52 protein-coding genes, 2 pseudogenes and 1 other annotated feature (2 of these 55 cut by a window edge) are annotated in these 57,671 nt (G+C 49.9%); of the genes and pseudogenes, 36 read left to right on the top strand and 18 right to left on the bottom strand.

The features are described 5' to 3' along the window. Positions 1 to 610, bottom strand: partial view of a TerC family protein gene (locus HV041_RS11640; RefSeq protein WP_048212046.1) — the beginning only. The gene continues 974 nt to the left of window position 1, outside the view; the window shows 610 of its 1,584 coding nt (coding positions 1–610); the start codon lies at positions 608 to 610; its stop codon lies off the left edge, out of view. A 657-nt stretch (positions 611 to 1,267) separates the two neighbouring features. Between HV041_RS11640 and HV041_RS11635 the strand changes: the two genes are divergently transcribed. The 24 genes from HV041_RS11635 to ugd all read left to right on the top strand — a co-directional run bounded on the left by HV041_RS11635 (position 1,268) and on the right by ugd (position 30,207). Beyond that, complete coding sequence (locus tag HV041_RS11635) at positions 1,268 to 2,407, top strand: polysaccharide export protein (RefSeq protein ID WP_048212045.1); 1,140 nt, start codon at positions 1,268 to 1,270, stop codon at positions 2,405 to 2,407. A 5-nt stretch (positions 2,408 to 2,412) separates the two neighbouring features. After that, positions 2,413 to 2,862 (top strand): low molecular weight protein-tyrosine-phosphatase Wzb, encoded by a 450-nt coding sequence (gene wzb, locus HV041_RS11630; RefSeq protein WP_101741482.1) that lies wholly within the window; start codon positions 2,413 to 2,415, stop codon positions 2,860 to 2,862. Next, on the top strand, positions 2,859 to 5,021 hold the full coding sequence (wzc, locus tag HV041_RS11625) for a tyrosine-protein kinase Wzc (protein ID WP_101741481.1): 2,163 nt from the start codon (positions 2,859 to 2,861) through the stop codon (positions 5,019 to 5,021). The genes wzb and wzc overlap by 4 nt, the downstream gene beginning before the upstream one ends. A 77-nt stretch (positions 5,022 to 5,098) precedes the next feature. Continuing rightward, complete coding sequence (gene wcaA, locus HV041_RS11620) at positions 5,099 to 5,941, top strand: colanic acid biosynthesis glycosyltransferase WcaA (protein ID WP_005128312.1); 843 nt, start codon at positions 5,099 to 5,101, stop codon at positions 5,939 to 5,941. A gap of 37 nt (positions 5,942 to 5,978) precedes the next feature. Beyond that, the gene (gene wcaC, locus HV041_RS11615) at positions 5,979 to 7,196 is read left to right on the top strand and encodes a colanic acid biosynthesis glycosyltransferase WcaC (protein WP_048212042.1); all 1,218 of its coding nucleotides are present in this window, start codon (positions 5,979 to 5,981) and stop codon (positions 7,194 to 7,196) included. Beyond that, positions 7,171 to 8,388, top strand: a complete 1,218-nt coding sequence (wcaD, locus tag HV041_RS11610) for a colanic acid polymerase WcaD (protein ID WP_115602250.1) — start codon at positions 7,171 to 7,173, stop codon at positions 8,386 to 8,388. The genes wcaC and wcaD overlap by 26 nt, the downstream gene beginning before the upstream one ends. Before the next feature lie 5 nt (positions 8,389 to 8,393). Further along, positions 8,394 to 9,140 carry a colanic acid biosynthesis glycosyltransferase WcaE gene (wcaE, locus tag HV041_RS11605; RefSeq protein ID WP_121585476.1) on the top strand — a complete coding sequence of 249 codons (747 nt, stop codon included), beginning with the start codon at positions 8,394 to 8,396 and terminating at the stop codon, positions 9,138 to 9,140. A gap of 9 nt (positions 9,141 to 9,149) precedes the next feature. Next, positions 9,150 to 9,704, top strand: a complete 555-nt coding sequence (gene wcaF, locus HV041_RS11600; protein ID WP_121584474.1) for a colanic acid biosynthesis acetyltransferase WcaF — start codon at positions 9,150 to 9,152, stop codon at positions 9,702 to 9,704. 24 nt (positions 9,705 to 9,728) lie between these two features. Further along, on the top strand, positions 9,729 to 10,850 hold the full coding sequence (gene gmd / locus HV041_RS11595) for a GDP-mannose 4,6-dehydratase (protein ID WP_121584475.1): 1,122 nt from the start codon (positions 9,729 to 9,731) through the stop codon (positions 10,848 to 10,850). 2 nt (positions 10,851 to 10,852) lie between these two features. Next, positions 10,853 to 11,818 carry a GDP-L-fucose synthase gene (locus HV041_RS11590; RefSeq protein ID WP_048212037.1) on the top strand — a complete coding sequence of 322 codons (966 nt, stop codon included), beginning with the start codon at positions 10,853 to 10,855 and terminating at the stop codon, positions 11,816 to 11,818. Between the two features lie 2 nt (positions 11,819 to 11,820). After that, a complete protein-coding gene (locus tag HV041_RS11585; RefSeq protein WP_048212036.1) occupies positions 11,821 to 12,300 on the top strand; it encodes a GDP-mannose mannosyl hydrolase in 480 nt (159 codons plus the stop codon). Then, positions 12,297 to 13,520: a colanic acid biosynthesis fucosyltransferase WcaI gene (wcaI, locus tag HV041_RS11580; RefSeq protein ID WP_048212035.1), complete on the top strand. Its 1,224-nt coding sequence runs from the start codon at positions 12,297 to 12,299 to the stop codon at positions 13,518 to 13,520. The genes HV041_RS11585 and wcaI overlap by 4 nt, the downstream gene beginning before the upstream one ends. Before the next feature lie 3 nt (positions 13,521 to 13,523). Continuing rightward, entirely contained in the window at positions 13,524 to 14,960 is a 1,437-nt protein-coding gene (gene cpsB, locus HV041_RS11575; protein WP_048212034.1) for a mannose-1-phosphate guanyltransferase, read from the top strand. 110 nt (positions 14,961 to 15,070) lie between these two features. Beyond that, the gene (gene cpsG, locus HV041_RS11570; RefSeq protein ID WP_048212033.1) at positions 15,071 to 16,441 is read left to right on the top strand and encodes a colanic acid biosynthesis phosphomannomutase CpsG; all 1,371 of its coding nucleotides are present in this window, start codon (positions 15,071 to 15,073) and stop codon (positions 16,439 to 16,441) included. A gap of 53 nt (positions 16,442 to 16,494) precedes the next feature. Further along, complete coding sequence (gene wcaJ, locus HV041_RS11565; protein ID WP_121584476.1) at positions 16,495 to 17,889, top strand: undecaprenyl-phosphate glucose phosphotransferase; 1,395 nt, start codon at positions 16,495 to 16,497, stop codon at positions 17,887 to 17,889. Position 17,890: 1 nt separating this feature from the next. Then, complete coding sequence (locus HV041_RS11560; protein ID WP_101741474.1) at positions 17,891 to 19,369, top strand: MOP flippase family protein; 1,479 nt, start codon at positions 17,891 to 17,893, stop codon at positions 19,367 to 19,369. A 63-nt stretch (positions 19,370 to 19,432) separates the two neighbouring features. Next, on the top strand, positions 19,433 to 20,713 hold the full coding sequence (gene wcaK, locus HV041_RS11555) for a colanic acid biosynthesis pyruvyl transferase WcaK (protein WP_121584477.1): 1,281 nt from the start codon (positions 19,433 to 19,435) through the stop codon (positions 20,711 to 20,713). Further along, positions 20,710 to 21,930 carry a colanic acid biosynthesis glycosyltransferase WcaL gene (gene wcaL, locus HV041_RS11550; RefSeq protein WP_121584478.1) on the top strand — a complete coding sequence of 407 codons (1,221 nt, stop codon included), beginning with the start codon at positions 20,710 to 20,712 and terminating at the stop codon, positions 21,928 to 21,930. The genes wcaK and wcaL overlap by 4 nt, the downstream gene beginning before the upstream one ends. Before the next feature lie 11 nt (positions 21,931 to 21,941). After that, positions 21,942 to 23,330, top strand: a complete 1,389-nt coding sequence (gene wcaM / locus HV041_RS11545; protein WP_048212028.1) for a colanic acid biosynthesis protein WcaM — start codon at positions 21,942 to 21,944, stop codon at positions 23,328 to 23,330. A 165-nt stretch (positions 23,331 to 23,495) separates the two neighbouring features. Further along, complete coding sequence (galF, locus tag HV041_RS11540; RefSeq protein WP_121584479.1) at positions 23,496 to 24,389, top strand: UTP--glucose-1-phosphate uridylyltransferase GalF; 894 nt, start codon at positions 23,496 to 23,498, stop codon at positions 24,387 to 24,389. A 385-nt stretch (positions 24,390 to 24,774) separates the two neighbouring features. After that, positions 24,775 to 25,794 carry a UDP-glucose 4-epimerase GalE gene (gene galE / locus HV041_RS11535; RefSeq protein ID WP_086523641.1) on the top strand — a complete coding sequence of 340 codons (1,020 nt, stop codon included), beginning with the start codon at positions 24,775 to 24,777 and terminating at the stop codon, positions 25,792 to 25,794. Positions 25,795 to 26,031: 237 nt separating this feature from the next. Next, positions 26,032 to 27,165 (top strand): glycosyltransferase family 4 protein, encoded by a 1,134-nt coding sequence (locus HV041_RS11530; RefSeq protein WP_121584480.1) that lies wholly within the window; start codon positions 26,032 to 26,034, stop codon positions 27,163 to 27,165. Between the two features lie 233 nt (positions 27,166 to 27,398). Next, positions 27,399 to 28,805, top strand: a complete 1,407-nt coding sequence (gene gndA, locus HV041_RS11525; RefSeq protein ID WP_121584481.1) for an NADP-dependent phosphogluconate dehydrogenase — start codon at positions 27,399 to 27,401, stop codon at positions 28,803 to 28,805. Between the two features lie 235 nt (positions 28,806 to 29,040). After that, positions 29,041 to 30,207, top strand: coding sequence for a UDP-glucose 6-dehydrogenase (gene ugd, locus HV041_RS11520; protein ID WP_116360228.1), 1,167 nt, complete (start codon positions 29,041 to 29,043; stop codon positions 30,205 to 30,207). A 47-nt stretch (positions 30,208 to 30,254) separates the two neighbouring features. On the opposite strand, the gene hisIE is transcribed toward ugd, so the two are convergent. The 9 genes from hisIE to hisL all read right to left on the bottom strand — a co-directional run bounded on the left by hisIE (position 30,255) and on the right by hisL (position 37,578). Beyond that, positions 30,255 to 30,866: a bifunctional phosphoribosyl-AMP cyclohydrolase/phosphoribosyl-ATP diphosphatase HisIE gene (gene hisIE, locus HV041_RS11515; protein WP_048212023.1), complete on the bottom strand. Its 612-nt coding sequence runs from the start codon at positions 30,864 to 30,866 to the stop codon at positions 30,255 to 30,257. After that, positions 30,860 to 31,636: an imidazole glycerol phosphate synthase subunit HisF gene (hisF, locus tag HV041_RS11510; protein ID WP_048212022.1), complete on the bottom strand. Its 777-nt coding sequence runs from the start codon at positions 31,634 to 31,636 to the stop codon at positions 30,860 to 30,862. Before hisF ends, hisIE begins: the two co-directional genes overlap by 7 nt. After that, on the bottom strand, positions 31,618 to 32,355 hold the full coding sequence (gene hisA, locus HV041_RS11505) for a 1-(5-phosphoribosyl)-5-[(5-phosphoribosylamino)methylideneamino]imidazole-4-carboxamide isomerase (RefSeq protein WP_061067698.1): 738 nt from the start codon (positions 32,353 to 32,355) through the stop codon (positions 31,618 to 31,620). Before hisA ends, hisF begins: the two co-directional genes overlap by 19 nt. Beyond that, positions 32,355 to 32,945: an imidazole glycerol phosphate synthase subunit HisH gene (hisH, locus tag HV041_RS11500; RefSeq protein WP_048212020.1), complete on the bottom strand. Its 591-nt coding sequence runs from the start codon at positions 32,943 to 32,945 to the stop codon at positions 32,355 to 32,357. The genes hisA and hisH overlap by 1 nt, the downstream gene beginning before the upstream one ends. Beyond that, on the bottom strand, positions 32,945 to 34,012 hold the full coding sequence (gene hisB / locus HV041_RS11495) for a bifunctional histidinol-phosphatase/imidazoleglycerol-phosphate dehydratase HisB (RefSeq protein ID WP_048212019.1): 1,068 nt from the start codon (positions 34,010 to 34,012) through the stop codon (positions 32,945 to 32,947). Before hisB ends, hisH begins: the two co-directional genes overlap by 1 nt. Further along, positions 34,009 to 35,088 (bottom strand): histidinol-phosphate transaminase, encoded by a 1,080-nt coding sequence (hisC, locus tag HV041_RS11490; RefSeq protein ID WP_061067700.1) that lies wholly within the window; start codon positions 35,086 to 35,088, stop codon positions 34,009 to 34,011. The genes hisB and hisC overlap by 4 nt, the downstream gene beginning before the upstream one ends. After that, on the bottom strand, positions 35,085 to 36,389 hold the full coding sequence (hisD, locus tag HV041_RS11485) for a histidinol dehydrogenase (protein ID WP_121584483.1): 1,305 nt from the start codon (positions 36,387 to 36,389) through the stop codon (positions 35,085 to 35,087). The genes hisC and hisD overlap by 4 nt, the downstream gene beginning before the upstream one ends. Before the next feature lie 98 nt (positions 36,390 to 36,487). Next, on the bottom strand, positions 36,488 to 37,387 hold the full coding sequence (gene hisG / locus HV041_RS11480) for an ATP phosphoribosyltransferase (protein WP_005128078.1): 900 nt from the start codon (positions 37,385 to 37,387) through the stop codon (positions 36,488 to 36,490). Positions 37,388 to 37,432: 45 nt separating this feature from the next. Further along, positions 37,433 to 37,555, bottom strand: a sequence feature (His leader region). After that, positions 37,531 to 37,578: a his operon leader peptide gene (gene hisL, locus HV041_RS11475; RefSeq protein WP_101741515.1), complete on the bottom strand. Its 48-nt coding sequence runs from the start codon at positions 37,576 to 37,578 to the stop codon at positions 37,531 to 37,533. Its footprint overlaps the feature before it by 25 nt. A gap of 174 nt (positions 37,579 to 37,752) precedes the next feature. Here hisL and HV041_RS11470 point away from each other — a divergent pair, with 174 nt between their 5' ends. The 5 genes and pseudogenes from HV041_RS11470 to tsuB all read left to right on the top strand — a co-directional run bounded on the left by HV041_RS11470 (position 37,753) and on the right by tsuB (position 42,658). After that, on the top strand, positions 37,753 to 38,577 hold the full coding sequence (locus HV041_RS11470; RefSeq protein WP_048212016.1) for an SDR family oxidoreductase: 825 nt from the start codon (positions 37,753 to 37,755) through the stop codon (positions 38,575 to 38,577). A gap of 41 nt (positions 38,578 to 38,618) precedes the next feature. After that, positions 38,619 to 39,603 (top strand): annotated as a pseudogene (locus HV041_RS11465) (LysR substrate-binding domain-containing protein). 214 nt (positions 39,604 to 39,817) lie between these two features. Next, entirely contained in the window at positions 39,818 to 41,179 is a 1,362-nt protein-coding gene (gene plaP, locus HV041_RS11455; protein ID WP_040231916.1) for a putrescine/proton symporter PlaP, read from the top strand. Positions 41,180 to 41,355: 176 nt separating this feature from the next. Continuing rightward, a complete protein-coding gene (gene tsuA / locus HV041_RS11450) occupies positions 41,356 to 42,414 on the top strand; it encodes a thiosulfate utilization transporter TsuA/YeeE (RefSeq protein ID WP_121584485.1) in 1,059 nt (352 codons plus the stop codon). Positions 42,415 to 42,430: 16 nt separating this feature from the next. Next, positions 42,431 to 42,658, top strand: coding sequence for a thiosulfate utilization sulfurtransferase TsuB/YeeD (gene tsuB, locus HV041_RS11445; protein WP_048212013.1), 228 nt, complete (start codon positions 42,431 to 42,433; stop codon positions 42,656 to 42,658). 39 nt (positions 42,659 to 42,697) lie between these two features. Here the strand turns inward: tsuB and sbcB are convergent, their stop codons facing one another. Continuing rightward, complete coding sequence (sbcB, locus tag HV041_RS11440; protein WP_048212012.1) at positions 42,698 to 44,122, bottom strand: exodeoxyribonuclease I; 1,425 nt, start codon at positions 44,120 to 44,122, stop codon at positions 42,698 to 42,700. A gap of 397 nt (positions 44,123 to 44,519) precedes the next feature. On the opposite strand from sbcB, the pseudogene phsA reads away from it, so the two are divergent. The 7 genes and pseudogenes from phsA (at position 44,520) to HV041_RS11405 (ending at position 51,805) form a co-directional block, all read left to right on the top strand. Beyond that, positions 44,520 to 46,793, top strand: a pseudogene (gene phsA / locus HV041_RS11435) (thiosulfate reductase PhsA). A 14-nt stretch (positions 46,794 to 46,807) separates the two neighbouring features. After that, entirely contained in the window at positions 46,808 to 47,386 is a 579-nt protein-coding gene (gene phsB / locus HV041_RS11430; RefSeq protein ID WP_005128061.1) for a thiosulfate reductase electron transport protein PhsB, read from the top strand. Beyond that, the gene (gene phsC, locus HV041_RS11425) at positions 47,383 to 48,150 is read left to right on the top strand and encodes a thiosulfate reductase cytochrome B subunit (protein ID WP_005128058.1); all 768 of its coding nucleotides are present in this window, start codon (positions 47,383 to 47,385) and stop codon (positions 48,148 to 48,150) included. Before phsB ends, phsC begins: the two co-directional genes overlap by 4 nt. 150 nt (positions 48,151 to 48,300) lie before the next feature. After that, entirely contained in the window at positions 48,301 to 49,473 is a 1,173-nt protein-coding gene (gene dacD / locus HV041_RS11420) for a serine-type D-Ala-D-Ala carboxypeptidase DacD (RefSeq protein WP_075551386.1), read from the top strand. A gap of 124 nt (positions 49,474 to 49,597) precedes the next feature. Beyond that, entirely contained in the window at positions 49,598 to 50,065 is a 468-nt protein-coding gene (sbmC, locus tag HV041_RS11415; RefSeq protein ID WP_005128054.1) for a DNA gyrase inhibitor SbmC, read from the top strand. 107 nt (positions 50,066 to 50,172) lie between these two features. Then, positions 50,173 to 51,231, top strand: a complete 1,059-nt coding sequence (locus tag HV041_RS11410; RefSeq protein WP_048212010.1) for an FUSC family protein — start codon at positions 50,173 to 50,175, stop codon at positions 51,229 to 51,231. A gap of 238 nt (positions 51,232 to 51,469) precedes the next feature. Beyond that, positions 51,470 to 51,805: a DUF496 family protein gene (locus HV041_RS11405; RefSeq protein WP_005128046.1), complete on the top strand. Its 336-nt coding sequence runs from the start codon at positions 51,470 to 51,472 to the stop codon at positions 51,803 to 51,805. Positions 51,806 to 51,844: 39 nt separating this feature from the next. On the opposite strand, the gene HV041_RS11400 is transcribed toward HV041_RS11405, so the two are convergent. The 7 genes from HV041_RS11400 to HV041_RS11370 form a co-directional block, all read right to left on the bottom strand. Further along, positions 51,845 to 52,711 carry an L-threonine kinase gene (locus HV041_RS11400; RefSeq protein WP_101741447.1) on the bottom strand — a complete coding sequence of 289 codons (867 nt, stop codon included), beginning with the start codon at positions 52,709 to 52,711 and terminating at the stop codon, positions 51,845 to 51,847. Between the two features lie 92 nt (positions 52,712 to 52,803). After that, entirely contained in the window at positions 52,804 to 54,018 is a 1,215-nt protein-coding gene (locus tag HV041_RS11395) for an acetate/propionate family kinase (RefSeq protein WP_061067704.1), read from the bottom strand. Further along, entirely contained in the window at positions 54,003 to 54,455 is a 453-nt protein-coding gene (gene pduV, locus HV041_RS11390) for a propanediol utilization protein PduV (protein WP_061067705.1), read from the bottom strand. Before pduV ends, HV041_RS11395 begins: the two co-directional genes overlap by 16 nt. A gap of 4 nt (positions 54,456 to 54,459) precedes the next feature. Next, positions 54,460 to 54,810, bottom strand: coding sequence for a propanediol utilization microcompartment protein PduU (gene pduU, locus HV041_RS11385; protein WP_048212006.1), 351 nt, complete (start codon positions 54,808 to 54,810; stop codon positions 54,460 to 54,462). Beyond that, a complete protein-coding gene (pduT, locus tag HV041_RS11380) occupies positions 54,810 to 55,364 on the bottom strand; it encodes a propanediol utilization microcompartment protein PduT (protein WP_121584487.1) in 555 nt (184 codons plus the stop codon). The genes pduU and pduT overlap by 1 nt, the downstream gene beginning before the upstream one ends. A gap of 2 nt (positions 55,365 to 55,366) precedes the next feature. After that, the gene (gene pduS, locus HV041_RS11375) at positions 55,367 to 56,722 is read right to left on the bottom strand and encodes a cobalamin reductase PduS (protein ID WP_121584488.1); all 1,356 of its coding nucleotides are present in this window, start codon (positions 56,720 to 56,722) and stop codon (positions 55,367 to 55,369) included. Next, positions 56,719 to 57,671, bottom strand: the 3' portion of a protein-coding gene (locus HV041_RS11370) for a 1-propanol dehydrogenase PduQ (RefSeq protein WP_048212003.1). 160 nt of this gene lie beyond the right edge of the window; the window shows 953 of its 1,113 coding nt (coding positions 161–1,113); the start codon falls outside the window, past its right edge; its stop codon occupies positions 56,719 to 56,721. The genes pduS and HV041_RS11370 overlap by 4 nt, the downstream gene beginning before the upstream one ends.

Below are 57,671 nucleotides of genomic sequence, written 5' to 3'. Positions count from 1 at the left end.
CTTCCGCGACCAGGCTGAAACCAATCATCAACAGGAAGCTCAGGCACAGAATAACAATAGTTGGGTGGCTGTTAACAAAGCGGGTCAACGATTTACTGGCCAGCATCATCAGGCTGATGGCAATGATCACCGCCGCCATCATGACCGCCAGATGATCAACCATACCAACAGCGGTGATCACCGAGTCCAGTGAGAAAATGGCATCAAGTACCACAATTTGCGCGACCACGCCCCAAAATTTCGCACCCCGACGTTGGGTGGGATTGTCGCTGTCTTTCCCTTCCAGCCGTTCGTTGAGCTCCATCGTCGCTTTAAACAGCAGGAAGAAACCGCCGAACAGCATGATCAGGTCGCGGGCGCTGAAGCTGAAGTCCCGAATGCTGAACAGAGGTGTGGTCAGCGTCACCAGCCATGATATTGATGCCAGCAGCAGCAGGCGCATAACCATCGCCAGCAGTAGCCCGGTAATACGCGCCTTATCCCGCTGGGATGGCGGGAGTTTCTCCGCGAGGATGGCAATAAAAACAAGATTATCAATGCCAAGAACGAGTTCTATCACGATTAGCGTGACGAGTCCGGCCCAGATTGACGGATCGGCAATCCATTCCATAGTAAATGCTATACCCATAGTTATATGACAATTGTCACAATTCGATCATGGGTAAAACCGACGAAAAATGCAATGGCGAGAAGGGATTTCTCTGCCCTTTATATCAGGACAGAGGCGAGAGAATAGTCGGAAGGTAACTGCAAGAAATGGCTTTATTTATGCAGTTATATTTAGGAAATATCGCAGGCTGGATATTTATATATTAACATTGTCAACATCAATAAAATCCTAAAAATATACATACCTTATGCTTAATATTAATCTTAAAAGGCTACGTTTCAGGGCTTGTTATCTTGCCTGCTATTCGGTTAGCTGCAACAATTCTTCCCGTAATAATCAAAAGAGAAATATGTTGCCAGTATCGCACCATGCTATTACTTGATGGGCAGGCGCTATGAATATGATGACGACAGCGAGGATGGTAAAAATATAAATTAATCAGTGCATTGGTAGCCAATAAAGCCAGGGGCGGTAGCGTGCCTGGTCGCCTGATGATAAACCTAAATTATTCTGTCAAGAGACTGCAGATGGATTCATTTTTTTTAGGACTGATGCCAGTTAAATTTCTATTCAATTAACGGCAAGGTGAATGCAAACAGGCGTAATCGCTATTTAAAACGCACGTGATAATGACTCTGCCAAAGTGATAAATAATCAATGATGAAATCCAAACTTAAATTGATGCCAGTATTGGTGTCGGTAATATTGATCAACGGTTGTACCGTGTTTCCGGGCAGCAATATGTCTACCATGGGCAAAGATGTGATTAAGCAGCAGGATGCCGATTTTGATATCAACCGGATGGTGAATGTTTATCCGCTTACCCCTCGACTGGTTGAACAATTGCGTCCGCGACCGAATGTTGCTCAACCTAATATGTCGCTGGATCAGGAGATCTCCGGGTATCAGTACCGGGTCGGACCCGGCGATGTCCTGAATGTCACCGTCTGGGATCATCCCGAACTCACCACGCCTGCGGGACAGTATCGTAGCTCAAGCGATACAGGAAACTGGGTGCAACCTGATGGCACCATGTTTTATCCCTACATTGGCAAAGTTAGCGTGGTGGGAAAAACGTTGGCAGAAATTCGTAGTGATATTACCGGGCGCTTAGCGAAGTACATCGCAGACCCGCAGGTGGACGTTAATATCGCCGCATTCCGCTCGCAAAAGGCATATGTCTCCGGGCAGGTGAATAAATCCGGTCAGCAGGCCATCACCAACGTACCTCTTACTATCCTTGATGCTATTAATGCCGCAGGCGGCCTCACAGAAGCGGCCGACTGGCGCAACGTTGTGCTGACTCACAAAGGGCAGGAGCAACGCATTTCACTGCAAGCGCTAATGCAAAATGGCGATCTGAGCCAGAACCGTCTGCTCTATCCTGGCGATATTCTGTTTGTCCCACGAAATGACGACCTGAAAGTGTTCGTGATGGGTGAGGTGAAAAAACAGAGCACCCTCAAGATGGACTTCAGCGGTATGACACTCACCGAAGCGCTGGGTAATGCGGAGGGCATCGACCTGACCACCTCCAATGCCAGTGGCATCTTTGTTATTCGTCCATTAAAAGGCGAGGGTGGACATAACGGCAAGATAGCCAATATCTACCAGCTTGATATGTCTGACGCGACATCGTTGGTGATGGCGACCTCTTTCCGACTCCAGCCTTACGATGTGGTGTATGTCACGACCGCGCCGGTTGCTCGCTGGAACCGTTTGATCAATCAGTTGCTGCCGACCATTAGCGGTGTTCGTTATATGACGGATACGGCCAGCGACCTTCACAACTGGTAATCGCCATGTTTAACAAAATCTTAGTTGTCTGTGTGGGGAACATTTGCCGTTCTCCGACGGCAGAGCGCTTGTTAAGGCAATTTCATCCGGCGTTGACGGTGTCTTCCGCTGGTCTCGGCGCGCTGGTAGGCAAGGGCGCCGATCCGTGCGCTATCAGTGTGGCGCAGGCACATAACTTGTCGCTGGAAAATCATTGTGCACGGCAAATCTCGGGACGGATGTGTCGGGAGTATGACCTGATCCTGACCATGGAAAAACGCCATATTACGGCGTTGTGTGAAATGGTGCCGGAGATGCGCGGCAAAGTAATGCTGTTTGGCCATTGGGACAGCGAACGCGAAATACCTGACCCGTATCGTAAAAGCCGTGATGCGTTTGATGCGGTGTATGCACTACTTGAGCGGTCTGCCCAGCAATGGGCCCAGGCACTGAATGCGGAGCAGGGAAAACAATGACAGAAAAAGAAAAACAGTCTGCCACGTCGGCAACAGGCAACGATGAAATCGATATCGGACGTCTGGTGGGGACCGTAGTCGAAGCACGCTGGTGGGTACTGGGCATAACCGCCGCATTTGCGCTATGTGCGGCGCTCTACACCCTGTTTGCCACGCCGATCTACAGTGCCGATGCGCTGGTACAAATAGAGCAAAACACCGGCAGCTCGTTAGTTCAGGATATTGGCTCGGCGTTATCCAACAAGCCACCTGCTTCTGAAGCAGAAATTCAGCTTATTCAGTCACGGCGGGTATTGGGCAAAACGGTAGACGATCTTAATCTGGATATTTCCGTCACTAAAGATTCATTTCCTCTTTTTGGTGCCGGCTGGGACCGTCTGATGGGCCGCCAGAATGAAACGGTCAATGTAACGACTTTCGCCTTGCCAACGTCAATGAATGAACAGACCTTCACGTTGAACGTACTGAACGACAAAAGTTATCAACTGGTGAGTGACGGCGGCTTTAGCGCTCGTGGCCAGGTTGGGCAGTTACTGAACCATGACGGTGTAACGATGCTGGTTGAGGCGATTCATGCCAGTCCGGGTAGCGAATTTACCGTCAGTAAGTTCTCCACGCTTGGCACGATCAACAATCTGCAAAATAACCTGATGGTGACGGAAACAGGTAAAGATACCGGGGTGTTGAGTCTGACCTTCACGGGGGAAGATCGTGAACAAATCCGCCAGATCCTTGACAGTATTACCCGCAACTATCTGCAACAAAACGTGGAGCGTAAATCTGAAGAGGCCGCTAAAAGCCTGGCGTTTCTGGCAAAACAATTACCGGAGGTGCGCAACCGTCTGGATGTTGCTGAAAACAAACTGAATGCATTTCGTCAGGATAAAGACTCCGTCGATTTACCGCTGGAGGCCAAAGCGGTGCTGGACTCGATGGTAAATATTGATGCTCAGTTAAATGAACTGACCTTTAAAGAAGCTGAAATCTCCAAACTGTTCACCAAAGCGCACCCGGCGTATCGCACGTTGCTGGAAAAACGCCAGGCGCTGGAAGATGAAAAAAACAAGCTTAACGGGCGCGTGACGGCGATGCCGAAAACGCAGCAGGAAATTGTCCGCCTGACGCGTGACGTGGAGTCCGGCCAGCAGGTCTATATGCAACTGCTGAATAAACAGCAGGAGCTGAAGATCACGGAAGCCAGTACGGTTGGCGATGTGCGCATTGTCGATCCTGCCATTGCCCAGCCTGGTGTCCTGAAACCGAAAACGGCGCTGATTATTCTCGGCAGTATCCTACTTGGTTTGATGCTTTCAGTGGTTGGCGTGCTGCTACGGTCGCTGTTCAATCGCGGTATTGAAAGCCCGCAGGCGCTTGAAGAGCAGGGCATCAGCGTGTATGCCAGCATTCCCCTGTCAGAATGGCAAAAAGCGCGTGATAACGTTCAGACCATCAAAGGTGTGAAACGCTACAAGCAAAGTCAGTTACTGGCTGTGGGGAATCCGACCGATCTCGCGATAGAAGCGGTGCGCAGCCTGCGTACCAGCCTGCACTTCGCCATGATGCAATCACGTAATAATGTGCTGATGCTTACCGGGGTCAGCCCGTCGATCGGCAAAACATTTGTCTGTGCCAACCTGGCTGCGGTTATCAGTCAGACCGACAAGCGCGTACTGCTGATCGACTGTGATATGCGTAAAGGCTATACCCATGAGCTGCTCGGGACCAATAACGTCAACGGTCTGTCTGAGATCCTTAGCGGCAAGGGTGACATTCCCTCCTGCGCAAAACCAACTTCAATTGCACATTTTGACCTGGTCCCTCGCGGGCAGGTTCCCCCTAATCCTTCAGAACTGCTGATGAGCGAGCGCTTTGGCGAGTTGATGACCTGGGCCAGTGCGAACTATGACCTGGTGCTGATCGATACGCCGCCAATACTGGCCGTGACCGATGCGGCTATCGTTGGTCGCCACGTCGGAACCACGCTGATGGTGGCGCGTTACGCGGTCAATACGCTGAAAGAGGTGGAAACCAGTCTGAGTCGTTTCGGGCAAAACGGAATTCAGGTGAAAGGGGTGATCCTCAACTCCATTTTCCGGCGCGCCAGCGGGTATCAGGATTACGGTTACTACGAATACGAATACACGTCGGATTCGAAATAGATAACTAACAGCAACGCATATCGAATGTAGGCCTGATAAGCGTAGCGCCATCTGGCAACTTTATCTGGGACAAAAAAATGACGACAGACAACCCGCTAATTTCTATTTATATGCCCACCTGGAACCGCCAGCAGTTGGCTATCCGGGCGATTAAATCGGTGCTGCGCCAGGACTATAGTCACTGGGAAATGATCATTGTCGATGATTGCTCTGCCGAGTATGAGCAGCTGCAACAGTTTGTTGAGGCGTTAAACGATCCACGCGTGAGCTATACGCATAACGAGATGAACTCTGGCGCGTGCGCAGTACGCAATCAGGCCATCATGCAGGCCAGTGGGCAGTACATTACGGGGATTGATGATGACGATGAGTGGACGCCGAATCGCCTGAGCTCATTCCTTCAGTCTCGTCATCAACTGGTAACGCATGCTTTTCTCTACGCTGATGATTATGTCTGTGAAGGTGAGGTTTATTCACAGCCAGCCAGTCTGCCGCTGTATCCAAAATCGATGTACTCACGTCGCCGATTTTATAAACGCAATATCATTGGTAATCAGGTCTTTAGCTGGGCCTGGCGTTTCAAAGCATGCCTGTTTGATACGACGTTAAAAGCCGCGCAGGATTACGACATTTTTCTGCGCATGGTCGTGGCCTACGGTAAACCCTGGAAGGTAAAAGAGGCGACGCAGATCCTGCATGTGAATCACGGCGAGATGCGTATTACCTCATCCCCACATAAGTTCTCCGGTTACTTCCAGTTCTATCGCAAACACAAAGGTAAATTTGACCGGGCGAGTAAAAAATATCAGCTGTTTACCCTTTATCAGATCCGTAACAAGCGGATGAACTGGCGCACATTGCTGACGTTGCTTTCCATCCGTAACGGCAAACGCCTGGCTGACGGTCTTCGAGGACGTTAAGTATGCTGAGTCAACATGTGAGAGCAAAGGTAATGCAATGAATATTCTGCAATTTAATGTTCGGCTTGCCGAAGGCGGGGCGGCCGGGGTCGCGCTGGATTTACACCTGCGCGCGCTGGAAAAAGGGTGGGTGTCGCGGTTTGTATACGGTTATGGCAAAGGAGGCAAGAGAAGCGCCAGTCACGGAAATTATCCGCACGTGATTAAACATGCGCCGCGTTTGACGTCGGCGGCGAATATTGCCCTGTTTCGCCTCGCAAACCGCGATCTGTTTGGTAACCTCGACAGTATGTATCGCACAATCATCCGCACCGCGGGCCCGCTGGTTCTGCATTTCCATGTGCTGCACAGTTACTGGCTGAACCTCGAAGAGGTAGTGGCGTTTTGCCAAAAGGTGAAGGCACATAAGCCCGATATCACCTTTGTGTGGACGCTGCACGATCACTGGAGTGTTACCGGACGCTGCGCCTTTACCGATGGCTGCGAAGGCTGGAAAACGGGCTGCCAGAAATGTCCAACGTTAAGCAACTATCCCCCGGTTAACGTTGATAAAGCGCATCAGCAACTGCCCGGGAAACGTCAAATGTTTCGTACGATGCTGGCGCTTGGCTGCCAGTTTATCTCGCCCAGTCAACATGTGGCGGAAGCATTTAACAGCCTGTACGGTGCCGGGTGTTGTCACATCATCAATAACGGTATCGATGTGGCGACGGAAGCGATTCTTGCTGACTTGCCGGTTCAGCATGAGCCGCTGGGCAGACCGAAAATTGCCGTGGTGGCCCATGATTTGCGCTATGACGGCAAAACCAGCCAGCAACTGGTCCAGGCGCTTATCGCGCTCGGTGACAAAATAGAGCTGCATACCTTCGGTAAGTTTTCCCCGTTTGCCGGAGCAAACGTCATCAACCATGGGTTTGAAAGTGACAAACGAACCTTGATGGGGGCGCTAAATCAGATGGATGGGCTGGTGTTCAGTTCGCGGGTTGATAACTATCCGCTAATCTTGTGCGAAGCGCTTTCTATCGGTGTACCGGTTATCGCCACGCACAGTGAGGCGGCACAGGAAGTGCTGGCAAAATCAGGCGGCAAAACATTCAGTGAAGCGGATGTTTTGCATCTGGTACAACTGAAAAAATCAGAAATTGCACAGGCGGTATTTGACACCTCGCTGGCTACCTTTAGCCAGCAGAGCCGGACAGCATACAGCGGACAACAGATGCTGGAGGAATATGTCTCGTACTATCAGGGTCTGTAGCTATCTGGTGTTGCCGCTGCTTTATCTGCTGGTTAACGTCAAGCTTGCGCAACTGGGTGAAAGTTTCCCTGTCACCGTTGTCACTTTTTTACCACTGTTGCTACTGCTGTTTGTTGACCGTATCAATATTAAAAAGCTGTTGATTGCGTTGGGAGTGGGTGGGGGGCTGGCGGTGTTTAACTACCTGTTTGGCCAATCGCTGGATGCCAGCAAGTATGTAACATCTGCCATGTTGTTTATCTATACCGTGATCATTATTGGCATGGTGTGGAGTATTCGCTTTAAAACCATTTCGCCACATAACTATCCTAAAATTTTGCGTTTATTCTGGCTGGTGGTGGGGTTAGTGGTCGGTCTGGCTGCCATTGAAATGGCACAGATCATTCTCAGCGGTGGCAGCAGTATAATGGAAGCTATTTCGAAATATCTTATTTACAGCAATAGCTATGTGCTGAACTTTATTAAATTTGGTGGGAAGCGTACCACCGCACTCTATTTTGAGCCTGCATTTTTCGCTCTGGCGTTAATCTCAATTTGGCTCAGCATCAAACAGTTTGGTATCAAAACGCCCAAGACCGATGCTATGATTCTGGCAGGGGTGATATTGTCAGGATCGTTTTCAGGGGTGATGACATTTATTTTGTTTTACCTGCTGGAGTGGGCGTTTCAGTATCTGAATAAGGATGCGATAAAAAAGAAGTTACCCTTGGCAATTATCTCGCTGAGTGTGTTTATGGTGGGCGTGATATTTGCCTTCCCCTACATCACGACGCGTCTTGGTGATTTAGGTACTGAAGGCTCTTCATCTTATTATCGCATAGTAGGACCGTTGGTCATGGTTGGCTATTCATTACTGAATGTCGATGGTGTAGTGAGATTTGGCTCACTTTATGAATATGTTGCATCATTCGGAATCTTTAACGGTGCAGATGTAGGTAAAACAATAGACAATGGTTTGTATTTGTTAATTATCTATTTTTCGTGGTTCGCCGTAATATTATCCCTGTGGTACATGGGAAAAGTAACGAAAATGATGATGAATGCGTTTGGTGATAATCAGAATTATCGGGTGCAGCTTTATCTTTTTACACCGTTGTCGCTGTTTTTCACCGGTTCAGTATTTAGTCCGGAATATGCATTTTTAATTGTATGTCCGTTTATTTTGCGCAAGGCGCTGAATATCGCGAGGTAATTTACATGCTGCTGAGTATTATCACCGTCGCTTTTCGCAATCTGGACGGGATCGTCAAAACCCATGCGTCACTGGCGCATCTTGCGCAGGCGAGCGATATCCGCTTTGAGTGGATTGTTATCGATGGGGGGTCTACAGACGGTACTCCGGCGTTCCTGGAAAATCTCAATGGAGAGCACCAGTTACGTTTTGTCAGCGAGGCTGATAACGGTCTCTACGATGCAATGAACAAAGGTATCGCTATGGCGCGCGGGCGCTTTGCACTCTTTCTCAACTCTGGAGATATTCTGCATGCCGATTCTGCACATTTTATCCGCCAGTTAAAAACGCAGAGTGATAAAGCGATGGTGATTGGCGATGCTTTGCTGGATTTTGGTAATGGTAAAAAAATGACGCGCCGGGCTAAACCGGGTTGGTATATCTACCACAGTTTGCCAGCCAGTCATCAGGCAATATTTTTTCCGCTGACGGGGCTGCAAACCTGGCATTATGATTTGCAATATAAAATATCATCGGATTATGCGCTGGCAGCAAAATTATACAAGTCCGGGTTCGCGTTTAAAAAACTGACTGGTTTAGTGTCGGAGTTTTCCATGGGCGGCGTATCGACTACGAATAATCTGGAATTGTGTCGGGATGCCAAAAGAGTCCAACGCCAAATATTGCGTATGCCCGGTTTTTGGGCTGAATTTTCTGAATACATACGTCTGCGTACAACCGGTAAGACAAAATACTTATATGGTAAAACGTAAGGTCACACTATGCAGGATTTAAACGGCTTCGCGGTGCCGAAAGGTTTTCGCGGCGGTGGTGCAATTAAAGTGCAATTATGGTGGGCGGTACAAGCAACATTATTTCACTGGTCACCACAGGTGATGTACCGCTGGCGTGTTTTTTTATTAAAGATATTTGGCGCAAAAATAGGAAAAAACGTAGTTATTCGGCCTTCAGTAAAAATTACTTATCCGTGGAAATTAACACTGGGTGATTACGCCTGGGTAGGGGATGACGCGGTTTTATATACGCTGGGTAATATTACGATTGGGGCTCATACGGTTATTTCGCAGAAAAGCTATTTATGCACCGGAAGTCATGATTATGCCAGCCAACACTTTGATATTAGCGCCGCGCCAATTGTGATTGGCGAGAAATGCTGGCTGGCGACAGATGTTTTTGTCGCGCCTGGCGTGACGATTGGTGACGGCACCGTCGTGGGTGCACGCAGCAGCGTTTTTAAATCGTTGCCGGCCAATGCCATATGTCGGGGTAACCCCGCAGTAGTTACGCGTAAACGCGTCGAGAACGTTACTCCCTGAAGGGGAATTTTAAGAGGTAATAACATGTCAAAAGTCGCTCTCATTACTGGCGTAACCGGGCAGGATGGTTCTTACCTGGCAGAGTTTCTGCTGGAAAAAGGTTATGAAGTTCATGGTATTAAGCGCCGGGCCTCGTCATTTAATACCGAACGGGTAGACCATATTTACCAGGACCCGCATGCGGGTAATCCCAAATTCCATCTGCATTATGGCGATTTGACGGACTCCTCTAATCTGACCCGCATTTTGCAAGAGGTTCAGCCGGATGAAGTCTATAACCTGGGCGCAATGAGCCACGTGGCGGTGTCGTTTGATTCGCCAGAATATACTGCTGATGTTGATGGGATCGGCACGCTGCGTTTGCTGGAAGCGATTCGCTTCCTGGGTCTGGAAAAGAAAACCCGTTTCTATCAGGCCTCCACCTCTGAACTGTACGGTCTGGTTCAGGAGATCCCACAGAAAGAAACGACGCCATTCTATCCGCGATCGCCCTATGCCGTCGCCAAACTGTATGCCTACTGGATCACCGTCAATTACCGTGAATCTTATGGCATCTATGCCTGTAACGGCATTCTGTTTAACCATGAATCTCCGCGTCGTGGCGAAACCTTCGTCACACGCAAAATTACCCGTGCAATTGCCAACATCGCCCAGGGGCTGGAGTCCTGCCTGTACCTCGGCAATATGGATTCGCTGCGTGACTGGGGACATGCCAAAGACTACGTCAGGATGCAGTGGATGATGCTGCAGCAGGAGCAGCCGGAAGATTTCGTGATCGCCACTGGCGTGCAGTATTCCGTCCGTCAGTTTGTGGAAATGGCCGCAGCCCAACTCGGTATTAAGTTGCGCTTTGAAGGTGAGGGCGTGAATGAAAAAGGCATTGTGGTTTCGGTGACTGGGCATGATGCGCCAGGGGTGAAACCGGGGGATGTGATGATCGCCGTCGACCCGCGCTATTTCCGTCCTGCAGAGGTGGAAACGCTGTTGGGCGATCCGACAAAGGCACACGAAATACTGGGCTGGAAACCGGAGATTACACTGCGCCAGATGGTTTCTGAAATGGTTGCTCACGATCTGGATACCGCGAAGAAACATTCACTGCTGAAATCTCATGGTTACGATGTCGCCATTGCGCTGGAGCATTGAGGATGATGAAACAACGAATTTTTGTGGCGGGCCATTCTGGGATGGTGGGGGCCGCCATCGTAAGGCAACTCGCACAGCGAGAAAACGTGGAACTGGTGCTGCGTACTCGCAATCAACTTAACCTGCTGGACGCCAGTGCTGTGCAGGCGTTTTTTGCCACTGAACGTATTGACCAGGTTTATATGGCGGCAGCCAAAGTGGGCGGGATTGTGGCTAATAATACTTATCCTGCTGATTTTATTTACGAAAATATGGTTATTGAGAGCAACGTAATTCATGCGGCTCATTTGCATAGCGTGAATAAACTGCTGTTTCTCGGTTCATCCTGCATTTATCCGCAGTTGGCCAGGCAGCCAATAGCTGAAAGTGAACTGCTGCAGGGGTTGCTGGAACCCACTAACGAACCGTATGCGATAGCCAAAATTGCCGGAATTAAGCTTTGTGAGTCATATAACCGTCAGTATGACCGTGATTACCGTTCAGTGATGCCGACAAATTTGTACGGACCTCACGACAATTTTCATCCCAGCAATTCGCATGTTATCCCGGCGTTACTGCGTCGCTTTCATGAAGCCTGTGAGCAGAATGCGCCGGATGTGGTGGTGTGGGGCAGTGGCACGCCGATGCGTGAGTTTCTGCATGTGGACGATATGGCGGCAGCCAGTATCCACGTGATGGAGTTAGATCGAGAAGTTTGGCAGGAGTATACCCAGCCGATGCTATCACATATCAATGTGGGCACTGGCGTGGATTGCACTATCCGTGAGCTGGCACAAACGATCGCGCAGGTTGTTGGTTATAAAGGACGTGTAGTGTTTGACGCCAGCAAACCGGACGGAACACCACGCAAACTACTGGATGTGACACGGTTACACCAGCTTGGTTGGTATCACGAGATACCCCTGGAAGCGGGGCTTGCCAGTACGTATCAGTGGTTCCTTGTGAATCAGCAACGGTACCGGGGGTAGCGATGTTTTTACGTCATGAGGAGTTTGCCGGCGTTGTACGTTCTACTCCGCTGATTTCTATCGATTTGATTGTGGAGAATGCTCAGGGGGAGTTTTTGCTCGGTAAACGCCTTAACCGACCGGCACAGGGCTACTGGTTTGTACCTGGCGGTAGGGTGCGAAAAGATGAGTCGCTACATACGGCCTTTGAGCGGTTAACTACAGCCGAGTTGGGGGTGCGTTTACCGCTGTCCTCCGCTGAGTTTTATGGTGTCTGGCAGCACTTCTATGACGATAACTTTTCTGGTCAGGATTTTTCGACACATTACATCGTGCTGGGTTTTCGTCTGAGGGTGTTGGAAAAAGAGTTACAACTTCCCGGAGAGCAGCACGAGACCTGGCGTTGGATGATGCCGCAGTCGCTGTTAGCGACTGACAACGTGCATGAAAACAGTCGGGCATACTTTATGTCGGAACGTCAGGCTGAGGTGCCTGGTTTATGAAGATCCTGGTGTATGGCATTAATTATTCTCCTGAGCTTACAGGCATCGGCAAGTACACCGGTGAAATGGTGGAATGGATGGCGCGTCAGGGGCATGACGTTAGGGTGATTACCGCGCCGCCTTATTATCCCCAGTGGAAAGTCAATGACTGCTATTCATCATGGCGTTATCGCCGTGAAGAGGGGGATGCGATCGTCTGGCGCTGTCCGCTATATGTGCCGAAACAACCGTCAACGATCAAACGTCTGCTGCATTTAGGCAGTTTTGCCCTGACCAGCTTTTTCCCTCTGATGGCACAGCGTCGCTGGAAGCCGGATCGCATAATTGGCGTTGTGCCGACACTGTTCTGTACACCTGGTATGCGCCTGCTGGCGAAGCTGTCTGGCGCGCGTACGCTGTTGCACATTCAGGATTATGAAGTTGACGCCATGCTTGGCCTTGGGATGGCTGGGAAAGGTAAATTCGGAACAGTGGCAAAGTTGGCTAGCGTCTTCGAACGCAATGGTCTGCAGCGCATGGATCTTGTTTCAACGATCTCTCGCTCAATGATGCACAAAGCTCTGGATAAAGGCGTGTCAGCAGAGAAAGTTATTTTCTTTCCAAATTGGTCGGAAGTGGCTCGTTTTCGTGATGTAACTGACGCTGAAGCTTGGGCGCTGCGCCATGAACTGGGGTTACCTAAGGATAAAAAAATTATTCTGTACTCAGGCAACATCGGTGAAAAGCAGGGACTTGATAGTGTGATAGATGCGGCAGCCTGGCTCAGTAATCAGCCATGGCATTTTGTGATCGTTGGGCAAGGAGGCGGTAAAGCGAGGCTGGAAAACATGGTCAGCAGGCGGAGCCTGAGTAATGTGACATTTCTCCCGTTGCAACGCTATGAGGTGCTACCTGCGTTACTGAAGATGGGGGACTGCCATTTAGTCGTACAAAAGCGTGGTGCAGCAGATGCCGTTCTTCCCTCCAAACTGACCAATATCCTGGCTGTTGGTGGTAATGCAGTGATTACCGCTGAACCTGATACCGAACTGGGCCAGCTATGTGACACCTTTCCTGGTATTGCTGTTTGCGTGGAGCCGGAATCGGTGAACGCACTTGTAAGTGGTATTGAACAGACGTTATTGATGCCGAAAGTCAACATAGTGGCTCGTCACTATGCCGAACGCACGCTGGATAAAGAAAACGTGCTTGGTCAATTTATTGCAGATATACGGGGATAAAAGATGAGTCAGTCCAAACTCTTTCCGGTTGTGATGGCTGGTGGCTCAGGTAGTCGTTTATGGCCATTGTCCCGTGTGTTGTATCCAAAGCAGTTCCTGTGTCTTAAGGGCGACCTCACGATGTTACAGACGACAATTTGCCGTCTAAAGGGTGTGGAGTGTGAAAGCCCGGTCGTTATCTGCAATGAGCAACACCGTTTCATTGTGGCGGAACAACTACGGCAACTGCACAAGTTAACCGATAACATTATCCTCGAACCCGCTGGGCGCAATACGGCTCCGGCTATTGCATTGGCTGCATTGGCGGCAACACGCCCTAACCCGCAGGGCGATCCGCTGCTGCTGGTGCTGGCAGCGGATCATATGATTGCTGATGAAGAGGCGTTCCGCAAGGCGGTTCTCAATGCTATGCCCTATGCCGAGTCGGGAAAGCTGGTCACATTTGGTATCGTGCCGGATCAGGCTGAAACTGGCTATGGTTATATTCGACGTGGAGATATTTCCCCCGCCAATACCGATGCGGTTGCTTTTGATGTTGCGCAGTTTGTTGAAAAACCGAACCTGGAAACCGCTCAGGCTTATGTCGCAAGCGGTGACTATTACTGGAACAGCGGTATGTTTCTGTTCCGCGCTAGCCGCTACCTGGAAGAGCTGAATAAATTCCGGCCCGATATTCTGGAAGCTTGCAAGAAAGCTATGAACTTGGTTGATCCCGATCTCGATTTTATTCGTGTAGGTGAAGAGGCCTTTCTAGCCTGTCCGGAAGAGTCTGTGGACTATGCGGTAATGGAGCGTACTGCAGACGCGGTAGTTATGCCGATGAATGCTGGCTGGAACGATGTAGGTTCGTGGTCATCACTGTGGGAAATCAGTGCGCATACTGCTGAAGGCAATGTGCATCACGGTGACGTGATTAGCCACGAAACAGAAAACAGCTATGTATATGCGGAATCTGGCCTGGTGACTACCGTTGGCGTGAAGGACCTGGTAGTGGTGCAGACCAAAGACGCAGTGCTGATTGCCGATCGCAACGCGGTACAGGATGTGAAGAAAGTGGTGGAGAGAATTAAGGCTGATGGCCGGCATGAGCATCATAACCACCGTGAAGTCTATCGTCCGTGGGGCAAATACGACTCTATTGACGCAGGCGATCGTTATCAGGTTAAGCGTATTACCGTTAAGCCTGGCGAGGGATTATCGATGCAGATGCACTTGCACCGCGCCGAACACTGGGTTGTAGTGGCAGGAACGGCGAAAGTCACAATCAATGATGATATCAAACTGCTCGCGGAAAATGAGTCAGTCTATATTCCGTTGGGAGCAACCCATTGCCTGGAGAATCCCGGGAAAATTCCGCTCGATCTGATTGAAGTACGCTCTGGTTCTTATCTTGAAGAAGATGATGTAGTGCGTTTTGAAGATCGTTACGGGCGTGTCTAACGGTTATTAACTCCGCCGGGAAAGCGCTACGTCATCCGGCAAATTACGACAACACTATTTTTGGCCATTTATAGGGTTAGGGCTAACTGTTGCCTGAAGAAGGGTAAATCATGACGGAATTAACCTGTTTCAAAGCCTACGATATTCGCGGCAGGTTGGGCGAAGAACTGAATGAGAATATCGCATGGCGAATTGGCCGTGCCTTCGGTGAATTGCTGAAACCGAAAACGGTGGTACTGGGCGGTGATGTGCGTCTGAGCAGTGAGTCGCTCAAGCTGGCGCTGGCAAAAGGATTGCAGGATGCAGGTGTGGATGTGCTGGATATTGGTATGTCAGGCACCGAAGAGATTTATTTTGCCACATTTCATCTTGGTGTTGACGGCGGTATTGAAGTGACCGCCAGCCATAATCCAATGGATTACAACGGCATGAAATTGGTACGTGAAGGTGCGCGGCCGATCAGTGGTGATAGCGGCCTACGTGACGTGCAACGCCTGGCAGAAGCGAATGAATTCCCGCCCGTCAATCAGGCAAATCGTGGCAGTTTTACCCTTCTCAATCTGCGTGATGCCTATATCAACCACCTGTTGGGGTACATCAACACCAGCAATCTTAAGCCAATGAAGTTGGTGTTGAATTCCGGTAATGGTGCAGCAGGCCCGGTAGTGGATGCCATCGAAGCACGCTTCAGGTTGATGGGGGTGCCGGTCGAGTTTATCAAAATTCACAACACCCCGGATGGCAATTTTCCTAATGGTATCCCTAATCCTCTTCTGCCGGAGTGCCGCGCGGATACATGTAATGCGGTACTTGAGCACGGTGCTGATATGGGGATTGCTTTCGATGGAGATTTTGACCGCTGCTTCCTGTTTGATGAAAAGGGGCGGTTTATTGAGGGGTACTACATCGTTGGTCTGTTGGCAGAAGCGTTTCTGGAGAAACATCCAGGAGCGAAAATCATTCACGATCCACGTTTGTCCTGGAACACGGTGGACAGAGTGGTTGCTGCGGGTGGTACGCCGGTGATGTCTAAAACAGGACATGCATTTATCAAAGAGCGCATGCGTCTTGAAGATGCAATCTACGGTGGCGAAATGAGTGCGCATCACTATTTTCGTGATTTTGCATACTGTGATAGCGGAATGATCCCGTGGCTGTTGGTTGCGGAACTGGTTTGTCTGAAAGGGCTATCTTTGGGCGAACTGGTGCGGGACAGAATGGCGGCGTACCCGGCGAGTGGGGAAATTAACAGCATGTTGGCAGAACCTGCGGCGGCTATTGCACGGGTAGAACAGCACTTTTCGCGTGAGGCGCTGGCGGTGGACAGAACGGACGGTATCAGCATGTCGTTTGTAGACTGGCGCTTTAATTTACGTTCCTCCAATACCGAACCGGTAGTGCGCCTGAACGTGGAATCGCGCGGAGACATTCCGCTGATGGAAGCGCGAACGCGCACTCTCCTGGCATTGCTAAATCAGTAATGCTGGTATTTCCCTTGCCCGATAAGGGCAAGTGGTGACTAACAGGAACCACGATGACACATCTAAAAAAGCGCGAACGAGCCAAAACCAATGCGTCGTTAATATCGATGGTGCAACGCTTTTCAGATATCACCATCATGTTTGGTGGATTATGGATAGTCTGCGAACTGAGCGGTTTGCCTTTCCTGTATATGCACCTGCTGGTCGCGTTAATCACGCTGGTCGTTTTTCAGATGCTGGGCGGGATAACGGATTTTTACCGCTCCTGGCGCGGGGTAAAAATTTCAACTGAGTTGGTGCTGCTGCTGCAAAACTGGACGCTGAGTCTGATTTTTTGCGCCGGTCTGATTACCTTTAATAACGATTTTGATAACCGGTTTGCTCTATGGCTGGCATGGTATCTGCTTTCAAGTATTGGCCTGGTGCTGTGCCGTGCGTTTATTCGCTACGGGGCGGGATGGTTGCGAAATCGTGGTTATAACACGCGTCGGGTAGCGGTAGCAGGGGACCTTCCTGCCGGACAGGTGCTGCTGGACAGCTTTCGCCATGAGCCGTGGTTGGGGTTTGAGGTCGCGGGTGTTTATCACGACCCCATACCGGGGAAAAACGCCCGGGATTGGGCGGGAAATCTGCAGCAACTTGTGGATGATGCCAAAGCTTCACGCATTCATAACGTCTATATCGCTATGTCGATGAGCGATGGGGCGCGGGTAAAAAAACTGGTACGCGAACTGGCTGATACCACCTGTTCAGTGCTCATGATTCCTGATGTCTTTACCTTCAATATTCTGCACTCGCGGATTGAAGAAATGAACGGTGTTCCTGTGGTACCGCTGTATGACACACCGCTTTCAGGCATTAATCGTCTGCTGAAGCGCGCGGAGGATATTGTGCTGGCATCGCTAATCCTGCTGCTTATTTCTCCTGTGCTATGCGCCATTGCGCTGATGGTGAAGCTGACCTCAAAGGGGCCGGTAATTTTTCGTCAGACCCGCTATGGGATGGACGGGAAACCGATCAAAGTCTGGAAGTTTCGTTCCATGAAGGTAATGGAAAACGATACGGTGGTTACCCAGGCCACGCAGAACGATCCGCGAGTGACCCGCGTGGGTAACTTCCTGCGGCGGACGTCTCTGGATGAATTACCACAGTTTATAAATGTGCTGACAGGCGGGATGTCTATTGTCGGGCCGCGTCCACATGCGGTGGCGCATAACGAACAGTATCGCCAGTTGATAGAAGGGTACATGTTGCGCCATAAGGTGAAGCCAGGCATTACCGGCTGGGCGCAAATCAACGGCTGGCGTGGTGAAACCGATACGCTGGAAAAAATGGAAAAACGCGTAGAGTTTGACCTCGAATACATTCGCGAATGGAGCGTGTGGTTCGATATTAAAATCGTTTTTCTGACGGTGTTTAAAGGCTTCGTCAATAAAGCGGCATATTAATATGAGTTTACGAGAAAAAACCCTCAACGGTGCCAAATGGTCAGCCATTGCTACGGTAATCATCATCGGTCTGGGGCTCATTCAGATGACGGTTATGGCACGGATTATTGATAATCATCAGTTCGGGTTATTAACCGTGTCGCTGGTGATTATAGCGCTGGCCGATACGCTGTCTGATTTTGGCATCGCCAACTCGATTATTCAGCGCAAAGAGATAGGTTATCTTGAACTAACCACCTTGTACTGGTTAAACGTTGGGCTGGGGATAGTCGTATGTATTGCTATGTTTGCGCTCAGCGAAACCATTGCCAATGCGCTTAATAACCCTGAGCTGGTGCCACTGATTAAAACCTTAGCGCTGGCGTTTGTGGTGATCCCGCATGGGCAGCAGTTCCGTGCGCTGATGCAAAAAGAACTGGCCTTCAACAAAATTGGCATGATTGAAACCAGTTCAGTACTGGCCGGTTTTACTTTTACCGTGGTTAGCGCGCATTTTTGGCCGATCGCTATGACTGCCATTGTTGGGTATCTGGTGAATAGTACGCTACGTACACTGCTATTTGGCTATTTTGGTCGCAAAATATATCGACCAGGGCTATGTTTTTCACTTTCATCCGTGTCGCAAAATCTGCGCTTTGGGGCGTGGCTGACGGCGGACAGCATTATCAATTATGTGAACACCAACCTTTCGACGCTGGTGCTGGCCAGAACCCTGGGTGCTGGCGTGGCGGGAGGCTTCAATCTTGCCTGGAACGTGGCAGTTGTACCGCCAATCAAACTGAATCCGATAATTACCCGAGTACTGTTTCCTGCGTTTGCCAAAATTCAGGACGATACCGAAAAACTACGGGTCAATTTTTACAAGCTGCTATCTGTTGTCGGCATTATCAATTTCCCGGCTCTACTGGGACTGATGGTGGTATCAAATAACGTCGTACCGCTGGTGTTTGGCGAAAAGTGGAACAGTATTGTTCCTGTGCTGCAACTGCTGTGCATTGTGGGTCTGCTGCGCTCAGTCGGTAATCCGATAGGCTCACTGCTGATGGCCAAAGCACGGGTTGATATCAGCTTCAAATTCAATATTTTCAAAACCTTTTTGTTTATCCCCGCCATCCTGGTTGGCGGAAATATGGCGGGTGTGATTGGCGTCACGCTGGGCTTTTTACTGGTACAGGTCATAAACACCATCCTGAGCTATTTCGTGATGATCAAACCGGTACTGGGACCGAGCTATCGGCAGTACATGCTCAGCCTGTGGCTACCGTTCTATCTCTCTTTACCCACGCTGGTGGTGAGCTACGCGCTGGGAATGACATTGCAAAATAAATTGCCGTTAAGTGCGTTGCTGAGCCTACAGATAACCGCTGGCGCGCTGGTGTTTGTCGTGATGATTGTGCTGTCGCGTCATCCGCTGGTGGTGGAAATCAAACGCCAGTTCTGCCGTGGTGAAAAAATGAAAGCCTTGTTCCGCGCAGGGTGAATTGCGTTTGTTGTCGTCCGGAGACGGGAAAACCGTCATCCGCACTGATTTTAAGAGGTCATGATGAAATTACTGATTCTGGGCAACCACACCTGCGGTAATCGCGGGGACAGCGCCATTTTGCGCGGTTTGCTGGATGCCATTCATACGCTCCAGCCAGAGACTGAAGTGGATGTGATGAGCCGCTACCCGGTGAGTTCCTCCTGGTTACTAAACCGACCGGTGATGGGCGATCCACTGTATTCACAGATGAAGCAGCATAACAATGCTGCAGGCGTTATGGGCCGCGTAAAGAAAGTGCTGCGTCGTCGCTATCAGCATCAGGTGCTGCTCTCGCGCGTCACCGATTCCGGGAATCTGCGCAATATCGCTATCGCTCAGGGGTTTACTGACTTTGTCCGCTTGTTGTCGCGTTATGACGCCATTATCCAGGTCGGCGGATCGTTTTTTGTCGATCTGTATGGCGTGCCGCAGTTTGAACATGCCTTGTGTTCGTTTATGGCTAAAAAACCGCTGTACATGATTGGCCACAGCGTAGGACCATTTCAGGATGCACAGTTCAATCAGTTGGCGAACTACGTTTTTGGGCACTGCAATGCGTTAATTTTACGTGAATCGGTCAGCCTGGAACTGATGAAACGCACTGAAATAACGACAGAGAAAGTCGAGTCGGGTGTGGATACCGCCTGGCTGGTAGACAACCATCACGATGACTTTGACCCGGGTTATGCCGTACAGCACTGGCTACAAACGGCTGCAAAGCAGAAGACTGTCGCCATTACATTACGTGAACTGGCGCCGTTTGATAAGCGTCTTGGAACCACACAACAGGCCTATGAGCAAGCCTTTGCCGGCGTGGTTAATCGGATCCTTGATGAAGGTTACCAGGTGATGGCGCTCTCAACCTGTACCGGTATTGATAGTTACAACAAAGATGATCGCATGGTTGCACTGAACCTGCGTCAGTACGTTAACGATCCGGCCCGTTATCACGTGGTCATGGATGAACTAAACGATCTCGAAATGGGAAAAATATTAGGCGCATGTGACCTGACGGTGGGCACACGCCTGCACTCTGCCATTATCTCGATGAACTTTATGACGCCGGCGATAGCCATTAATTATGAGCACAAATCGGCGGGAATTATGCAGCAACTGGGGTTAGCGGAAATGGCGGTTGATATCCGCCATCTGCTGGATGGTAGTCTTGAAGGCAAGGTTGCCGATACCCTGGGACAGTTGGTTGAACTTAACGTCAGAGTGGCGGAGGCCGTTAAGCGTGAACGTGAACACGGTAGGCGTATGGTGCAATCGGTATTAACGCGTATTCAGGAGGGGAAATGAAAGTCAGCTTTTTCCTGCTTAAATTTCCGCTGTCCTCTGAAACCTTTGTGCTGAATCAGATCACCGCGTTTATCGATATGGGGCATGATGTTGAAATTATCGCGTTATATCAGGGCGATCTTGATAACACCCATGCATCCTATATGGACTACCGCCTGGGCGAAAAAACACGATGGTTATTGAAAGAACCGGCTGGCAGGTTGGCAAAGCTGAAATATCGCACTACGACGATTTTACAAGGCATCACCCGGACAGCGACCTGGAAAGCGCTCAATGTTCCACGCTATGGCGATGAGGCGCGTAATCTGATTTTAGCGTCCATCTGTGCGCTAACCCCACGAGCATTCCAGGCCGATGTCTTTATTGCGCACTTTGGACCCGCTGGCGTAACGGCGGCTAAACTACGTGAACTCGGCGTGCTCCGCGGCAAAATAGCCACTGTCTTCCATGGTATTGATGTTTCACATCGGGACATCCTTTCCCGCTATACCCCCGAATATCAGAAGCTGTTTCAGCGCGGTGATTTGATGTTGCCCATCAGCAATCTCTGGGCCGGACGTTTGCGGAATATGGGATGCCCACCGCATAAAATAGCGGTATCGCGTATGGGGATTGATATGACGCGTTTTACACCCCGTGAGGTGAAAGCGCCGGGCACGCCGCTAGAAATTCTCTCCGTTGCACGGTTAACCGAGAAAAAAGGGCTGCATGTCGCTATCGAAGCGTGCCGCCAGTTGAAAGAGCGGGGTATCTCATTTCGTTATCGCATTCTGGGAATTGGCCCTTGGGAGCGTCGATTACGTACGCTTATCGAGCAATATCAACTGGATGACGTGATTGAAATGTCAGGATTTAAACCCAGCCATCAGGTCAAAGAGATGCTTGAGCAGGCGGATGTCTTCCTGTTGCCCTCCGTCACGGGAATTGATGGTGACATGGAAGGGATCCCGGTGGCGTTGATGGAGGCCATGGCCGTAGGGATACCGGTCGTCTCTACTGTGCACAGTGGGATCCCTGAGCTGGTGGAATCTGGAAGCTCCGGTTGGCTGGCACCAGAGAATGATGCTCAGGCCCTGGCGGAGCGATTAGCGACGGTCAGCGTGCTAGACAGTGAGCAAGTGAAGCCGGTGGTGGCGTGCGCCCGCGAAAAAATAGCCGCTGAATTTAACCAGCTTGCGATCAACAAACAGCTAGCCAGTCTGCTGCAAACGATGTAAATCGAGGTTGTATGCCAGAGAAAAAACTCTCCCGACGTACTTTTCTGACGGCAGGCTCTGCGCTTGTCGTACTGCATTCTCCCGTTGCCCGGGCGCTTGAATCACCGGGCAGCGTCAACATTCAGGATTACAATCCACAGGATTGGGTGGCTTCCTTCAGGCAGGCGTTTTCAGAGGCGCAAACCGTTGTCGTGCCTGCTGGTCTGGAGTGCAGGAATATCAATACCGCGATCGGGATCCCGCCTGGTAAAACGTTGCATCTGCAAGGCGGGGTCAGTAGCAGCAGTCGTGGGCGCTTTATTCTGCAGGATGGCTGTCGCGTGACAGGGGAGCAGGGGGGGCGCTTGCGAAATATTACCCTTGATATTCGGGGATCCGACTGTGTGATAAAAGGCATAGCCATGAGCGGTTTCGCCCCTGTGGCACAAATTTATATCGGGGGGAAAACGCCGCGAGCGATGCGTAACCTCACCATTGACGACATTACCGTCACTGATGCGAATTACGGGATCCTGCGACAGGGGTTTCATAACCAGATGGATGGGGTACGGATAACCAACAGCCGCTTTAGTGATTTACAGGGTGACGCCATCGAGTGGAATGTCGCGATAAACGACAGTGACATCGTGATTTCAGACCATGTTATAGAACGCATCAATTGTACGAACGGAAATGTTAACTGGGGTATCGGTATTGGGCTGGCAGGTAGTACGTACGACAACACCTATCCAGACGAACTGGCGGTGAAAAGATTTGTGGTTGCCAATATAACGGGCTCGGATTGTCGGCAGTTAGTCCATGTCGAGAACGGCAAACATTTTATCATTCGTAATATTACCGCGCGAAATATCACCCCGGATTTCAGCAAGAAAGCGGGTATCGATAATGCTACAGTCGCTATTTATGGATGTGATAATTTCGTCATTGATAATATCAATATGAAAAATAGCGCAGGGATGCTGATTGGTTACGGTGTGATCAAAGGACGATATTTGTCCATCCCACAAAACTTTAAGTTAAATAATATTCAACTGGATAACACACATCTCGATTATAAATTACGTGGTATTCAGATTTCCTCAGGGAATGCAACTTCATTTGTGGCCATTACCAACGTTGAGATGAAGCGCGCGACGCTGGAGCTGCACAACAAACCTCAGCATCTTTTCTTGCGAAATATCAAGGTGATGCAGCAATCCACTACAGGGCCAGCGCTAAAGATGCACTTTGATCTGCGCAAAGATGTCCGCGGTAAGTTTATGGCCAAACAGGATACCTTGCTCTCGCTGGCCAACGTTCATGCAGTTAATGAAGCAGGACAAAGCTCGGTTGATATTGACAGCGTAAACCAGCAGGTCGTGAATGTCGCGGCAGTGAATTTTCGATTACCGGGCTGGTAATTTTACGACCATTCCTGGCTAAAAACCTACCCGGCTAAGAATATGATTACTGCATTCTGCCAGCAAGCGGCGTAACATGCGTCCCAACAGAGTGATGTAATTCATACTGGCTAAAACAAGCTAAAAAGCTATAATTCAGCAATTATTGAATAGGTGAATGACTTAATGATTAATTTAAAAGCAGTTATTCCGGTAGCGGGCCTCGGGATGCACATGTTGCCTGCCACAAAGGCCATCCCAAAAGAGATGCTACCGATCGTTGATAAGCCGATGATTCAATACATTGTCGACGAGATTGTAGCTGCAGGTATCAAAGAAATCGTTCTGGTAACACATGCGTCTAAGAACGCGGTTGAGAACCACTTCGACACCTCTTATGAACTTGAATCGCTGCTTGAACAGCGTGTTAAGCGCCAGTTACTGGCTGAAGTGCAGTCCATCTGCCCTCCTGGCGTGACTATCATGAACGTTCGTCAGGCACAATTGCTTGGTCTGGGGCACTCTATTCTTTGTGCCCGCCCAATTATCGGCGACAACCCTTTTGTGGTGGTGTTACCTGACGTCGTTCTGGATACGGCGAGTGCGGATCCACTGCGCTACAACCTGGCTGCAATGGTGGCCCGCTTTAATGAGACCGGGCGTAGTCAGGTGCTGGCAAAACGTATGGCAGGCGATCTTTCCGAGTATTCCGTTATTCAGACCAAAGAGCCTTTAGATAACGAAGGTAAAGTCAGCCGCATCGTTGAATTCATTGAAAAACCCGATCAGCCGCAAACCCTTGATTCAGACCTGATGGCTGTAGGGCGCTATGTGCTTTCTGCTGATATTTGGGCGGAAATTGAGCGCACGCAACCCGGCGCATGGGGACGTATCCAGCTTACGGATGCCATTGCTGAGATGGCGAAAAAACAGTCTGTTGATGCCATGTTGATGACGGGCGACAGTTACGACTGCGGTAAAAAAATGGGTTATATGCAGGCATTTGTGAAGTACGGGCTGCGTAACCTGAAAGAGGGACCGAAGTTCCGTAAGAGCATCGAGAAATTGCTTGATGTTTAGCTGTCTTGGTCGATATTAATTAGGTTTAGTTGTTTTAAAAAGCATGGAAGATTCTGGGTGATATCTTAGCTGGTTGATGCTTCTCTTGGCTTTTTTATGAGTAACAACAAGTATCGATTGGTGTTTAACCGCATCTTTTTTCCTTGTTTCTTTCTACAATTAATACGACAATATTGAGGAGATCCTGCTGTTCAGGATCTCCAAAATTTAAGCGTGCAGTGCATTGGTAGCTGTTGAGCCTAGGGCGGTAGCGTGTTTAAAAAACATGCAGGTAATTGTGTTGAAGTAGGTTCGTTTATTCTGACAATAGTTGACAAGAACACGTACATATTTAAACAAATAGATTTGCAGTTAGAATGAAATAAATTCATTTTATGGAAATGGCATGACTCTACTCGTGACTGGTGGTACAGGTTATATTGGCTCACATACTGTTTTACAGTTAATTGAGGGCGGGTATGAAGTTGTGGTGCTCGACAATCTGAGCAATTCATCTATTGAATCGCTTCGTCGCGTTGAGTTATTAGTTTCAAAAAATATTCCATTCGTCAAAGCAGACATCAATGATAAAGATGAGCTCAAAAAAATCCTAACGAGCTATAATATTGAGGCTGTTCTTCATTTTGCGGGGCTGAAGTCAGTAGGAGAGTCTGTTGATAAACCATTAGAGTATTATATTAATAATGTCAGCGGTTCACTTGCGTTACTTGAGGCGATGAAGGAAGCGAACGTTTACAAGTTTATCTTTAGCTCGTCTGCAACTGTTTATGGAAATTGTTCGCCAGTACCAAATCTGGAAGATTCTCCTGTTGGTAGTGCATCTTGTCCATATGGAACGACAAAGGTGGTGCTAGAGGAGATATTATCAGATTATGCAAAATCAAATAATAAATTAAAAATTATTGCGTTACGATATTTTAATCCCGCTGGTGCACATCCAAGTGGTTTGATTGGTGAGGATCCTAATGGCATCCCAAATAATCTTGTGCCGTATATTTCGCAGGTTGCAATTGGTAAGTTAGAAAAATTGTTCGTCTACGGCGGTGATTATGACACAGTGGATGGTACGGGAGTTCGGGATTTTATCCATGTTGTAGACCTTGCCGCTGGACACGTAAGTGCATTACGCCATCTTGATCATGTTGAAGGATATGAAGTATTCAATCTTGGAACTGGACAAGGTGTATCAGTTTTACAAGTCATTAAAGCATTTGAAAAAGCAAGTAACCTAAAAATAAATTATGAGATTGTAGTCAGGAGACCTGGCGACATCGCAGCTTCATGGGCTGATGTTTCAAAAGCAGAGAAAATATTAAACTGGAAAGCTAGATTTAACATTGATGATATGATGTATCATACATGGAACTGGCAAAAGAAAAATCCTAATGGTTATAAGGCAGGATAGATCTAAAATCATGAAACTGTGTCTTATTACCCCCGTTTTAATTTGATTACTATTGCCCTCCTGAGTGAGTTGCGACGATTGTCTCGTTGTTATTTTGATAAAACCAGTCTTTTAGGTCATTACAATAAATAACTATTACATATAGGATAGTGTTGTTTGTAAAATTCTAACTTAAAATAATTTCCTGATAGGATATTATCTGAAAGTACATGCAGAAATAGAGTTTAGAACTTGACTATGAAAATAGCATTAATCGGTACTACAGCAGAAAGTCTAATCCAATTCAGAAAAGAACTGATTAATTCATTGTGTAAGAATGGGCATGTGGTCTATGCATTTGCAATTGACTATGATAATAGCACTAAAGAAAAAGTGAAATCATTTGGCGCTATTCCTGTTTGTTATTCTTTTAGTCGTACTGGTTTAAATCCATTTACCGATGTTGTTAATACTTACAAGTTATATAAAACTCTGAAATCATTAAATTTGGATTTAGTGTTTTCATATTTTTCAAAGCCAGCCATTTTTGGTACGCTGGCAGCAAAGTTTGCAAAAATACAGAAACGTTATGCAATGCTTGAAGGTCTTGGTTTCTTTTTTACCAATTCTGGAGGGCATGTCTCTGTTCGCAAAAAATTACTAAAGAAATTACTTGTTTCGTTATACAAAATTAGTTTTAAACATATTGATAGTTTAGTGTTATTGAATGTCGATGATAAAAGAGATCTTTTAGTAAATGAAAATATTTATGTCAAAGACGTTCATGTATTAGGCGGCATTGGTTTAAATATGTCGGATTATCCGTATTGTCCTCCGCCAGTTGATCCAGTCTCTTTTATATTTGTTGCCAGATTTTTACAAGAAAAAGGTGTCTACGAATTTATAGAAGCAGCAAGGATAGTCAAACATCAGTTTCCACAAACACAATTTTGTATGCTGGGAAGTCTTGATCTGCATAATCCTGGTAGCCTCACGATAGAAAGGCTCAATGAATTAAAAAGTAATAACATCATTGAGTTACCTGGTCATGTGGATAATGTTCAGGATTGGCTCGCTAAAGCGAGTGTTTTTGTTTTGCCTTCATGGCGTGAGGGTTTTCCTCGCAGTACTCAGGAAGCGATGGCCATGGGACGTGCTGTAATAACCAGCGACGTACCCGGGTGTCGGGAGACCGTAGTTGATGGTGTTAATGGTTTTTTAATTGAGCCTCGGTCACCAGTAGCATTGGCTGAAAAAATGCTTTGCTTTTTATATAACCCTGAGTTGATTCCCCAGATGGGAAATGCAAGTTATCAAATTGCCCAACAAAAATTTGATTCGAGCATAGTAAATGCTAAGTTGATGAAGATACTCCAGCTGGAAATTGAATGATTGAAAACGCCCGAGAAAGAATAATATATTTCAGGATGGCAAAATTGAATACATATGTTAACTCCAACAATTCCCCAATTCATTCCTGGCAAGTAGCTCTTATATAAGAGACATACTGAGGTAAATATGGGGCTGTGACAGTTTACTGAACAATGCTACATTTGAGTTAATATACTTTCATCAAGAGTGCGAGAAAATTAACTCGAGATACTCACACCTGACAGGAGTACATAATGTCTAAGCAACAAATCGGCGTCGTTGGTATGGCTGTGATGGGGCGCAACCTGGCGCTCAACATCGAAAGCCGTGGTTACACCGTGTCCGTTTTCAACCGCTCACGTGAAAAAACGGAAGAGGTTATCGCCGAGAATCCGGGGAAAAAACTGGTTCCTTACTATACGGTAAAAGAGTTTGTTGAATCCCTTGAAACACCTCGTCGTATCCTGTTAATGGTGAAAGCGGGTGCTGGCACTGATGCTGCTATCGACTCCCTGAAACCTTATCTGGATAAAGGTGACATCATCATTGATGGCGGTAATACGTTCTTCCAGGACACTATCCGTCGTAACCGTGAGCTCTCCGCTGAAGGTTTTAACTTTATCGGAACCGGCGTCTCTGGTGGTGAAGAAGGTGCGCTGAAAGGCCCATCCATCATGCCGGGAGGCCAGAAAGAAGCTTATGAACTGGTCGCGCCAATCCTGACCAAAATCGCAGCGGTTGCTGAAGATGGTGAGCCGTGTGTGACGTATATTGGTGCCGACGGTGCAGGTCACTATGTGAAGATGGTGCACAACGGCATTGAATACGGTGACATGCAGCTGATTGCCGAAGCCTATTCATTGTTGAAAGGTGGTCTGAACCTGAGCAACGAAGAACTGGCCAGCACCTTTACCGAGTGGAATAACGGTGAACTGAGCAGCTATCTGATCGACATCACCAAAGATATCTTCACCAAAAAAGATGAAGATGGTAAATATTTGGTGGATTTCATTCTGGATGAAGCGGCGAACAAAGGTACCGGTAAATGGACCAGTCAAAGCTCTCTGGATCTTGGTGAACCGCTGTCTCTGATCACTGAATCTGTGTTTGCACGTTACATCTCTTCGCTGAAAGATCAGCGTGTCGCTGCCTCTAAAGTCCTGTCTGGACCTAAAGCTCAGCTTGCGGGTGATAAGGCAGAATTTATTGAGAAAGTACGTCGTGCACTGTACCTCGGTAAGATCGTTTCTTATGCTCAGGGCTTCTCACAGCTGCGTGCCGCATCGGACGAGCATAACTGGAATCTGAATTACGGCGAGATTGCAAAAATCTTCCGTGCGGGCTGTATTATTCGCGCGCAGTTCCTGCAGAAAATCACCGATGCCTACGCTAAAAATCCGGGTATCGCGAACCTGTTGCTCGACCCGTACTTCAAGAACATTGCCGATGAATATCAACAGGCACTGCGTGATGTTGTAGCGTATGCCGTGCAGAATGGTATCCCGGTACCGACATTCTCTGCTGCTGTCGCTTATTACGACAGCTATCGTGCAGAAGTATTGCCCGCTAACCTGATTCAGGCCCAGCGTGATTACTTCGGTGCGCATACCTACAAACGTACTGATAAAGAAGGTGTTTTCCATACCGAATGGATGGAATAAGTCTTCTGATAGTCACTGGCCCGGTTCTCTAACCGGGCTTTTTTTTATCTTAAATCTGATTGATTTGCGTTGATTGCTTAATCTTTACTTAATATTTCTGGCGTACCCTGATAAAGAAAATCTGAATTGTTTTAACCTTCGTTGACACAATATTCAACAAAACGTTAAAACATTATTCTCTTATCAGGATGTCCAACATCATGATTAAATATTAAGTTAATACTGAGAGCATGAAATGAAAATTACCATTTCTGGTACCGGATATGTTGGCCTGTCAAATGGTCTTCTTATCGCCCAACATCATCAGGTCATTGCTCTGGACATTGTCCCTTCACGTGTCGAGATGCTAAATAATCGGATGTCTCCGATAGTCGATAAAGAAATTGAACAGTATCTACAATCAAGCGATATAAATTTTAAAGCCACGCTGGACAAGTACGACGCCTACCAGAATGCAGATTTTGTTATTATTGCAACGCCTACAGATTACGACCCGAAAACAAACTATTTTGATACCTCCAGCGTTGAATCAGTTATCAGAGATGTGATTGCAATAAATCCTGATGCACTCATGGTGATTAAATCAACAGTACCTGTTGGTTTTACGCAGACTATGCGACAGAAATTTAACTCGGATAATATTATCTTTTCTCCTGAGTTCCTGCGCGAAGGGAAGGCACTGTATGATAACTTATACCCTTCACGAATTGTCATCGGCGAACGATCTGCTCGTGCTGAGCGTTTTGCTGCCTTATTACAGGAAGGGGCGATAAAGCAGGATATCCCGGTGCTGTTCACTGATTCTACTGAAGCTGAAGCCATTAAGCTTTTTGCAAATACCTATCTGGCAATGCGTGTTGCTTATTTTAACGAACTTGATAGCTATGCAGAAAGCCTGGGGCTTAATGCACGACAGATCATCGAGGGGGTTTGTCTGGACCCGCGTATTGGTAACCATTACAACAATCCTTCATTCGGTTATGGTGGATATTGTCTGCCAAAAGACACGAAGCAATTACTTGCCAACTATCAATCTGTACCTAATAATATTATTTCAGCCATCGTTGATGCTAACCGCACACGAAAAGATTTTATTGCTGATGCCATTCTTTCGCGTAAACCCAAAGTTGTCGGTATCTATCGCCTGATTATGAAAAGTGGCTCGGATAATTTCAGGGCATCGTCTATTCAGGGCATCATGAAACGCATTAAAGCGAAAGGTATCCCGGTCATAATTTATGAACCGGTAATAGCAGAAGAGAGTTTCTTCCATTCACGGGTTGAGCGTGATCTGGCTAAATTTAAAAGTGAGGCCGATGTGATTATCTCTAACCGCATGGCAGAAGAACTGCAGGATGTCGCTGATAAGGTGTATACCCGCGATTTATTCGGTAACGATTAAACGCTCGGCGAAATAATTGATACCGGCATCATGCCGGTATCAGTCTATTACTGATGGCGCTTGCGTAAATTCTCAATCACTGTCGTCAGATCGAGATCCTGGTCCTGCAGCAGAACCAGCAGGTGATACATCAGATCCGATGCCTCATTGGTCAACTCGAAACGGTCATGCACGGTCGCGGCCAGTGCTGTCTCAACACCTTCCTCTCCAACTTTCTGGGCAATTCGCTTCGTACCGCTGGCGTACAATTTTGCGGTATAGGAGCTGGCGGGATCTGCCGTTTTACGCTCAGCCAGGAGTTGCTCCAGTTGATACAGGAACAACCATTGGTGGCTGGACTCACCAAAACAACTGCTGGTGCCTTTGTGACAGGTTGGCCCAATAGGGTTAACCAGCGCCAGCAGGGTGTCGTTGTCGCAATCAGCGGAAATGCTGACGACATTAAGAAAGTTGCCAGAGGTTTCACCTTTGGTCCACAGGCGTTGTTTAGTACGCGAGAAAAAGGTCACTTTGCCGCTTTCGATCGTTTTATCCAGCGCTTCCGGGTTCATATACCCGAGCATCAGCACCTCACCGGAAACTGCATGCTGCACGACGACCGGCATCATCCCATCGGTTTTTTCCCAGTCCAGCTCGCGGCATTGTTGCTTGGTTAACATATCCTGATCTCCACGCCCTGTGTTGCCAGGTACGCTTTTAATTCGCCAATATTGATAATTTGCTTGTGGAAGACCGAGGCGGCAAGCGCGCCATCGACATCCGCATCCCTGAAGGCTTCGAGAAAGTGCTCCATCGTTCCGGCACCGCCTGAGGCGATCAGCGGAACGTGGCAAACTTCGCGCACTTTTTTCAACTGCTCGAGATCGTAGCCGTTACGCACGCCGTCCTGGTTCATCATATTAAGAACGATTTCACCGGCGCCCAGTTTTTGCACCTCTGTTACCCAGTCGATCGTTTCCCACTGCGTGACGCGGGTACGGCTTTCATCCCCGGTATATTGGTTAACGTGATATTTGCCGGTTTCTGCGTCATACCACGTATCAATGCCCACCACGATACACTGCACGCCAAAGCGATCCGCCAGGCGGGTGATCAACGTTGGGTCAGCCAGAGCCGGGGAGTTGATAGAAATTTTATCTGCGCCGAAAGACAGTATCTTTGCGGCATCCTCTGGTGATTTAATCCCACCGGCGACACAGAACGGAATGTCGATCACTTCTGCCACGCGTGATACCCAGCTTTTGTCCACCACGCGACCATCGCTCGATGCGGTGATATCGTAAAAAACCAGCTCATCTGCGCCTTCATCGGCATAGCGTTTCGCCAGCGGAACGATATCGCCAATAATCTCGTGATTGCGGAATTGAACACCTTTGACAACCTGTCCGTCACGAACATCAAGGCAAGGGATTATGCGTTTTGCCAGCATTGGATGGCCTCCTCAACGGTGAATTTACCTTCCAGCAAAGCACGACCCACAATGACGCCGCCAACGCCGGTTCCGCGCAGGGCGGCGACATCTTCAATCCCACCAATCCCGCCGGATGACTGAAATGCCACCTGCGGATATTTGGCGCACACTTCTTCATAAAGCGCGACGTTTGAGCCCGCCAGCGTGCCGTCGCGGGAGATATCGGTGCACAGCACGTGCTTCAGGCCGACGGGTAAATAGGTCTCAACCAGTTCTTCCAGTGAAACCCCGGAATCTTCCTGCCAGCCGCTAACTGCAACCTGTTTATTCCCGTGCTCGTCAATCCGCACATCCAGAGCCAGAACCAGCGCGTCGGCACCAAAACGGGCAAACCAGTTCTTGACGACTTCGGGAGATTTTACCGCAGTCGAACCCACCACTACGCGGGCGACGCCAGCGTTAAGCAGCGCTTCAATATCTGCTTCGGTACGTACGCCACCCCCTACCTGCACCGGCACGTTTACGCCAGCCACCAGTGTTTTAATCAGCGGTATTTGCCGTTTCTGCGGATCTTTTGCCCCGGTCAGATCCACCAGGTGCAACACCTTTGCGCCTTGTGCGGCATAGCTTTGTAAACGGGTCAGGGGATCGTTACCGTAATCACGCTGCGTTGCGTAATCGCCCTGATGAAGACGCACAACCGTGCCGTCGATTAAATCTAATGCCGGAATAATCATTACATCTCCAGAAAGTTTTTCAGCAACTTCGCGCCAGCGGCACCTGAACGCTCCGGGTGGAACTGCACGCCAAAGAAATTATCTTTTTGTACCGCTGCGGTGAAGGGCTCACCGTAGTTGCATTGCGCAATAGTCCATGGGTTCACCGGCATGGCGTAGCTGTGTACAAAATAGAAATACGCCCCATCCTCAATGCCCTGGAAAAGGCGGTTTCCGGCCTGTGGATAGACACGGTTCCAGCCCATATGCGGCAACGGCAGACCAAAATCGGTCATTTTGGGTACGTCTTGATCAACAATCCCCAGCAGGGAGACACCGTTACTTTCTTCACTGCGTCGACCAAGCAGCTGCATACCTAAGCAAATCCCCAGTACAGGCTGTGTGCAGGCTTTGATCAGTTCAATCAGCTCACGCTCGTGTAGCTGATCCATTGCCGCCTGGGCGGTACCGACACCCGGCAAAAACAGTTTATCGGCGCGCAGCACAACATCCGCATCGCGGCTAACTACCGGATCGTAGCCGTGGCGTGCGACGGCGGATTTCACCGAGTTCAGGTTGGCACAGCCGGTGTCGAGGATCACCACGTTCATCACAGCACCCCTTTTGAAGAAGGAAGCGTGTCGCCTTCTACGCGAATAGCCTGGCGCAGCGTGCGGCCAAAGGCTTTGAATAGACTTTCCACGCGGTGGTGGTCATTTTTACCTTTGGTTTTAAGGTGTAACGTGACGCCCATGGTGTAAGAGAGCGAACGGAAGAAGTGTTCGATCATCTCCGTACTCAGATCGCCGACGCGCTGGTAGGTAAACTCAGCCCGGTACTCCAGGTGTGGACGCCCGGAGATATCCAGGGCGCAGCGTGCCAGGCACTCGTCCATCGGCAGCACAAAACCAAAACGGTTGATGCCGCGTTTATCGCCCAACGCCAGTTTTAAGGCTTCGCCCAGAGCCAGCCCTGTATCCTCAACGGTGTGGTGATCGTCAATATACAGATCGCCTTTGACGGCTATTTCCATACGAAAACCACCGTGGGTCGAGATTTGATCCAGCATGTGGTCAAAGAAGCCGACGCCGGTATTAATTTTGCTGCGGCCTTCGCGGTCCAGCCAGACTTTAACGTCAATCTGCGTTTCTTTGGTATTACGCTCAACGTGGGCGTAACGATCCCGTTTGGTTAGTTGCTCACCGATCATTGCCCAGTTCAGCGTATCGCGGTGATAGCGTAACCCGGTGATGCCCATGTTTTCCGCCAGTTGAATATCGGTTACGCGATCGCCGATCACGTAGCTGTTCTCGGTATCCAGCGCCTGTTCAATCAGGTATTGCTCGACCAGCTTCACTTTGGGTTTACGACAATCACACGCGTCTGCCGGCAGGTGCGGACAGATCAGTACTTCATCAAATATGACGCCCTGCGAGGTGAAAACTTGCATCATCAGGTTGTGTGGACCGTCAAAATCCGCCTGCGGGAAGCTCTGTGTTCCCAGTCCATCCTGGTTGGTGATCATCACCAGCTTAAAACCAGCTTTTTGTAGTTTTAGCAAGACCGGGACAACCTCCGGCTCAAAGGCAAGTTTGTCGAAGCGATCAACCTGAAAGTCACTGGGCGGCTCGGAAATCAGGGTTCCATCACGGTCAATAAAAAGATACTTCTGGCTCATACTTGCTCCGCACGTAAGGCGTCAATGACGCGCTGGCTCTCTTCGCGGGTTCCGACAGTAATACGCAGGCAGCCGCTCAATGAAGGTTGTTTGTTCTGGTCTCGTAAGATAATGCCCTGATCCCACAAAGATTTAAATACGCTGCTTGATGCTGTGAAGCGCGCCAGAACATAGTTGGTTTCAGAATCGAAAACCTGTTCTACGCAGCGGATGGTTTTCAGGCTATCAACCAGGTACTGACGCTCTTGCAGAATCTGCGCCACGCGCTCACGCATGGCGGAAATGCCTTGCGGCGTTAGTGCCTGAGCGGCGATATCTGCCACAGGTGTAGAGAGCGGGTAAGGCGCGATCACTTTCAACAACAGGTTGATGACATCTTCATTAGCTAGCGTAAATCCGCAGCGCAAACCGGCAAGGGCAAACGCCTTAGACAGGGTGCGCAGTACCACCAGGTTTGGGTATTCCGACAGCCAACCCGCCAGTGTGGCCTGCGGGCAAAACTCGATATACGCTTCATCGGCGACCACGATGGCTTTGCCCTGCGTCATGTCGAGCAGTGAACGCAGATCCTGCGGGTTAATTAACTGGCCCGTCGGGTTATTGGGGCTGCAAACGTAAACCACTTTCACGCCATCAAGCTTGTCAGCGATGCCCTGTAAATCCAGTTGCCAGTCGGCAAGAGTCGGCACGGTGCGACATTCAACGCCAATGGTTTCCGCACTGACGCTATACATACCATAGGTCGGCGGGCAGTAGAGAATCGCATCTTTACCCGGCTCGCAAAAAGCACGTACCAGCAACTCGATACCTTCATCAGCACCGCGGCTGACCAGTACCTGCTCTGGCTTAACGCCCGCATACTGTGCGTAGTTCTCGATCACCGCCTTCGGCTGGCACTCCGGATAACGGTTCAGTGTTTGCTGAGTTAGCTGGAATTCAACGGCGGTGGGGAACTCATTGGCATTGAGCCAGACGTCGCCATTTCCGCCCAGACGGCGGGCAGACTGATACGGTGTTAGCTCACGGACATTTTTACGAGCTAAATCAGTAACGCTGAGAATGTTGTCAGTGCTCATGCTTGCTCCTTCAGGGCGTTAACGCGCAGGGTAACGGCATTTTTGTGGGCTGTCAGTCGTTCTGCTGCGGCCAGCGTTTCGATGGTTGCGGCCAGGGCAGAGAAACCTTGCGGCGATAATTCCTGTACGGTCATCCGCTTCTGGAAATCGGCCAGTCCAAGACTTGAGCAGGTTGCGGTGTAGCCGTAGGTAGGCAGCACGTGGTTAGTCCCGGAGGCATAGTCACCGGCAGATTCCGGTGACCAGTCACCGAGAAAGACAGAGCCCGCACTGGTGATGTCATCGACAAGTTCGCGAGCATTGCGGGTCTGAATGATCAGGTGCTCCGGGCCGTACGCATTAGAAATCGCTACGCATTGCGTAAGGGAGCGGGTGACAATCAGACGACTGGCGCTTAACGCCTGCCGCGCGGTTTCAGCGCGTGGCAGCGCTGCAAGCTGGCGTTCTACTGCTTCAGCAACCCGGCTGGCCATACCGGCATCCGGCGTCAGCAGGATCACTTGGGAATCGGGGCCGTGTTCGGCCTGCGAGAGTAAGTCAGAGGCAACGAAATCCGGCGTGGCGCCGCTGTCGGCAATCACCAGCACTTCAGACGGACCTGCTGGCATATCGATGGCGGCACCGTCCAGACGCTGACTCACCTGACGTTTGGCTTCGGTCACAAAGGCATTACCGGGGCCAAAAATTTTGTCCACTTTCGGCACGGATTCACTGCCAAATGCCAGCGCGGCAATAGCTTGTGCGCCCCCAACGTTAAACACCTCCTGTACGCCGCAGAGCTGCGCAGCATACAGAATTTCATCGGCGATAGGTGGGGGAGAGCACAACACCACTTTTTTACAGCCTGCAATGCGGGCCGGGGTGGCGAGCATTAACACTGTTGAGAAGAGTGGCGCGGAGCCCCCGGGAATGTACAGTCCAACAGAATTTACCGGGCGGGTAACCTGCTGGCAGCGTACACCGGGCTGCGTTTCAATATCGACTACCGGCAGTTGTTGCGCGTTATGAAACGTTTCGATGTTTTTCACGGCGACTGCCATGGCCTGTTTCAGGTCATTGCCAAGACGTGCGCCGGCGGCGGCAATCTCTTCAGCGCTGACTTTCAGCGCACTCACGTTAGTTTTATCAAACTTTGCGCTGTATTCACGTAGCGCTGCGTCACCGCGCGACTTTACGTTATGCAGAATTTCGCTCACGGTACGGGTGATGCTATCTGACGCCGAGATTGCCGGGCGCATCAGTAATTCACTTTGCTGCTCTTCAGTACAGCTATTCCAGTCGATGATGGTATTAAAGCTCATAATCGTCTTCCTTTTTTTGCCGGATGGCACGTTGTTTATCCGGCCTACGGGTCTTGTAGGCCCGGCTAGCGAAGCGCTACCGGGCAGCATAAGTGGAATTACTCCATCATCTTCTCAATAGGCAGCACCAGGATGGAGCTGGCGCCAAGCGCTTTCAGTTTTTCCATCGTTTCCCAGAACAGGGTTTCGCTGCTAACCATGTGCATTGCCACGCGCTGCTGATCGCCGGCCAGTGGCAAAATCGTTGGGCGTTCAGCGCCTGGCAGCAAGGCGATAACGTCGTCCAGACGTTCACTTGGCGCGTGCATCATGATGTATTTAGATTCGCGCGCCTGAATAACCCCCTGAATACGGGTCAGCAGCTTATCGATCAGTTGTTGCTTAGCATCGGCCATTTCTCCGTCACGCTGAATCAGACAGGCTTTGGAGCGGTAAATGACTTCCACTTCACGCAGGCCGTTGGCTTCAAGCGTTGCACCGGTAGAGACCAGATCGCAGATTGCATCAGCAAGTCCTGCACGGGGAGCAACTTCGACAGAGCCGTTTAACAAACAGGATTTGAACGACACTCCTTTCTGGTCGAGATAGCGTTTGAGCAGGTGCGGATAAGAGGTGGCGATGCGTTTGCCGTTCAGTGCCGACGGACCGTCCCAGGCTTCGTCTACTGGGGTCGCCAGCGAAAGACGACAGCCGCCGAAGTCCAGACGACGTAACGTAAAGTAACGAGGATCTTCACCCTGTGCGCGGCGGTTGAGCAGTTCTTCTTCCAGCACGTTTTCACCGATGATGCCGAGATCAACGACGCCATCCATGACCAGACCCGGGATATCGTCATCGCGTACGCGCAGAATATCAATTGGCATATTTTCTGCCATCGCAATCAGGCGCTGGGTGTGAAGATTAATTTTAATACCACAGCGGGCCAGCAATTCGCGTGAGTCATCGCTTAAACGGCCTGATTTCTGCATAGCTATGCGTAAGCGGGTGTTGTCTAACATTCTCTATTCCTCGTTATCCTGTCTGAATCGGTTTGGGTCACGCACAAAAAAAAGCCCCCGGAAGAAATCTTCCGGGGGCTTTCTCATACGCTCATGCACCACTGGAAGATTTAAATGTCTCCCAGCACACATCGCCTGAAAGACTAGTCAGGATGATGGTGATGATGGTGATTAAATTGAGCGCGTGTCATAAATTTTCTCGATGAATGCTTATTCATTTGATGTCTTTTAACCTAAACCACTTTAGCCACGGAAAGCAAGGGCTTTTTTTGATCATTAATTCATTTCATATTGATACTATGAATTGTCAGCCACCGTGGGCTGGCGTAGCCTTGGGTTATAGGCCAAAAGTCAGGAGAAAAGGCATGAAAAAGGTCGCAATTGTCGGATTAGGTTGGTTAGGCATGCCATTAGCCATGTCTCTGGCGGCCAGGGGCTGGCAGGTTACCGGCAGCAAAACCACATTGGATGGGGTGGAAGCGGCCCGAATGAGCGGTATTGAAAGCTACTCGTTGCGCCTGGAGCCTGAACTGGTCTGTGAACCTGACGATCTCGATGCGCTAATGGATGCGGATGCGCTGGTCATCACCCTGCCTGCACGCCGTAGTGGCCCGGGTGAGTCGTTTTACTTGCAGGCAATGCAGGAACTGGTCGACAGTGCGCTGGCGTATCGTATTCCACGGATTATTTTTACCAGCTCTACCTCAGTTTATGGTGATGTGCAGGGGACAGTAAAAGAGGGCACACCACGCAATCCGGTCACGGCGAGCGGTCGTGCCCTGAAAGAACTTGAAGACTGGCTGCACAATCTGCCGGGAACGTCGGTGGATATTCTGCGCCTGGCGGGCCTTGTGGGACCGGGCAGACATCCCGGTCGCTTTTTTGCGGGTAAAACAGCACCTGATGGACAGCATGGCGTCAATCTGGTGCATCTGGATGACGTGGTTTCTGCTATCACGTTGCTGCTACAAGCGCCTAAAGGGGGACACATCTATAATATATGTGCGCCTATGCATCCGGCACGCAATGTGTTCTACCCTCAGATGGCTCGCCTGTTGGGGATGGAACCACCGGATTTCCGGGACGGAGTGGATAACGGTAAAGGTAAAGTCATTGATGGCAACCGAATTTGCAATGAGCTTGGGTTTGAGTACCAGTATCCCGATCCGCTGGTGATGCCGATGGAGTGACAGATCAGCAGAGTGTCGCTGTATACCGCCAGGGGGCGAGTATGAAACCACTGCTGGATGTTCTGATCATTCTTGATGCGTTAGAGAAAGAGGGGAGTTTCGCGGCGGCGTCCGCAAAATTGTTTAAGACGCCGTCAGCGCTGAGTTATACCGTCCACAAATTGGAAAGCGATCTCAATATTCAGTTGTTGGATCGCAGTGGACACCGGGCCAAATTTACCCGTACCGGACAGATGCTGCTGGAAAAGGGACGCGAGGTATTACATACCGTGCGCGAACTCGAAAAGCAGGCCATCAAACTGCATGAAGGATGGGAGAATGAACTGGTTATCGGCGTAGACGATACCTTTCCCTTTTCGCTTCTTGCCCCGCTTATCGAATCTTTCTATCAACACCACAGCGTGACGCGTCTTAAATTTATCAATGGCGTATTGGGCGGCTCCTGGGATGCCCTGATTCAGGGCCGGGCCGATATCATTGTGGGTGCCATGCGTGACCCACCCACAGCGAGTGACTTTGGTTTTGCGCGTCTGGGTGTGCTTGAACAGGTTTTTGTTGTTGCCCCCCATCATCCACTGGCGCAGGAACCGGAACCGTTGAGTCGTAGAACGATCAAACGTTTTCGCGCCATTGTGGTCGGCGATAATGTGCATCCCGCGAACGTATCGGCTTCTCAGCTACTTGACGATCAGGAAGCCATCACCGTTTTTGACTTCAAAACCAAACTGGAACTGCAGATAAGTGGTTTGGGGTGTGGTTATATTCCGCGCTATCTGGCACAACGATTTCTGGACAGCGGGGCCCTGATTGAGAAGAAAGTTGTCGCGCAGATTCTGTTTGAACCCGTGTGGATTGGCTGGAACGAGCAGACCGCGGGATTAGCCAGTGCATGGTGGCGGGATGAAATTTTAGCAAATAGTGCTATCGCGGGTGTCTATGTAAAAACGGTTGTCGATAATTCAATCGGTTAGGAAAAAATATTTTTTGACAAGGCTCTCATTCTCTTGTCATTTCGCCCTAATTTAGTGCAAAATACGCCGCTTGCAAAAAATGACATTAACCGACGTTTTAATACGCGTCGGTTATTTTTTTGCATCAAACCAATCATTCATAAAAGAGGCCGGGCTTCGTACCGGATAGATACTTACTTAAAAATCGACAGTTGTTGTCGCTGAGGATTAACAAAAAATGGGGCAATTTTTTGCTTACGCGACGGTTTCCGCCGTAATGGAGGATAACCATGTCGCATAACGCTACTCCAAACACCTCTCGCGTGGAATTACGTAAAACGCTTACGCTGGTTCCGGTTGTCATGATGGGCCTTGCCTATATGCAGCCGATGACGCTGTTCGATACATTCGGTATCGTATCAGGAATGACCGATGGTCACGTCCCGACAGCTTACGCCTTTGCACTGATCGCCATCCTTTTTACCGCACTGAGTTACGGTAAACTGGTGCGTCGCTATCCGTCTGCAGGCTCTGCCTACACTTACGCCCAGAAATCCATAAGCCCGACCGTTGGCTTTATGGTGGGTTGGTCATCACTGCTGGACTACCTGTTCGCACCGATGATCAACATTCTGTTGGCGAAAATCTATTTTGAAGCCCTGGTGCCGTCGATACCGTCATGGATTTTCGTGGTAGCACTGGTGGCCTTTATGACTGCTTTTAACCTGCGCAGCCTCAAATCTGTCGCGAACTTCAACACCGTGATCGTGCTGTTGCAGGTCGTGTTGATTGCGGTGATCCTCGGCATGGTCGTTTATGGCGTGTTCGAAGGGGAAGGTGCGGGTACGCTGGTGAGCAGTCGTCCGTTCTGGTCAGGTGACGCACACGTGATTCCAATGATCACGGGTGCCACTATCCTGTGCTTCTCGTTCACTGGTTTCGACGGTATCAGCAACCTCTCTGAAGAGACCAAGGATGCTGAGCGCGTGATCCCGCGTGCAATTTTCCTGACTGCGCTGATTGGTGGCCTGATCTTTATTGTCTCTACCTATCTGTTGCAGCTGTACTTCCCGGATATCTCTCGCTTCAAGGACCCGGATGCTTCACAGCCTGAAATCATGCTGTACGTAGCCGGTAAGTTCTTCCAGGTCGGCGCGCTGATTTTCTCCACCATTACCGTATTGGCATCCGGGATGGCGGCGCATGCAGGCGTAGCGCGTCTGATGTACGTGATGGGGCGTGACGGTGTATTCCCGAAAAGTTTCTTCGGTTATGTACACCCGAAATGGCGTACTCCGTCCATGAACATCATCCTGGTTGGCGCGATTGCCTTGCTGGCAATCAACTTCGACCTGGTGATGGCGACGGCGCTGATTAACTTTGGTGCGCTGGTGGCGTTTACCTTCGTTAACCTGTCGGTAATCTCCCAGTTCTGGATCCGTGAGAAGCGTAACAAGACGCTGAAAGACCACTTCCAGTATCTGTTCCTGCCGATGTGTGGTGCGCTGACCGTGGGTGCGTTATGGGTAAACCTGGAAGAGAGCTCTATGGTTCTGGGGCTGATCTGGGCTGGTATTGGTCTGATCTACCTGGCTTGTGTGACCAAGAGTTTCCGCAACCCGGTACCTCAGTACGATGAAGATATTGCGTAATAGCTTAATCTGACATCGAAAAACCGGAGACATGTTCTCCGGTTTTTTTATTCCGCTGCTTTATTTCCAGCCAATATTAATAACCGTTAGTTCTAAATTAGAGAATTTGGTTATTGGTTCTGAACCAGTTAGTCATGAATAATTTCCTGACTAATATACTTCTGGCTAATTAATTTATGTTTTCAATGGTCTTAAGCGGGCTCATCTGTGGCGCGCTGCTTGGCTTTGTCATGCAACGTGGACGATTTTGTCTGACGGGCGGTTTTCGCGATATGTATATTGCGAAAAACAATCGTATGTTTTATGCGCTACTGATAGCCATCTCTGTGCAAAGCGTGGGTGTCTTTGCGCTGATCCAGGCGGGTTTACTCAGCTATGATGCCGGCACCTTCCCATGGCTGGGAACTGTTGTTGGTGGTTATGTCTTTGGCATCGGAATTGTTTATGCGGGCGGGTGTGCTACCGGAACCTGGTATCGTGCAGGAGAAGGGCTTATCGGTAGCTGGATTGCGCTGTTTACCTATATGGTGATGAGTGCGGTGATGCGCTCTACGCATGCGAGTGGGCTGAATCAGGCGCTGAAAACCTACAGTACTGAGCATAACTCCATTGCCGATACGTTGAGCCTGTCCGTATGGCCACTGATCGCTATTCTGCTGGCGGTTACAGTGTGGGTGGTAGCGAAAGAGCTGAGAAAACCAAAATTGAAAGTCGCTACGCTACCGCCTCGTCGTACCGGCCTTGCGCATATTTTGTTTGAGAAGCGCTGGCATCCATTTGTTACTGCGGTTCTGATTGGGCTGATTGCGCTGTTGGCATGGCCGCTGAGCGAAGCAACCGGACGAATGTTTGGCCTGGGTATCACGTCACCAACCGCCAATATTTTGCAATTTCTTGTCGCAGGCGACAGTAAGTTTATTAACTGGGGAGTGTTCCTGGTGCTGGGCATTTTTATCGGCTCATTTATTGCAGCGAAAGCCAGTCGCGAATTTCGCGTTCGCGCAGCCGACGCACTCACCACGCTGCGTAGCGGTTTTGGTGGTCTGTTAATGGGCTTTGGTGCCAGCATCGCGGGTGGCTGTTCGATTGGCAACGGTCTGGTTATGACGGCGATGATGACCTGGCAGGGATGGGTTGGCCTGGTCTTTATGATTTTCGGTGTCTGGACCGCGTCATGGATTGTGTATATCAGACCGCAGCGTAAGGCAAAACTAGTCGCTGCTGCGGCAAATTAAGCGTAAGGATTTGATGATGGCAATTAAAAGACTGGATGTGGTCACACAGGTTTGTCCGTTTCCACTGATTGAAGCAAAAGCGGCACTGGCTGAAATGGCAAGTGGTGATGAACTGGTGATCGAATTTGACTGTACCCAGGCAACTGAGGCAATCCCGCAATGGGCCGCCGAAGAGGGGCACGTGATTACTGATTATCAACAGGTGGGTGACGCCGCCTGGAGCATTACGGTGCAGAAAGCGTAACCAGGATCCCTCCGCCGTCTGGCGGAGGGCATTTCATCTTCAGACTATCTCTTGCGCATACTGCCAGAGTGATTTCAGTAGCACCAGCTTCTCTTTATTGTCAGCATATTGCTGACTCAACATCTGCAATTCATTCGCGTAATTTTGCAAAAACTCCGGTGTGAATACCTGACGACGATGATCCAGCCAGCGTTGCTGCTCCCCCTCATCCAGTGTTCCGGGGAAATTGCGTGCGCGATAATTAAACAACAGTTTTTCAATGCGCTTGTCGACAAAAGTGATGTCCAGTGCGGGTAAATTTCGAGGTTCGGTTTCCAGAACGATCTTCATTGCGGCGCGGTCGGCATCGCTGAAAAAACCGTTGTATAACTGCGCATCTACGTTATCCGATGGCGCAAAGGGTTCTGCTTCGGCAAAAATAGCCACCACTTTATCGCGCACCTGCGGGTTTTCACGCAGGACTTTAAGATTATCCAGGCAATGCTGGCGGTTAATTCCGAGACGATCGGCATCTTCCGGACGTAACGTATTAGCCTGTGCCAGAACCGGGCATTTGTTGATATGCACCAGTTTAACCGGCACCGCTGCGTTATCCCCCAGATCGGCTTTGGCAGTGTAAAGACGTGCGCGCAGGGTGTCGCTATCCAGTTCAAGCAAGGGAGAAATATCACCCGCTAAGTCGACCATAATAACCGCATTACGATTATCCGGATGCCAGGCAAGCGGGGCAACCCAACTGGTGTTACCTCGCCATGCACCGAACATTCCAGATACATGCACTAAGGGCTTCATTTGCGGGACATCAATCAACGCAGCCAGCTTGTGTTTATTGCGGTGACTGTAGAGATAGTCAAACAGACGCGGCTGACGTGACTTTACGAGTTGCGCCATTGCAATGGTGGCATACACGTCTGCCATCGCATCGTGGGCATTAGCATGCTCAATACCGTTGGCGCGGGTCAGGAGCTCAAGGCGGAAACTGGGTAGACCATCGTCGTTTTCTGGCCAGTTGATCCCTTCCGGTCGTAGCGCATAGCAGGCGCGCATTACATCCAGCAAATCCCAGCGAGAATTGTCGTTCTGCCAGCTCCAGGCGTAGGGATCATAAAAATTGCGATACAGGATATTACGTGTCACTTCATCATCGAAGCGCACATTGTTATAGCCGAGGATACACGTTTTCGGCACGGTAAACAGCGCATGGATACGGGCAGCAAAAGCGGCTTCGTTCTCACCCTTTTCACGTGCTTCTTGCGGCGTAATACCGGTTATCAGTACCGCTTCGGGTTGTGGCAGATAGTCGTCGGCGGGCTTGCAGTAAAAGACTTCGGGATCGCCAATGATATTGAAATCGCTATCTGTGCGGATGGCCGCAAACTGTGCGGGTCTGTCCAGTGCCGGATGGGTACCAAAGGTCTCGTAATCGTGGAAGAGAAAACCAGGTTGCTGCTTGCCGTCATTCATTGTTCAGTTATGTCCGGGATCAATTTAGCGCTTATCTAAGAATACCAAAAAATAGCGCGGTAATCAGCAACGGGATTATCAATGCCCGGCGGTGGCCGCAATAAAATTGCGGTAAACGTGATTAAAATAAAATGAATTAATAGATTTGGGGTTTTAAGGATATTTCATGAAATAAGATAACGTTATTTTGTGAGTGCATAAATAAGCTAATTGAGAACTATTATTGTTATTTTTACGTTTGGTAGTGTGTTCTGGAAACTTTAAAACTCTTTTATAAACAATGAGTTTTATTCTTGCCAGTTAACGGAATTTCATTGTAATGAAATGTGAGTAAGGTTAAAAATTAATAATTTAAAGGCCATATAATCATTGGATATATCTAATAACAGGAGGTTATATGAGCATTAGTCGGCGTAATTTTTTGCGGGGTGTGGGTATTGGCTGCTCGGCCTGTGCAATAGGCAGTTTCCCCCCTGGCGCACTGGCGCGAAATTCACCAGAGAGTATTAAAGGGAAAACATCCCTGACGCCGAGTCTGTGTGAAATGTGTTCCTTTCGCTGTCCAATTCAGGCTCAGGTGATTAATAATAAAACAGTTTTTATCTAGGGAAACCCTAATGCCCCTCAGCAAGGCACGCGCGTTTGTGCTCGTGGGGGCAGCGGTGTTAGCCTGATAAACGACCCGCACCGGATTGTTAAACCAATGAAACGCACCGGGCTGCGTGGCAGTGGCGAATGGCAGGTCATTAGCTGGCAACAGGCGTATAAAGAAATTGCCGAAAAGATGGCGGCAATAAAAAATCAATATGGGCCGCAGGGCGTTGTATTCTCCTCTAAATCTGGTTCGCTTTCCGGCCATTTATTTCATTTGGCGACGGCTTTTGGCTCACCAAATACCTTTACGCACGCTTCAACTTGTCCAGCAGGTAAAGCCATTGCCGCCAAAGTGATGATGGGTGGGGATTTAGCAATGGATATCGCCAATACCCGCTATATGGTCTCTTTTGGACATAACCTCTATGAAGGGATTGAGGTTGCTGATACTCATGAACTGATGACCGCACAAGAGAAGGGCGCGAAGATGGTCAGCTTCGACCCCCGGCTGTCGGTATTTTCCAGTAAGGCGGATGAATGGCATGCGATTAAACCGGGGGGCGACTTACCGGTGCTGATGGCGATGTGCCACGTCATGATTACTGAAAAATTGTATGACGCGGGATTCGTTGAACGCTACACAACAGGTTTTGACCAACTGGCAGAGGTAGTACAAGAGGCCACGCCGGAATGGGCACAAAAGTTGGCCGACGTGCCTGCGGATGTCATTACCCGGGTGACTCGAGAAATGGCGGCCTGCGCCCCCCATGCGATTGTCAGCCCTGGTCACCGTGCGACTTTTTCGCAGGAAGAGATCGACATGCGGCGCATGATTTTCACCCTCAACGTGCTGCTGGGAAATATTGAGCGCGAAGGCGGCATGTACCAGAAAAAAGCCGCTGCAACCTACAATAAGCTGGCAGGAGAGAAGGTGGCTCCGGTGCTGGCGAAACCGGATGCCAAACTCCCTAAGCCAACGGCGCAGCGTATTGACCTGGTCGCGCCGCAATTCAAATACATCGCTGCGGGCGGTGGGGTGGTGCAGAGCATTATCGATGCTGTGTTAAACCAGACGCCTTATCCGGTGAAAGGATGGATTATGTCCCGGCATAACCCTTTTCAAACCGTGACCTGTCGGCCGGATCTGGTCAAAACCGTTGAGCAGTTGGATCTGGTGGTGAGCTGCGATGTCTATTTAAGCGAAAGCGCGGCCTATGCCGATTACCTGTTACCTGAATGCACCTATCTCGAACGCGATGAAGAAGTCTCTGATATGTCGGGGCTGAATCCGGCCTATGCGCTGCGCCAGCAGGTCGTTGAGCCTATCGGTGATGCGCGCCCAAGCTGGCAAATCTGGAAAGAGCTGGGTGAGCAATTGGGTCTTGGGCAGTACTATCCGTGGCAAGATATGCAAGTACGCCAGTTGTATCAGCTCAATGGTGACCATGCGTTATCTGCTGAACTGCGCCAGAAAGGGTATCGGGAGTGGGGCGTTCCACTGTTACTCCGTGAGCCTGAATCGGTACGCCAGTTTACTGCGCAGTATCCGGGAGCAGTGGCCGTTGACAATGACGGTACGTATGGCGAACAACTGCGCTTCAAATCCCCATCCGGAAAGATCGAACTTTATTCCGAAGAACTGGAAACTCTCCTGCCGGGCTATGGTATTCCGCGTGCACGCAATTTTGCGCTCAAGGCCGACAATGAACTCTATTTCATTCAAGGCAAAGTCGCAGTTCACACCAATGGCGCGACGCAATATGTCCCATTACTCAGCGAACTGATGTGGGATAACGCGGTGTGGATCCACCCGAAAACGGCTGGAGAAAAAGGGATTAAAAGCGGCGATGACATCTGGCTTGAAAATGCGACGGGTAAGGAGAAAGGCAAAGCGCTGGTCACTGCCGGTATTCGACCCGACACGCTGTTCGTCTATATGGGATTCGGCGCCAAGGCTGGCGCGAAAACCGCAGCGACAACGCATGGGATCCACTGTGGCAACCTGCTTCCGCATGTAACCAGTCCGGTATCCGGCACAGTGGTCCATACCGCTGGCGTTACGCTTCGTCGGGCATGAGAAAGGAGAACATCATGAATCAGTCAACAAATCCGTATGTCATGCTGCATGACGAGAAACGCTGTATTGGTTGTCAGGCGTGCACAGTTGCCTGCAAAGTTCTGAATGATGTGCCAGAAGGTTTTAGCCGGCTGCAGGTGCAGATCCGCTCACCGGAAAACGAACCTGAGGTGCTGTCTCACTTTCAGTTTGTCCGCGTCTCCTGCCAGCACTGCGAAGATGCGCCTTGTGTCAGCGTCTGTCCGACTGGCGCTTCGTTTCGGGACGAAAACGGCATTGTGCAGGTGGACAAGTCCCGCTGTATTGGCTGTGATTATTGCGTAGCTGCCTGTCCGTTCCATGTGCGCTACCTGAACCCACAAACAGGAATTGCAGATAAATGTAACTTTTGCGCAGACACCCGTCTGGACGCTGGACAATCGCCTGCCTGTGTTTCCGTATGCCCTACGGATGCGCTGAAGTTTGGTCGCCGTGATGACCCTGAAATTCAGCACTGGATTCTTCAAAAAGAGGTTTACCGTCAGCAGGATACGCGTAGCGGTGCGGTGAGTATTTTTCGGCGTAAAGAGATTCATCAGGAGGGAAAAGTATGAATTCTATCTGGGGAGCAGAGCTTAACTATGCGCCAGACTACTGGCCGCTGTGGCTCATTTATGCCGGCGTAGTCATTCTGTTGATGATTGCCGGTCTGGTGATGCATGCACTGCTGCGTCGAATGCTGGCACCCAAAACGGCAGCCGGAGAAGAGCACCGTGACTATCTCTACTCATTGGCTGTCCGCCGTTGGCACTGGGGAAATGCGCTGCTTTTTATCCTGCTTCTGCTCAGCGGTTTGTTCGGCCATTTTTCTATCGGACCGGTAGCGCTGATGGTGCAGGTGCACACCTGGTGTGGATTCGCATTACTGGCTTTCTGGATTGGCTTCGTCATGATCAATGCCACCAGCGGCAACGGTAGTCACTATCGTGTGCAATTCAGCGGGTTGATAACGCGTTGCCTGCTGCAAACGCGTTTTTATCTGTATGGGATAATGAAAGGTGAGGCACATCCGTTTGCGGCAACAGCGGAGAATAAATTTAACCCCCTGCAACAGTTAGCCTATCTGGCCATCATGTATGCGTTGGTTCCGCTGTTAATCATTACCGGGTTGCTCTGTCTTTACCCGCAGATTATAGGCGCCGGGCCGGTGGTGCTGGTGCTGCATATGGTGTTGGCGATTGTTGGCATTCTGTTCATTTGTGCACATATTTACCTGTGCACATTGGGTGACACACCGGGGCAAATCTTTCGCAGCATGATTGACGGCTATCACCGTCATCGCAGCCATCATGCAGAAACAGCATCACATAAAGGCTAATCCTGCGCGTATTTTGCAGGGGAAGTCCGTCTGACTTTTTTCTTTAACAGCAAGAAAATGTGCCTTATGTCACATTTTCTTGCAATTTATCCATGTTTGTTCGGCAGAACTTCCGTAAAAAGAACGGCTATTTCTCCTGGTTATGAGGACATGCTGTTGAAACGCCGTTTGTTTATTGCCGCTTCGCTATTCGCGATAAGTTTTTCGTCCGCTTATGCGACTGATGTCGCCAGTTTTGCACCTCGGCCTCCCGCCATCAATGCTGGCGCGTGGGTGCTTATGGATTACACCACGGGCCAAACCCTGACCGCCGGTAATGAACACCAGCAACGCAACCCCGCCAGCCTGACCAAGTTAATGACCGGCTATGTTGTCGATCGCGCGATTGATAGCCATCGCATTAGCCCAACGGATATCGTCACTGTCGGACGTGACGCATGGGCGAAAGATAATCCGGTGTTTGTAGGCTCATCATTAATGTTCCTGAAAGAAGGCGATCGCGTGTCAGTACGCGATTTAAGTCGCGGCTTAATTGTTGATTCCGGCAATGACGCATGCGTCGCGCTGGCGGATTACATCGCGGGTGGACAGCCACAGTTTGTCGCGATGATGAACAGTTACGTTGAGAAGCTGAAGCTTAAAGATACACATTTCGAAACGGTGCATGGGCTGGACGCGCCAGGCCAGCATAGCTCGGCCTACGATCTGGCCGTGTTGTCCCGGGCGATTATTCACGGGGAACCTGAGTTCTACCACATGTACAGTGAGAAGAGTCTTACCTGGAATGGTATCACGCAGCAAAACCGTAACGGGCTGCTGTGGGATAAAACGATGAACATCGATGGCCTGAAGACCGGGCACACATCCGGGGCAGGATTTAACCTGATCGCCTCCGCAGTTGATGGACAACGTCGCTTGATTGCCGTGGTCATGGGAGCCGAGAGCGCGAAAGGGCGCGAGGATCAGGCACGCAAACTGCTGCAGTGGGGGCAACAAAATTTTGATACGGTGCAGGTTTTGCGTAGCGGTAAGCAAGTCGGCGTCGAACGAATCTGGTATGGCGATAAAGAAAAAATTAGCCTCGGTACCGATCAGGATTTCTGGATGGCGCTTCCTAAGGCTGAAGTCCAGAATATCAAAGCAAAATATGTTCTTGATAAGAAAGAATTGGTAGCGCCTATTGCCGCGCATCAACGCGTGGGGGAAATTGAACTCTATGACAGGGATAAGCTGGTGGCGCATTGGCCACTGGTCACCCTGGAATCGGTCAGTAAAGGCGGCGTATTTTCGCGTCTGAGCGATTACTTCCACCATAAGGTGTAATTTTTCACCCATGCTACTGACTGGCAAGAGTGCGAAACTGCTCACATAATAATCACTATTTCCTTGTGGCCGTAATATACAATAATTACACTGTATATAAATACAGTGTAATGACGGAGGTTATATGGAGTACGAGATAAAGCAGGTCGATAAACGCAGGATTGCTGGTTTTCATATGGTTGGACCGTGGGAGCAAACGGTAAAGCAGGGTTTTGAGCAGTTAGTCATGTGGGTGGATGACAAGCAGATAGTGCCGCTGGAATGGATCGCCGTTTATTACGACAACCCGGATGTTGTACCTGCTGACAAACTGCGCTGCGATACTGTGGTTTCCGTCGCAGAGAATTTCGAGATCCCAGAGAACAGCGAAGGTGTGATACTGACTGAACTGGCCGGTGGTGAGTATGCTATTGCTGTTGCTCGTGTTGAAAATCATGACTTTGCGACGCCATGGTATCAATTTTTTAATCTTCTGCTACAGGACGCAACATACCAGATAGCCGCCAAACCCTGTTTTGAGATTTATATGAATAATGGCATGGAAGACGGTTACTGGGACATCGAAATGTATGTGCCGGTACAGCCGAAGTAGCTGTTTTTTGTGTAAATCAGGATGAAAGTCCTGGTGATAACGATGATGTTTTCACTAAAAAAGCAGGTACAATTCTGTTCTTTGCTATTCCCTGACGGAGTGGATGAGTGCGTGCCGATAAGTCGCTGAGTCCTTTTGAAATTCGTTTGTATCGTCATTATCGTGTAGTGCACGGTATTCGCATTGCGCTGGCGTTTCTTCTTACTTTTCTGTTGGTTCGCCTGCTGGATATTCCTGAAGGTACGTGGCCTCTGATCACGCTGGTGGTGATTATGGGGCCTATTTCATTCTGGGGTAATGTCGTCCCAAGAGCGCTTGAACGCATTGGCGGGACGATTCTGGGCTCAGTACTTGGGCTGGTTGCTCTGCGTCTCGAACTCTTGTCACTTCCGCTTATGCTGATATGGTGCGCAGTAGCGATGTTTCTCTGCGGCTGGCTGGCCTTAGGTAAAAAACCCTATCAGGCGTTGCTGATTGGTATAACGCTTGCCGTCGTCGTCGGGGCTCCTGCGGGTGACATGAATACAGCGTTGTGGCGCGGTGGCGACGTGATTCTGGGATCGTTACTGGCGATGCTGTTTACCGGCATCTGGCCGCAGCGGGCATTTATTCACTGGCGTATTCAACTGGCGCATTGTGTAACGGGGTACAATCGGGTGTATCAGGCCGCGCTCTCCCCCAATTTGCTCGAGCAGCCCCGACTGGAGAAGCATTTACAACAACTACTGAGTGACGTTGTCAAAATGCGTGGACTCATCGTTCCTGCCAGTAAAGAGACCCACATCCAAAAATCCATCTTTGAAGCTATTCAGACGGTTAACCGCAACCTGGTGTGCATGCTTGAGCTGCAAATCAACGCGCTGTGGGCGACACGTACCAGTCACTTTGTGATGCTGAACGCGCATACCTTGCGTGAAACTCAGCTCAGAACGCAACAAGCGCTACTGACGATCACTCATGCGCTATATGAAGGTAATCCGCAGCCGATACTTGTCAATACGGAAAAACTCAATGACACCGTGGCGGAGTTGCGCCAACTCATCGCTGAGCATAAAGGCGATAATGTTGCTGAAACACCTATTCATGGCTATGTCTGGTTGAATATGGAGATGGCACGGCAACTGGAATTGCTCTCACATTTGATTTGTCGCGCGCTGCGCAAATAAAGAGCAGATGAGGGGATTGGTTCTACTGCTGCTTCGATTCAGCAAAGATTAAGGGTATGATACTGAAAAAGGCTAAAACCATTGGTAACTACAATGGCTTTACCCTCGATAATTCAGGTTTCAGCCATGCATTATCAATGCAGATGCAACTTGAAGTATGGCGGGCATGAAAGTAATGTTGACCCACTTTAGCCGTTGTTTTAACGAATCCGAATCTCACATTATCAGGGGTGTAAAAATGGAAACTACCAAGCCTTCTTTCCAGGACGTGCTGGAATTTGTTCGTCTGTTCCGTCGTAAAAACAAACTGCAACGTGAAATCCAGGACGTTGAGAAAAAGATCCGTGACAACCAGAAACGCGTCCTGCTGCTGGACAACCTGAGCGACTACATCAAGCCGGGGATGAGCGTTGATGCTATCCAGGGTATCATCGCCAGCATGAAAAGCGACTATGAAGATCGTGTAGATGATTACATCATCAAGAATGCAGAGATCTCTAAAGAGCGTCGTGATATCTCTAAAAAGCTGAAAGCCATGGGTGAAGTGAAAAACGGCGAAGCGAAAGCAGAGTAATGTTTTATGGCAGTAGGGGGCGCTGCTAAGCGGCGACCCCTACTGTAGTTTTACCCCGCCTGTTACCATCCGCAATAAATGCTGCTCAGGCCAGTGAGTTGTCAGTTTTTTCTGTGCCAGCATCCATTTGATGTAATCAACATCATGACGTTTTCTGTCCAGCATCAAACCCACCACGCTGCCGCTGTGCGCAACATTCACCCCGTATAAATCGCACTCTTCTACCAGCGCCAATAGCGAATCGAAATCCGGTTTTGGCAACAACATTTGGCTGGCGATTGCGCTAAGCGTGGCGGCCTCCCCCATCCGATAGGGATTTTGGCTAATACAGGCTTCCTGTACTTTTTCCCATGCGCGTTTAAGCGCGGGAGCACCGGCCTGTAACCCGGGCTGGCGCGGAATGCGGTGATAATCTGCGGTACGTAATGTTTCCGGGCTTTCCAGAACCAACAGGTCAAGCTGGGGCTGCGCTTCACAGGGAATTTGCGTAGAGGCGTCGTTATGATCGAAAAGGGTTAACTGGTGGAAAACGGTGCTGTCGGTAGGTTCAAGAGAAACGCAAAGCTGTGCCAGTGTAGGTTCATCAAGCTGATGACCCAGAAAATGAGCGGTGGCAAGCGCGGTGGCGGCAATATCTGCGGTGCTACTGGCCATTCCTTTCGCAATGGGAATCGTTGACTGGATATCTATACGAATATCCTGACTGATATGCGCCGGGTAGTGCCAGTGCTGCAATAACCGGTCAACCATCGCTCGCGAGAGTGGGCGTTCATCCACTTGTGGTGAACCCGAACTGACCTCAACGGTGCTATACCATTCAACCGGGCAGGAGACCAGCTTCTCACTGCCCAGAATCCAGCCCTGGATAAGTTCCCCGCACGATGCAGGACATTGCGCAATAGCCACGTCTTCACCTTTGTGATCAGCAATCCTCGGCGCATAGTGTCATGGCGATCGCGCTATTACCATGATTTGCCGCAATTTGCGGTGCGGCAGAATTAAGCAGGAATGCCCAATGTCACAGTTTCTGATATCGCTATACGCATAACATCCTGCGCGATCATCAACTCTTCATTGGTATTTATAACGGCCACTTTGACCAGCGCAGTTTCAGTTTGAATGAAGGTTGCGTTGCGCTGATTTTTTTCATCATCAACAGCCAGACCTAAGAAATTCAGATTGTGGCAAATCGCAGCGCGTGCTCGGGCTGAGTTTTCACCAATTCCACCCGTAAATACCAAAGCATCCAGACCGCCCATCTGCATAATATAACTGCCTATTGTGGCACGAATTCGCTCTGCAAACAGCGTAAGTGCGAGTGCAGCCTGTGAGTCGCCTTCGTCTGCGGCGCGTTCAACGTCACGATAGTCTGATGAGATACCGGAAACCCCAAGTAATCCCGATTCATTGTTGAGGAGCTGGTTAAGTTGCTGCGGTGTTTTGCCTTCGCGCAGGGCAATCCACGGTAAAATTGACGGGTCAATATCTCCGCTGCGCGTACCCATCATCACGCCAGACTGTGGCGTAAAGCCCATTGAGGTATTCACCGATTTTCCGCCCTTGATAGCACAGATGCTGCTGCCATTACCAAGATGACAACATACGACGCGCAGTGCGCTGAGCGGGACGCCCAGCTTTTCAGCCAACGCGGTACTGACGTATTTGTGGCTGGTACCATGAAAACCGTAACGCCGAATTCCCAGCTCTGAGTAATAGCGCCAGGGTAGAGGATAAATAAAAGAAGGCTCAGCCAGCGTCTGATGAAAAGCAGTGTCAAAAACTGCGACGGCAGGTGCTTCGGGTAATAACTGACGAAAAACTGCGATCCCCAGCGCATTAACCGGGTTATGTAGCGGTGCCAGTTCTGCAAGACGCTCGATTTCGGCCAGTGTTTCATCATTGACGAGGGCTGAGTCTTTAAAGGACTCACCACCATGTGCGACGCGATGACCGACGCCATCGATCTCTTCCAGACTTTTGATGATGTTCAGGCTAAGCAGTTTTTCCAGTAACAGAGTTACTGCTTCACGGTGATCGGCAACGGGTAACGTCTGCCGCCATTTCTGTACGGGTGTTTTAAGCGTGACCTGCGCGTCAGACATCCCGATACGTTCAATCAGCCCCTGGCAGATCATTTCACCCTGCGGCATCGCCAGTAACTGAAACTTAAGCGAGGAGCTCCCCGCGTTAATGGCCATTATTTTGTGAGACATGACGGTTCCTTTGCATTCAGAAAAATGAACATCTCATCGACCCCGGTATTCTCCAGCGCGCTGGTGACAAACACGTTCTGCGCCCCAGCCTGCACCAACCAGCTTTCTATGAGTGAAATCTTCTGAGGGTTAGCTAAATCGGCTTTGGTGACGAGGCCGATAACAGGTCTGTTCATTGGACCCGTAAAACCTGGAGAAAAAGGTGACCATGGGGCGTCGGCATTCAGTACCAGAGCGATAATGTCGGCTTCACAAGCGCTGGCCAGTAACGCACTGTACAGGCAGCGGTTCTCAAGATATTCACCCGGCGTGTCTATTGTCGTTGGCGACCAGACAATCGCCTGAGTTTTCTGGTAATGAAGTGCTTCTCCACGCAAACATTGTGTGAGCGATGTTTTACCGCACTGGCTGGGGCCAATTAGCATGATGCGTTTCATGTGGTTACGTCCGGGTAATAGGGCATGCAGTAAAACGCATCATTTCGCCAAGCGTTCTGGTTACCTGTTTCAGCGCGTACTCAACGGCGGAAACATCGCCCGTCAGTACTACTGCACCGGTAAAACGATCGAGAAAACCAATCTCTACCGCCCCGGACTTTGTGGCGATATCACAGGCGATAATTGAGGCTTCACTGGGCGTAATGGTTAAAATACCAATGGCCGAGACTGAATCCTGCAACCCCAGTTTTTTGAATAAATCCTTACCTGGATTAGCAATAAGGTGCGCCAGCGTGACCTGCTTGCCGGGTACGTATTCCTGGATCATGCGATCCGTCGGCGGTTGTCTGTCCATTATCCTTCCACCATTTGTCGCCACATGCTTTCATGTGGGCGAGGGATGACCGAGCGATAAACCAGCAGACCTTTTTCACCCGCGCTTTCGCTGGCAACCGTCACGGCGTTATTCACATCAGACACGTCGCCTGCGACAACCATGTAGCACTTGCCGCCTATACCAAATGCCATATGGACGCGTACCAGCGTGACGTTGGAGGCTTTAACCGCACAGTCGGCGGCGCAGATGCAGGCCGCAACGCTCCATGTTTCAACAATGCCTACGGCCTGGCGCTGATCCACGCTGTTTAATCCACTAATCGCAGGAAGTACGCTGGCGTGAATGTTAGGCAGTACCAGACTGTCAACGAGCATATCGCCAGCAAGAGAGGTGCCGGTGGCGATCGCCTGCTGAACTGCACCTACGTCACCGCCGAGCATGAGCAGAAATTTTCCCGGGCAGATGGTTTTGCTTACCAGCAAATTCACATTCGCGCTTTTTAACATGGCATCACCAGCTTCCATTCCTTTGGCAATGCTGGTGAGTTCTAAAATCCCTATAGCCTGAGACATGATTAACCTCTTATTACCGTGATGGATTGTTCAGTAATTTCGCTGACAATACCGTCAATACTGGCGTGGACAGGTGCGCCTAATGCTCCGGACGGCACATCGGCGACGCATTGACCGCGAACAACGCGTTCGCCTTGCTGTACGCATGGAATGGCGCTGGCACCAATATGCTGGCGTAGCAACAGCGTCGTTTTATCTGTGGGATAATCAGTCTCAGCCAGTGGCGCGTCGTGATACCAGTCGTTAAGACCCAGTTTGGTGATAAGGCGCTTAACCGGGATCAGCCGGTACTTGGCCATTTCATCCTCAGGATTTAGCGGCCCTTCATATCGATGGTTGAGCGCCCGCAGCTCGCGTTTAAGCATGCGGTTGATGCGCATCGGTGAAATCCCTACCGGACAAGCCACACTTTCACAGACATTGCATTCTGAACAGGTCAGGGCCGTGAGCAGCAACTGCGGCGTGGCTGCCTGCTGATAATTAACCGCGCGAACCAGCAGGTGCGGTGATAACTCGTGGCCAATCAAGTGCCTTGGGCATAAGTCCGTACACAAACGGCACTGTTCGCAAACGGTTTTCGCGACGGAAAGCACAGTACGTTCATCCTGCATCCGCCGCTGAATCAACGCATGAGACTTAGGCAAAACCAGCAGGCCTCCGGTGGTCTTGCTCACAGGGGTATCCAGAGAGGTAATCAGGCCGCCCATCATCGGACCACCGTTAATAAAGCCGGGGTCATCAACGGTTGCGCCTCCGGCCAGTGCCAAAACGTCGCGTAAAGACATGCCGACAGGGACGGTGAGGGTGATTGGTCTGGCGACCGCACCGTTGACGGTCAGAGTACGACGGGTAACGGGGTACTGTTGTTCTACCGCTCTGGCGATGTTGAGCACGGTCTGGACGTTATTGACCACCACGCCGACGCTGACTGGCAGCGCAGCAGGTGGAACTCTCCGGCCTGTTGCCATCCAGATGGTCAGCACCTCATCACCAGCCGGATAAACATCGGGTAAAATATGTAAGCGGATGCCGGCAGGCAGAAGAGGCGTTAACGCATTGATAGCCTTCTGGTATTTCTCTTTGAGCGCAATAATACCGTCACTGGCGCCGGTAGCCGTCATAGCGTATTGAACGCCGCGGATAAGTCGCTCAGCCTGGACGGCCATCAATTGCTGGTCAACTTTCAGCATCGGCTCGCATTCTGCGGCGTTCACCAGAAACGTATCAACCTGCGCCTGGAGTTTAACGTGTGCAGGAAATCCCGCACCACCGGCCCCAACCACGCCTGCTGCACGCACGCGATCGCGTATCATTTGTGCGTCATAAAGAACATGTTCTGCCGTCATGGCTGTCTTCATAATAATTCCTCAAGCAGTTCCTGAATGGCACTGGCATCGGCTACGCGGGGATTGGTTTGCAACGTGACATCAGCCAGCGCGGCCTGAACCATCGACGGTATACGTTGCGACCAGGTATGCTTCTCGTCTTTCAGTGCATCAATAAATGCAGGCAATGCGCACTGTTTTTTGAGTAGTTCGATATGATGAATCAGCGCATTCAGAGCCGTCGTATCGTTCGCGTTATCCGGGCATAAGTGGCAGGCTTTAGCGAAACGGGCATAGCGCTTTGCGGCCCGGGGATCGCGGGCATTAAAATGAATGACATGGGTCAGCAGCAGCGCATTGGCGAGTCCGTGGGGCAGATGAAACTGGCCGCCCAACTGATGGGCAATCGCATGATTGATACCCAGTCCAGCCTGACTAAATGCCATTCCGGCGAGCGTTGACGCGTTGTGCATTTTTCCTCTGGTTGCCAGGCAGTCGCCTTTACTGACGGCGACAGGCAGGTACTGGAAGACGATTTGTGCCGCTTTCTCAGCCAGTGCGTCGGTAAAGTCGCTGGCCTTCGTAGACACGTAAGCTTCCAGCGCGTGCGTTAACACATCCATGCCGGTATTCGCAGTGATGGCTGGCGGTACGCTGACGACCAGCGTCGGATCGAGGATGGCCATGTCCGGGTAAAGTGCATTATTGAATAATGGATACTTAATGCCTTTGTCCGGATCGCTAATCACGCAGGCGCTGGTCACCTCCGATCCCGTACCGCTGGTGGTAGGGATCGCGACACAGGTTTCAATTTCGATACCGAACTGTCGGCTAAACCAGACGATGGCTTTTGCGGCGTCAAGTGCGGAGCCACCGCCGAAACCAATCACCACATCCGGTTGCAGGGATTGCATTTGTGCAATCCCTTGAACTACCGTACCAATGGTTGGATCGGGTGTGATATCACTGAAAATGCTGATGC

Origin of the sequence: Citrobacter sp. RHBSTW-00029 (assembly GCF_014104295.1) — a bacterium.
GTDB lineage: Bacteria > Pseudomonadota > Gammaproteobacteria > Enterobacterales > Enterobacteriaceae > Citrobacter > Citrobacter youngae.
The sequence above is the reverse complement of the archived record's forward strand: the minus strand, read 5'-3'. Positions and strand labels throughout refer to the sequence as shown.

Bases quoted from the DNA above. Each gene is read 5' to 3' on its own strand.
- galE (WP_086523641.1), top strand. From the start codon at position 24,775: ATGACTCTACTCGTGACTGGTGGTACAGGTTATATTGGCTCACATACT.
- cpsG (WP_048212033.1), top strand. From the start codon at position 15,071: ATGACGGAATTAACCTGTTTCAAAGCCTACGATATTCGCGGCAGGTTG.
- HV041_RS11635 (WP_048212045.1), top strand. From the start codon at position 1,268: ATGATGAAATCCAAACTTAAATTGATGCCAGTATTGGTGTCGGTAATA.
- HV041_RS11585 (WP_048212036.1), top strand. From the start codon at position 11,821: ATGTTTTTACGTCATGAGGAGTTTGCCGGCGTTGTACGTTCTACTCCG.
- HV041_RS11590 (WP_048212037.1), top strand. From the start codon at position 10,853: ATGATGAAACAACGAATTTTTGTGGCGGGCCATTCTGGGATGGTGGGG.
- hisB (WP_048212019.1), bottom strand. From the start codon at position 34,012: ATGAGCCAGAAGTATCTTTTTATTGACCGTGATGGAACCCTGATTTCC.
- HV041_RS11405 (WP_005128046.1), top strand. From the start codon at position 51,470: ATGGAAACTACCAAGCCTTCTTTCCAGGACGTGCTGGAATTTGTTCGT.
- wcaK (WP_121584477.1), top strand. From the start codon at position 19,433: ATGAAATTACTGATTCTGGGCAACCACACCTGCGGTAATCGCGGGGAC.
- pduU (WP_048212006.1), bottom strand. From the start codon at position 54,810: ATGGACAGACAACCGCCGACGGATCGCATGATCCAGGAATACGTACCC.
- phsB (WP_005128061.1), top strand. From the start codon at position 46,808: ATGAATCAGTCAACAAATCCGTATGTCATGCTGCATGACGAGAAACGC.
- HV041_RS11560 (WP_101741474.1), top strand. From the start codon at position 17,891: ATGAGTTTACGAGAAAAAACCCTCAACGGTGCCAAATGGTCAGCCATT.
- HV041_RS11395 (WP_061067704.1), bottom strand. From the start codon at position 54,018: ATGTCTCACAAAATAATGGCCATTAACGCGGGGAGCTCCTCGCTTAAG.
- hisIE (WP_048212023.1), bottom strand. From the start codon at position 30,866: ATGTTAACCAAGCAACAATGCCGCGAGCTGGACTGGGAAAAAACCGAT.
- wcaF (WP_121584474.1), top strand. From the start codon at position 9,150: ATGCAGGATTTAAACGGCTTCGCGGTGCCGAAAGGTTTTCGCGGCGGT.
- wcaL (WP_121584478.1), top strand. From the start codon at position 20,710: ATGAAAGTCAGCTTTTTCCTGCTTAAATTTCCGCTGTCCTCTGAAACC.
- HV041_RS11530 (WP_121584480.1), top strand. From the start codon at position 26,032: ATGAAAATAGCATTAATCGGTACTACAGCAGAAAGTCTAATCCAATTC.
- gndA (WP_121584481.1), top strand. From the start codon at position 27,399: ATGTCTAAGCAACAAATCGGCGTCGTTGGTATGGCTGTGATGGGGCGC.
- gmd (WP_121584475.1), top strand. From the start codon at position 9,729: ATGTCAAAAGTCGCTCTCATTACTGGCGTAACCGGGCAGGATGGTTCT.
- hisH (WP_048212020.1), bottom strand. From the start codon at position 32,945: ATGAACGTGGTGATCCTCGACACCGGCTGTGCCAACCTGAACTCGGTG.
- wcaI (WP_048212035.1), top strand. From the start codon at position 12,297: ATGAAGATCCTGGTGTATGGCATTAATTATTCTCCTGAGCTTACAGGC.
- wzb (WP_101741482.1), top strand. From the start codon at position 2,413: ATGTTTAACAAAATCTTAGTTGTCTGTGTGGGGAACATTTGCCGTTCT.
- pduT (WP_121584487.1), bottom strand. From the start codon at position 55,364: ATGTCTCAGGCTATAGGGATTTTAGAACTCACCAGCATTGCCAAAGGA.
- ugd (WP_116360228.1), top strand. From the start codon at position 29,041: ATGAAAATTACCATTTCTGGTACCGGATATGTTGGCCTGTCAAATGGT.
- tsuB (WP_048212013.1), top strand. From the start codon at position 42,431: ATGGCAATTAAAAGACTGGATGTGGTCACACAGGTTTGTCCGTTTCCA.
- hisC (WP_061067700.1), bottom strand. From the start codon at position 35,088: ATGAGCACTGACAACATTCTCAGCGTTACTGATTTAGCTCGTAAAAAT.
- wcaE (WP_121585476.1), top strand. From the start codon at position 8,394: ATGCTGCTGAGTATTATCACCGTCGCTTTTCGCAATCTGGACGGGATC.
- hisD (WP_121584483.1), bottom strand. From the start codon at position 36,389: ATGAGCTTTAATACCATCATCGACTGGAATAGCTGTACTGAAGAGCAG.
- hisF (WP_048212022.1), bottom strand. From the start codon at position 31,636: ATGCTGGCAAAACGCATAATCCCTTGCCTTGATGTTCGTGACGGACAG.
- wcaD (WP_115602250.1), top strand. From the start codon at position 7,171: ATGTCTCGTACTATCAGGGTCTGTAGCTATCTGGTGTTGCCGCTGCTT.
- hisA (WP_061067698.1), bottom strand. From the start codon at position 32,355: ATGATTATTCCGGCATTAGATTTAATCGACGGCACGGTTGTGCGTCTT.
- hisG (WP_005128078.1), bottom strand. From the start codon at position 37,387: ATGTTAGACAACACCCGCTTACGCATAGCTATGCAGAAATCAGGCCGT.
- sbcB (WP_048212012.1), bottom strand. From the start codon at position 44,122: ATGAATGACGGCAAGCAGCAACCTGGTTTTCTCTTCCACGATTACGAG.
- HV041_RS11470 (WP_048212016.1), top strand. From the start codon at position 37,753: ATGAAAAAGGTCGCAATTGTCGGATTAGGTTGGTTAGGCATGCCATTA.
- sbmC (WP_005128054.1), top strand. From the start codon at position 49,598: ATGGAGTACGAGATAAAGCAGGTCGATAAACGCAGGATTGCTGGTTTT.
- wcaA (WP_005128312.1), top strand. From the start codon at position 5,099: ATGACGACAGACAACCCGCTAATTTCTATTTATATGCCCACCTGGAAC.
- wcaM (WP_048212028.1), top strand. From the start codon at position 21,942: ATGCCAGAGAAAAAACTCTCCCGACGTACTTTTCTGACGGCAGGCTCT.
- wcaJ (WP_121584476.1), top strand. From the start codon at position 16,495: ATGACACATCTAAAAAAGCGCGAACGAGCCAAAACCAATGCGTCGTTA.
- tsuA (WP_121584485.1), top strand. From the start codon at position 41,356: ATGTTTTCAATGGTCTTAAGCGGGCTCATCTGTGGCGCGCTGCTTGGC.
- dacD (WP_075551386.1), top strand. From the start codon at position 48,301: ATGCTGTTGAAACGCCGTTTGTTTATTGCCGCTTCGCTATTCGCGATA.
- cpsB (WP_048212034.1), top strand. From the start codon at position 13,524: ATGAGTCAGTCCAAACTCTTTCCGGTTGTGATGGCTGGTGGCTCAGGT.
- phsC (WP_005128058.1), top strand. From the start codon at position 47,383: ATGAATTCTATCTGGGGAGCAGAGCTTAACTATGCGCCAGACTACTGG.
- wzc (WP_101741481.1), top strand. From the start codon at position 2,859: ATGACAGAAAAAGAAAAACAGTCTGCCACGTCGGCAACAGGCAACGAT.
- pduS (WP_121584488.1), bottom strand. From the start codon at position 56,722: ATGAAGACAGCCATGACGGCAGAACATGTTCTTTATGACGCACAAATG.
- galF (WP_121584479.1), top strand. From the start codon at position 23,496: ATGATTAATTTAAAAGCAGTTATTCCGGTAGCGGGCCTCGGGATGCAC.
- pduV (WP_061067705.1), bottom strand. From the start codon at position 54,455: ATGAAACGCATCATGCTAATTGGCCCCAGCCAGTGCGGTAAAACATCG.
- wcaC (WP_048212042.1), top strand. From the start codon at position 5,979: ATGAATATTCTGCAATTTAATGTTCGGCTTGCCGAAGGCGGGGCGGCC.
- plaP (WP_040231916.1), top strand. From the start codon at position 39,818: ATGTCGCATAACGCTACTCCAAACACCTCTCGCGTGGAATTACGTAAA.